The 40,648-nt window shown below is 36.4% G+C and carries 32 protein-coding genes and 2 riboswitches (1 of these 34 running past the window's edge); of the genes, 2 read left to right on the forward strand and 30 right to left on the reverse strand.

All coding sequences use genetic code 11. The features are described from left to right. The 19 genes from C245_RS0114205 to C245_RS24745 all read right to left on the reverse strand — a co-directional run. Nucleotides 1-461 carry the start of a PepSY domain-containing protein gene (locus tag C245_RS0114205; protein WP_017497270.1) on the reverse strand. 697 nt of this gene lie to the left of the window's left edge, so only the first 461 of its 1,158 coding nucleotides appear in the window; the start codon lies at nucleotides 459-461; its stop codon lies beyond the left edge, outside the window. A gap of 91 nt (nucleotides 462-552) precedes the next feature. Continuing rightward, a complete protein-coding gene (locus C245_RS0114210) occupies nucleotides 553-1,797 on the reverse strand; it encodes a DUF4374 domain-containing protein (RefSeq protein ID WP_017497271.1) in 1,245 nt (414 codons plus the stop codon). A gap of 33 nt (nucleotides 1,798-1,830) precedes the next feature. Further along, entirely contained in the window at nucleotides 1,831-4,176 is a 2,346-nt protein-coding gene (locus tag C245_RS0114215; RefSeq protein WP_026110064.1) for a TonB-dependent receptor plug domain-containing protein, read from the reverse strand. 293 nt (nucleotides 4,177-4,469) lie between these two features. Continuing rightward, complete coding sequence (locus C245_RS0114220) at nucleotides 4,470-5,879, reverse strand: pyridoxal-dependent decarboxylase (RefSeq protein WP_017497273.1); 1,410 nt, start codon at nucleotides 5,877-5,879, stop codon at nucleotides 4,470-4,472. Nucleotides 5,880-6,008: 129 nt separating this feature from the next. After that, complete coding sequence (locus C245_RS0114225; RefSeq protein ID WP_017497274.1) at nucleotides 6,009-7,232, reverse strand: dicarboxylate/amino acid:cation symporter; 1,224 nt, start codon at nucleotides 7,230-7,232, stop codon at nucleotides 6,009-6,011. Nucleotides 7,233-7,396: 164 nt separating this feature from the next. Beyond that, nucleotides 7,397-8,056: a class I SAM-dependent methyltransferase gene (locus C245_RS0114230; protein WP_232424366.1), complete on the reverse strand. Its 660-nt coding sequence runs from the start codon at nucleotides 8,054-8,056 to the stop codon at nucleotides 7,397-7,399. Nucleotides 8,057-8,159: 103 nt separating this feature from the next. Beyond that, the gene (gene metF, locus C245_RS0114235; RefSeq protein ID WP_017497276.1) at nucleotides 8,160-9,116 is read right to left on the reverse strand and encodes a methylenetetrahydrofolate reductase [NAD(P)H]; all 957 of its coding nucleotides are present in this window, start codon (nucleotides 9,114-9,116) and stop codon (nucleotides 8,160-8,162) included. Nucleotides 9,117-9,263: 147 nt separating this feature from the next. Beyond that, nucleotides 9,264-11,939, reverse strand: coding sequence for a methionine synthase (metH, locus tag C245_RS0114240; RefSeq protein WP_017497277.1), 2,676 nt, complete (start codon nucleotides 11,937-11,939; stop codon nucleotides 9,264-9,266). Nucleotides 11,940-12,069: 130 nt separating this feature from the next. Continuing rightward, nucleotides 12,070-12,501 (reverse strand): hypothetical protein, encoded by a 432-nt coding sequence (locus C245_RS0114245; protein WP_017497278.1) that lies wholly within the window; start codon nucleotides 12,499-12,501, stop codon nucleotides 12,070-12,072. 5 nt (nucleotides 12,502-12,506) lie between these two features. Next, nucleotides 12,507-13,454: a homocysteine S-methyltransferase family protein gene (locus C245_RS0114250; RefSeq protein WP_017497279.1), complete on the reverse strand. Its 948-nt coding sequence runs from the start codon at nucleotides 13,452-13,454 to the stop codon at nucleotides 12,507-12,509. Between the two features lie 297 nt (nucleotides 13,455-13,751). Next, nucleotides 13,752-13,866: riboswitch (SAM riboswitch) on the reverse strand. Between the two features lie 665 nt (nucleotides 13,867-14,531). Further along, a complete protein-coding gene (locus tag C245_RS0114255) occupies nucleotides 14,532-15,584 on the reverse strand; it encodes an NAD(P)/FAD-dependent oxidoreductase (protein ID WP_017497280.1) in 1,053 nt (350 codons plus the stop codon). A gap of 188 nt (nucleotides 15,585-15,772) precedes the next feature. Next, nucleotides 15,773-16,354 (reverse strand): bifunctional precorrin-2 dehydrogenase/sirohydrochlorin ferrochelatase, encoded by a 582-nt coding sequence (locus tag C245_RS0114260; protein WP_017497281.1) that lies wholly within the window; start codon nucleotides 16,352-16,354, stop codon nucleotides 15,773-15,775. A 129-nt stretch (nucleotides 16,355-16,483) separates the two neighbouring features. Next, nucleotides 16,484-17,257, reverse strand: a complete 774-nt coding sequence (gene cobA / locus C245_RS0114265; protein WP_017497282.1) for a uroporphyrinogen-III C-methyltransferase — start codon at nucleotides 17,255-17,257, stop codon at nucleotides 16,484-16,486. Then, nucleotides 17,250-19,340, reverse strand: a complete 2,091-nt coding sequence (locus tag C245_RS0114270) for a HEPN domain-containing protein (protein ID WP_017497283.1) — start codon at nucleotides 19,338-19,340, stop codon at nucleotides 17,250-17,252. The genes cobA and C245_RS0114270 overlap by 8 nt, the downstream gene beginning before the upstream one ends. A 149-nt stretch (nucleotides 19,341-19,489) precedes the next feature. Further along, nucleotides 19,490-20,734, reverse strand: a complete 1,245-nt coding sequence (locus C245_RS0114275; RefSeq protein WP_017497284.1) for a sulfate adenylyltransferase subunit 1 — start codon at nucleotides 20,732-20,734, stop codon at nucleotides 19,490-19,492. A 121-nt stretch (nucleotides 20,735-20,855) separates the two neighbouring features. Next, nucleotides 20,856-21,773 (reverse strand): sulfate adenylyltransferase subunit CysD, encoded by a 918-nt coding sequence (cysD, locus tag C245_RS0114280; protein ID WP_202700681.1) that lies wholly within the window; start codon nucleotides 21,771-21,773, stop codon nucleotides 20,856-20,858. Nucleotides 21,774-22,053: 280 nt separating this feature from the next. Next, nucleotides 22,054-22,764 carry a phosphoadenylyl-sulfate reductase gene (locus C245_RS0114285; protein WP_017497286.1) on the reverse strand — a complete coding sequence of 237 codons (711 nt, stop codon included), beginning with the start codon at nucleotides 22,762-22,764 and terminating at the stop codon, nucleotides 22,054-22,056. A gap of 27 nt (nucleotides 22,765-22,791) precedes the next feature. Continuing rightward, nucleotides 22,792-23,106, reverse strand: coding sequence for a TSUP family transporter (locus C245_RS24740; RefSeq protein ID WP_255348302.1), 315 nt, complete (start codon nucleotides 23,104-23,106; stop codon nucleotides 22,792-22,794). Nucleotides 23,107-23,132: 26 nt separating this feature from the next. Further along, the gene (locus C245_RS24745; RefSeq protein WP_255348303.1) at nucleotides 23,133-23,693 is read right to left on the reverse strand and encodes a sulfite exporter TauE/SafE family protein; all 561 of its coding nucleotides are present in this window, start codon (nucleotides 23,691-23,693) and stop codon (nucleotides 23,133-23,135) included. 310 nt (nucleotides 23,694-24,003) lie between these two features. On the opposite strand from C245_RS24745, the gene C245_RS0114295 reads away from it, so the two are divergent. Continuing rightward, on the forward strand, nucleotides 24,004-24,786 hold the full coding sequence (locus C245_RS0114295; protein ID WP_017497287.1) for a sulfite exporter TauE/SafE family protein: 783 nt from the start codon (nucleotides 24,004-24,006) through the stop codon (nucleotides 24,784-24,786). 107 nt (nucleotides 24,787-24,893) lie between these two features. Here the strand turns inward: C245_RS0114295 and C245_RS0114300 are convergent, their stop codons facing one another. The 11 genes from C245_RS0114300 to C245_RS0114355 all read right to left on the reverse strand — a co-directional run bounded on the left by C245_RS0114300 (nucleotide 24,894) and on the right by C245_RS0114355 (nucleotide 38,773). Continuing rightward, nucleotides 24,894-25,304: an Rrf2 family transcriptional regulator gene (locus C245_RS0114300; RefSeq protein ID WP_008466594.1), complete on the reverse strand. Its 411-nt coding sequence runs from the start codon at nucleotides 25,302-25,304 to the stop codon at nucleotides 24,894-24,896. A gap of 200 nt (nucleotides 25,305-25,504) precedes the next feature. Continuing rightward, a complete protein-coding gene (locus tag C245_RS0114305) occupies nucleotides 25,505-26,038 on the reverse strand; it encodes a hypothetical protein (protein ID WP_017497288.1) in 534 nt (177 codons plus the stop codon). 68 nt (nucleotides 26,039-26,106) lie between these two features. Continuing rightward, nucleotides 26,107-27,279 (reverse strand): PLP-dependent aspartate aminotransferase family protein, encoded by a 1,173-nt coding sequence (locus tag C245_RS0114310; protein ID WP_026110067.1) that lies wholly within the window; start codon nucleotides 27,277-27,279, stop codon nucleotides 26,107-26,109. A 168-nt stretch (nucleotides 27,280-27,447) separates the two neighbouring features. Next, complete coding sequence (locus C245_RS0114315; protein ID WP_017497290.1) at nucleotides 27,448-27,876, reverse strand: OsmC family protein; 429 nt, start codon at nucleotides 27,874-27,876, stop codon at nucleotides 27,448-27,450. A 224-nt stretch (nucleotides 27,877-28,100) separates the two neighbouring features. Continuing rightward, nucleotides 28,101-30,515 carry a bifunctional aspartate kinase/homoserine dehydrogenase I gene (gene thrA, locus C245_RS0114320; protein WP_017497291.1) on the reverse strand — a complete coding sequence of 805 codons (2,415 nt, stop codon included), beginning with the start codon at nucleotides 30,513-30,515 and terminating at the stop codon, nucleotides 28,101-28,103. Between the two features lies 1 nt (nucleotide 30,516). Continuing rightward, complete coding sequence (locus C245_RS0114325) at nucleotides 30,517-31,500, reverse strand: alpha/beta fold hydrolase (protein ID WP_017497292.1); 984 nt, start codon at nucleotides 31,498-31,500, stop codon at nucleotides 30,517-30,519. Nucleotides 31,501-31,577: 77 nt separating this feature from the next. Continuing rightward, nucleotides 31,578-31,686, reverse strand: a riboswitch (SAM riboswitch). A 188-nt stretch (nucleotides 31,687-31,874) separates the two neighbouring features. Continuing rightward, complete coding sequence (locus tag C245_RS0114330) at nucleotides 31,875-32,075, reverse strand: hypothetical protein (RefSeq protein ID WP_026110069.1); 201 nt, start codon at nucleotides 32,073-32,075, stop codon at nucleotides 31,875-31,877. 602 nt (nucleotides 32,076-32,677) lie between these two features. After that, nucleotides 32,678-33,766, reverse strand: coding sequence for an aspartokinase (locus C245_RS0114340; protein ID WP_017497295.1), 1,089 nt, complete (start codon nucleotides 33,764-33,766; stop codon nucleotides 32,678-32,680). 179 nt (nucleotides 33,767-33,945) lie between these two features. Next, a complete protein-coding gene (locus tag C245_RS0114345; protein ID WP_017497296.1) occupies nucleotides 33,946-35,250 on the reverse strand; it encodes an O-acetylhomoserine aminocarboxypropyltransferase/cysteine synthase family protein in 1,305 nt (434 codons plus the stop codon). A 70-nt stretch (nucleotides 35,251-35,320) separates the two neighbouring features. Then, nucleotides 35,321-35,509 (reverse strand): hypothetical protein, encoded by a 189-nt coding sequence (locus tag C245_RS0114350; protein ID WP_017497297.1) that lies wholly within the window; start codon nucleotides 35,507-35,509, stop codon nucleotides 35,321-35,323. Between the two features lie 417 nt (nucleotides 35,510-35,926). Continuing rightward, on the reverse strand, nucleotides 35,927-38,773 hold the full coding sequence (locus C245_RS0114355; RefSeq protein ID WP_017497298.1) for a TonB-dependent siderophore receptor: 2,847 nt from the start codon (nucleotides 38,771-38,773) through the stop codon (nucleotides 35,927-35,929). 535 nt (nucleotides 38,774-39,308) lie between these two features. On the opposite strand from C245_RS0114355, the gene metK reads away from it, so the two are divergent. Beyond that, complete coding sequence (gene metK / locus C245_RS0114360) at nucleotides 39,309-40,559, forward strand: methionine adenosyltransferase (protein ID WP_017497299.1); 1,251 nt, start codon at nucleotides 39,309-39,311, stop codon at nucleotides 40,557-40,559. The last annotated feature ends 89 nt before the right edge of the window (nucleotides 40,560-40,648 follow it).

Here is a 40,648-nt window from a genome sequence, read left to right on the forward strand (position 1 = left end):
GCGGTTATCTGTGCTCCAATATCCCGCTCTAGCCAAAGATTCCGATGTCCCTCATCGATTATGTGAAAGAAATCTTCATGATCAACCATCCCGGTAATTTTACCGTTATAGGGGTTTACATAAATCAACGAATCCGATTCGATATCGACTTTAACTGATTTGTCTAAACCATTATACCAGAAACCATGAATTTCTTTGTTGGGCAGTACTTTTTGAACTGCTGCATAAATTTGAGAAGGGGGTAATAAGTGCTCAGGACTTTGAGCCTCGACATTGAGCCAGGGAGAGGTAAACTCTTTGATTTCTTGTTCAAAAACCAAAATACAACCTGTAATTGCCATGATAAATACAATTATTCCGGAAGCGAGTCCCAGCCATAAGTGCAGCCAGGCATTGATTTTACTAAAGCGTGATTTTCCTTTATTGGGCGGTTTACCTGTGCGGTTTTTAATAATATTCATTAAAATAGTAATTTGAAACTAAGACAAAATTTATAAATAAAACGGCTTGAGGATTTTTAGTAATCCTCAAGCCGCTTAAAACTGTAGTAATTTAATAGGTAAGTTTACCAATTGAAGGCAAATAAAGACCTTCTTTAATAAGTGCACCCGCTTTTGCAGTACCGGTTGCAATATCAATTTGGTACACACGAGCCTGATCGCCTGTTACAAAACTTTTGTATGCTTTTCCGTTCTCAACAAACATACTTCCCAACCCGAAGAATTCATCTCCGCCATGATCCGGTAATCCTGTAACTGCTAAGATTGTTTTGGCAGATAAATCCAATATAGCCGATTTGAAAATTGTTTTTGTGTTAAGGAAGCTGTACACAGAATTGGCTGCATCAACTTCGGTAGGGATATAGGAGATGAAAACTTTCTCTCCTCCTAAAGGATAAGCGGCAAGAACTTTACCTTTTAACGTACTTGACTGAAGATCGAAAAAGTAACCTGGATCAAACTTAGCATCACCTTTTCTAACACGTAAAACTCCTGATGAAACACCCGTAACCGGATAACCTCCTGCACGTGCATTAGAGGAGAACGTATAAATATCCCCTGATTCTGTCTGAACAATTCCGGTATTGGTATAATAAAGACCAATTGCAGTTGTTCTGGCATCTTTTATGGTGCTTACATATTCTAAAGAAGGATATTTGTACACTCTCATAGTTGCATCAGATGATAGTACTTTATTGGTTCCGTCGCTTACATCTTTGGTATAAACCGGAACAAAAAGTTTATCTCCTGAAACTGCCGCTCCTGTTGGCCAGTATAATATTTTTTTATTGGCCGGATTCACACTAAAATCATTGAACTTACGGGCATCGATAGAAACGGTAGCAGGGTTGTAAATCATCAATTCGTAATCAGATGAACTACCGTCCCAGGTAGCGCCAATATTGATCAGTTTTTTATCATCTGTATAACCTACAGCATAAGATGACTCGAAAGAAATCTTATCTCCCGCTCCCAGTTTTCCGGAATTGTTCAGACGAAACGATACCGACCCTTCGTCTTCTGTACTTAAGGCAAAAAATGTATTGTTCACAGGAAAACAACTTCCTCCCTGCTCAATTCCAACTCCTTTTGCACTAATTTCTCCGGTCATTAACTGATCAGTAGAATTAAAATCTAATATATACTGCGTATAATCGGCCAGCCAATAAGATGCTACATATTTAGTTCCGTTTACAGTTGGTGTTTCATCTTTAGAGGAATCATCACTGCTGCATGAAAAGATAGAGCATGACAGAAAAGCCAATGCAAAGCATTTTGCGAATTTGTTTACAAACATGATTATTATTATTATTTAGGATTATTATTTAAATTACTGTAGAAAGTATCTGAACTTCACTGAAAAAGCGCGCCCCGGTTTTTGAACCTTAAAATAGTCGTACACCTTTATATCGGTAATATTTCTACACTCGAAAGCCAAATTGTATTTGCCGTTTAAAAAAGAATAGGCAACCATAGCATTCTGAGTAAATTGTTCCGGAATAGCTTTTTTGGTTTCCAGACTTCCCAGTACCGGCCAGGTCAGATAAAAAGCATCTATATAATTGGCGCTTACATTTAAAGAAAGTCTATCGTCCTGATGTCTGATGTTTTTAAAGTTAAAAGTCAGATCAGCGTTTCCGTAGAAGATTGGAACGTTAGGCAATTGTGCGTCATACAAGGCATCAGGACTGGTTGTTCCTGCTTTATATTTGTTTTTGTTAAGGCTCTTTTGATACGTTCCGTTTACTTCAAAATTTATTAAGTCTTTGTACCCGTATCTAAAAACACCGTCAATACCTGTTATTTGCACGTTTTGAAGATTTTCAAAAACCGTTTTGTCTCCCTCCTGCTTTTCTCTGATAAAATCTTTTGCTTCTCTGTAAATGATACTCGTCTCAACATTAAAATGATTTTTGCTGTTCTGAGTATTAAAAGCCATACCCAGATTTGCGTTATCACTACTCTCAGGTCTTAATCCAATATTGCTGTTTACAGTAAGTCCGTCACCCAGCATTTCTGTAGCAGAAGGCAAACGATACGCATGCTCATAAGAACCTTTAATTTGAAATTTATCTGTCAAATGGTATGCAGAAGTAGCGCCATAACCATAATTTGTTGATGAAGAAGATTGCGTTATGTTATGGGCGATCATTTGAGTTGCTAAATCAAACATTTTACCAAAACCTGAAATAGCCAGTCGATTATCGAGACCGCTAAAATTATAACTTAGACCCAGAATATTTTTATCAATAGTAGGTTCTCCCAGTTGTACAACTTTTAAATACTCGTTTGTTTCTTTACGTTTGTAGCCCAAATAAGAGTAATTTACCGCTAGTGAATGCTGCTCATTTAACTGGTATTTTAAGTTTGTTGTCACCTGTGCATTAGCCTCGTCGTAAACGTATATGGTTTTGTTTCCCAATTCGCCTTTATCATTGGCTCCTGCAAATTGTCTGTATATATAATTCCCTGTCCAGTCATACACTCGCGAAGAAGTATCTATCGAGCGGTTGTTTACTAAAGCATAAGTGGAGTTAATACTTAAAGACAATCCTTTAGTAAAAAGATCACTTTTTTTGAATTTCAAAGAGGTAATAAAACTTTGACTATCTGTAAAAGCCTGCCCTACTACTTTTTGCATTGTTCTTCCCTGCTGAATTTCTTTTTTATTGCCTGCAACGGCAAAACCAACAAGCAGATAATCGGCAAAACTCTTGTTTTTAAATCCTGCTTCTGCCATTATAGTTCCTGATTTATAGGCATCATGGAAATGCTTGTATTTTTGTTCCGGTAAAAACTTCGAGGTATTTTTATCCACCACACTTACATCTACCTTATAATCATTGTCGGCATAATTTGCAAAAGCGTTAATATTGGCAATAAAACCATCACGACCGGAGAATCTCGTATTTATTGCTGCTCTGTGAGTGTTAAACGATCCGTAACTATAAGAAGCATCGATATAACGGTTTACATTTTTATTGGTTACAATATTAACAGCTCCCCCAAGTGCATCCGCTCCTAACTCAATAGGAACAACACCTTTGTACACATCTATTCTCTCAGCCATGTTTACCGGAATATTATTCAGCGTGAGAGCTGAACCATAACTGTCCATAGGTACACCGTCCAAAAAGAATTTAACCTGATTTCCGGAGAATCCATTCAGTGAAAAATTAAAAGCCGATCCTAATCCTCCATATTCCCGAATGCGGACTCCTGTGGTTTTATTCAACACCTGATTTAAATCGGCAGACGTATTGTAGGTTTTCTTTAAATCTATGGCTGTAATATTATACGCCTGTTCTCGTACTCTTTGAACTTTGGACTTTCCCGTTACTGCAACTTCGTTTAAAGCTGCCATATCTTCTTCCATCGTAATATTCTGAGCAGGCTTTCCTCCCAGCTTTAGAAAAATTGCCGTTTCTGTGGTTTTATAACCCACATGTGTAACCAGCAAAACATAATTTCCCGGCTTGGCACTAATTTTATACTCCCCTTTATTATTCGTCAGTGTACTGTACTCTGTTCCTTTTAAAGCTACCGAAACTCCTTCGGCAGTTTTCCCAAGATGATTAACAATAACTCCTGTTAAATTTACTTTGTCCTTTTGTGAATACCCTTGAAGTGAAATAAAAAAAATGGCGATCAAGAGCATTAATCTACTTATTTGCATCTAATAAATTTTGGTTTGAAAATTAAATTAGCAACAAAATTAGGCTCTCAAAAGGTTTTTTCCAAGTTATTTTTAATTATTCTAAATAAGAATAGTAATTAACTTTTAAACAAAAGAAAACATAACAAACAGGTCAATCCTTAAAGAATAATTAAATTTTACTTAATCTTTCCTTAAGAAATCATGAGGCGAAAATTAAAAAATCCAGACTGACCGCTCTTCAAATTTTCAAAAAAGGGCAAAAAAAAGCCCGATTAGCATCTAATCGGGCTTTAAAAATTTAGACTATCGAATTAAAAATCCAATTCAGAAAGGGTCTCTTTTATCTCTTCGATAATTATTTTGATATCATTTTCAGTAGTGCGCCAATTGACAAAAGACGCTCTGATTCCTTTTCGGTTTTGATAAACCGTTGGCGTCATAAACACCTTTCCTGTGTCATTTAAATGCGTCAAAAACGTACTTACATTCTCCTGATTATAGTCTCCTTTTAATGTGAAACAAACGTTATTTAGTCGGATTGGAGCCAACAGTTCGAAGTTCTCGTCTTCGATAAGGGCGTTTGCAAAATGCAGTGCCAATGCCGTACTTTTCTCTATGATGTCTTTAAATCCTTCTTTTCCGTAGGCCAGTAAAGAGAACCAAACCGGTAAAGCTCTTAATCGGCGTGAATTTTCAGGCAATACGTTCAGGTAGTTAAAATTCTCCAGAGGATTCCCTAAATAAGGTGCATTAGAATTTTGGAACGTCTCGATTTGCAATCCAACATGTTCTTTTTTAATTAAATAAAAAGCACTTTCATAAGGTACGTTTAACCATTTGTGACAATCAATTGTAATACTGTCCGCACCTTCCCAGCCTTCTGTAAGGTGTTTGAATTTTTCAGAAACTGCTGCAAAACCACCAAAAGCGGCATCAATATGCCACCAGAAATTGTATTTTTCTCTAAGTTTTGCAATAGCCGCAAAATCATCAAAATCGGCTGTATTAACAGTTCCTGCACTCGAAATCAGGATAAACGGCTCTCCGTTTAAATTTTCTATATTCTTCTGAAGATCGTCGATATCAATAGCTTCTCTATTACCTTCTGCGGTTTTAAGTACCGTATAATTATTACTTCCAATCCCCAGCATCGATAATGTTTTTATGGATGACGAATGAGGTGTTGCAGTTAAGATAGGTATGGACCCGGAAACTCCGTTTTTAGCAAAATCTTTTCCTGACTGGGCACCAATCCATTGTCTTGCCACCCCTAAACAGGTGAAATTTGACATGGTCGCTCCAGTCACAAATCCCCCTAAAAAAGATTCGGGAAGCCCTAATAACTGTCGCAATAAATGAATGGTCTCAAACTCGATTAGGGCCGAAGTCCCTCCCTGCGCTTTTACCGCCTGGGTATTCTGATCGTAAATTGTAGACAACCAGTCTCCTACAATTGAAGCTGGCGTTGATCCTCCGGTTACAAAACCTAAATACCTTGGCCCCGGAGAAGCTACCATCAATGGTGCCAGTCTCTCCTTAAATTCTTCCAAAGCTCCTAATGATCCTAACCCTGTCTCGTTTAGTACTCGAGTTGGATCAATTGTGTTTTTACTGGAAGTTGGAACGTTTTCAAGATTGTCCAAAAACGATAATCCGTGCTGTTTTGCTTTTTCTAGAATGTTTTCAAGATCATTCAGATCATTTTGAAGTATTGAATTCATTGTAAACTACTTTTTTTTTGCCTGGCTGTAAGACTTCCTTACTGCTAAAAAATTAGCACACGGATTTTACAGGTTAAGCAGATTAACGCTGATTTTAGTATTAGATTTATTTGCTTTGGAAGACTAAAGCTACCACTTCGTTTTTTCGGAAAACCTCGAGACCACCATCGAACAAATGAGATCGCCATTGACATTTAGCAAAGTCGCTATCGGGTCGACGAGAGTTCCTAAAATCATAGCAACCGGTAGGGCTTGTTCCATTGGCAGTCCGTAAACTGTGATGGCCAGAACTTCTCCGATATAACCTCCATTTGGAATTCCTCCTTCTACAATTGAAACGATTACAGTAATTCCGAGCGCTAAAAGTATGGTCGAAGGTGCCGTGAAATCTTTTCCAAACATGGCAAAAAGAACGGTTATTTTAAGGATAGAAGACATACTCGAACCGTCTTTATGCAAGGGCGCTCCAAGCGGAATGACCAAATTGCGAACGTGCTTAGGAATATTCATCTTCTCAGCGGCTTCCAGATTCGCAGGGATGGTGGCAATACTGCTGCAGGTTCCAACCGCCGTTAAAGCCGGCGTAATGTTATTGCTCCAAAATACCACAAAAGCTCTTTTCCCTCCGGCCACTAAGGCGTACAAACTGAAAAACACAAAGAAATAAAATATACAGGCCGCATAATAAACCCCTAAAGGCTTGGCATAAACACCAAACAATTGCGGACCAAAAACTCCAACCTGATAGGCAAAATAAGCCCCCAAACCAATTGGAGCCAATTTCATAATGAGGTTCAAAAGCTGCTTCATGACTTCGTTACCTGAATCCAGAAAACTTCTGAAAGCGATTCCTTTTTCTCCGGATTGCAGACTCGCAAAACCAATTAAAAAAGAAAAGATAATAAGCGCCAGCATGCTTTTTCGGGACAGTAATTCAAAGAAATCATTTACGGTAACCAACTGTGCTATTTGCTCACCAATACTTCCTGATTGGATGTTTTCTATCGGGACTTTAGATAATATAATATTCTGATGGATTGGAAAAAGATATACTGCCAAAATCATTACAATTGCCGAAATTAAAATGGTGCTTAAAAAAACCAGAACCATGATTACAAACAGTTTTCCCAATTTCTCTGTTCTTTCCAGACTGGCGATTGAAGACGCAATGGTAAAGAAAATTAAAGGGATAATAGCCGTAAAGAGCAGGTTGAGGAAAATATCTCCCAATGGTTTTATGACCTCAACTTTTTCTTTGAAAACTAATCCTAAAATACTTCCAAGCAGGATTCCTCCCAAAAGCAATAGAATACTGCTGTAACTTTTTAGAAAATCGATCTTTTTAATCTCCATAATTTTAACGGATTACATTCAGAAATAGCAACATAAAATAAAGTCAATTAAATTACTCAAAAAAGGAGTACTAAAATTAACTGCAAAAAATTTTAATTCCAGAGAGTCAAATTACTCCGGAATCTATGAAAATATGAAAAAAATACGGTGAAGAGATCAGGAGATCAACGTTTCCCTAATACCAAAGTAGTAAAAGCTCTGTCTACCAACTCCCCCATTTTACTTTTTACTTTTTCAGTCAGCGTTTCTTTATGCACGACTTGGAAAGCTGTTTTTTCAATCAAACTTTCCGCTTTTTCGGTACTGTAAAGATTGAATTCGAACTGAGTAAAAGGAAGCTGTTTCATAAAACTTTCTTCGGAAAAGGTGATGCAAAAAGTACCCTCCGGTTTTAAAACTCTGTAAATTTCTGAGAGTAACTTCTCCGGTTCCTGCCAAAAATAAATGGTGTTTACCGTGAATATTTTATCAAAAGAGGCTTCTTCAAATGGAATATCGGTTCCGTTATAAAGAGAAAAGTGGGCCTGTTTTTTAGCTACAAAAGCGACATTAATTTGTTTTGCTTCCTGACACATTAACTCCGACATTTCAAGTCCGTAGTAAGTCAGATCCTCCGCTTGCTCTAGTACATACTCTAAATGTCCGGCATTTCCGTGACCTAATTCTAAAATTGTATTTCCCGATTTTACGTGGAGATTTTGAACGGAATGGCGCGTCATATTGATATTGGTTTCATGCATCATATTCGCCATTTCAATTCCTTTTTCTCCTGTAGGATGCTTTAGCTGAGAGGCTATTGCCTGTAATTCTTCTTTTTTCATCATCTTTAAAATAAATTCAAAATTAGTCCTAAAAAGTAATTATCGGTAAAATTTTGTCATTTCGACTCTCCCTTCAGTCGAAATGACAAACTATATGCTTAAACTCTTAAAAAATCTGACTTGCAATCTGGCGGATATTCTCTGATTTCCCCATTGAATAATAATGTAAAACAGGAACTCCGGCAGCTTTTAATTCTAATGATTGCTGAATGGCCCACTCGATTCCGACTTGCTTGATTTCGGCATTGTTTTTACATTTATCTACAGCATCAATTAAATCCTCCGGCAAATCGATTCTGAAAATCTGTGGTAAAATCTGTAAATGTCGTTGAACCGCAATTGGCTTGATTCCCGGAATAATCGGAATTGTGATACCAATTTCTCTTGCTTTTTCTACAAAGGCAAAATATTTAGCATTATCAAAAAACATTTGGGTCACCACATAATCGGCTCCCGCATCTACTTTCTCTTTCAGTCTTTTTAAATCAGATTGTAAAGAAGGAGATTCCAAATGTTTTTCCGGATAACCCGCAACACCTATACAAAAATCGGCTTTATTATCAGCATCCATTAATTCATGAAGGTATTTTCCGCTGTTTAAGTCGTTGATCTGACGTACCAAATCAATAGCGTAACTATTCCCACCGGCTTTTGGCACAAAAGATTGTTCGTCTTTCATAGCGTCACCCCGAAGTGCCATTACATTATTGATTCCTAAATACTGACAATCTACCAGCATGTATTCGGTTTCTTCCTGCGTAAATCCTCCGCAAAGCAAATGTGGCACCGTATCAACATTGTATTTATGTTTTATAGAAGCACAAATCCCAAGCGTTCCCGGACGCATACGCGTTAGCTTTTTATCTAACAGTCCGTTTCCTTTATCAATATAGATATATTCTTCACGCGAAGTGGTGACATCAATAAATGGCGGTTTAAATTCCATCAACGGATCAATATTATCATACAATTCCTGAATGCTCTTCCCTTTTTGAGGCGGAATAAGTTCAAACGAGAATAATGTATTTCCTTTCGCGTTTTCTATATGTTCTGTTACTTTCATTTTTTAATTATGAGTTATGAATTATGAGTTTTGAAAAAATGGTGTAAAAAATCTGAATCAAAAAACATAAATCAAATATTGGTTGTTTCAAGTTTCAGGTTTCAGGTTGCCGTAGAAAACCTGAAACTTGAAACCTGAAACTTTTAGTTAATCTGCTATATTAGGGTTCAACCATTTCATGGCATAGTCGGTTGAAACATTGCGTCGTTTGGCATAGTCGACTACCTGATCCTCTTTTATTTTCCCAAGTCCGAAATATTTACTTTCCGGATTTCCAAAATAATATCCTGAAACGGATGAAGCCGGCCACATCGCCATGCTTTCAGTTAATGTTACGCCTATTTCTTTTTCTACATTTAAAAGTTTCCAGATTGTTGGTTTCTCCAAATGGTCAGGACATGCCGGGTAACCCGGAGCAGGACGGATTCCTTTATACTCTTCAGAAATCATTTCTTCGTTAGTCAAACTCTCATCTGATGAATATCCCCAGATTTCTTTACGTATTTTTTCATGAAGGTATTCAGCGAAAGCCTCGGCAAAACGATCCGCTAATGCTTTCACCATAATCGAATTGTAATCGTCCAGATCTTTTTCAAATTCAGCTGCCCATTCATCAACACCAAAGCCGGTTGTTACACAAAATGCTCCCATATAATCCACTTTCCCGCTTTCTTTCGGAGCGATAAAATCGGCTAATGCAATATTGGGTGCGCCTTTTGTTTTTTGCGATTGCTGGCGTAAAGTCAAAAATGTCTGTAACGGTTTTCCGTTTTCATCTGTCAATTCGATATCATCATCGTTGATCTGATTGGCCGGAAATATTCCGTAAATCCCTTTTGCAGATAGTTTTTTCTCTGCTAAAATTACTTTCAGCATCGCCTGCGCATCTGCAAAAACAGAAGTCGCCTCTTTCCCTACAACCTCATCTGTTAAAATTGCCGGATATTTACCAAACAATTCCCAGGTTCTGAAAAACGGTGTCCAGTCAATATACGGAACCAAAACGTCTAATTCTACTTCAACAATTTGTTCACCAATGATATTTGGCTTCACCGGATTGAAATTTTCCCAATCCAATTGTAATTTGTTTTTACGCGCGTCTTCAATACTTAAGAAATTCTTATCTCTCGAACGATTCAAAAATGTTTCTCTAAAAGAATCGTACTCTGCACGAATATCGCTTGCATATATTTTACGGTTATGATCTAACAGATTTCCGGCAACAGTAACAGCTCTCGAAGCATCGTTTACGTGAATAACCGTTTCTCTGTATTGCGGTGCAATTTTCACGGCTGTATGCGCCCTTGAAGTGGTTGCTCCACCAATCATAATCGGAATTTTAATTCCTTGTTTGTCTAATTCTTTAGCCAAATACACCATTTCGTCAAGCGAAGGCGTAATCAATCCGCTTAGGCCAATGATATCTACATTGTGTTCTATCGCAGCAGCAATAATCTTCTCCGGAGGCACCATAACACCAAGATCTACAATCTCGTAATTGTTACAGGCCAAAACCACCGAAACAATGTTTTTACCAATATCGTGAACGTCTCCTTTTACAGTAGCCATCAGGATTTTTCCGTTTCCTTGCTTGTCTCCGGCCTGTTTACTGGCTTCGATATAAGGCAATAAATAGGCTACGGCTTTTTTCATTACACGTGCCGATTTTACTACCTGTGGAAGGAACATTTTTCCGCTTCCGAACAAATCTCCTACGACATTCATTCCGGTCATCAAATTGATTTCGATAACTTCAATGGGTTTTGTAGCAGCCAAACGTGCTTCTTCTACATCTTCCTCAATAAAAGCATCCACTCCTTTAACCAGTGAGTGCGTAATACGTTCCTGAACGGTTCCCAAACGCCATTCCTGAACCGCTTTTTCATCGGATTTTACTTCTCCTTTTACGTTCTCGGCAAAATCTAAAAGTCGTTCCGTTGCATCGTCACGTCTGTCCAGAATCACATCTTCAACATGTTCCAGTAAATCTTTTGGGATGTCATCGTAAATCGAAAGCATTTCCGGATTTACGATTCCCATAGTCATTCCATTCTTGATCGCATGGTACAAAAATACCGAGTGCATCGCTTCACGAACGGTATCATTTCCTCTAAAAGAAAACGAAACGTTACTTACCCCACCACTAATATGTGCATGTGGCAAATTATCACGAACCCATTTTGTTCCTCTGAAGAAATCCAGAGCATTCAAACGATGTTCTTCCATTCCGGTCGCAACCGGGAAAATATTCAAATCAAAAATGATATCCTGAGGCGGAAAATCAACTTTGTTGACTAATATATCATAGGAACGCTGACAAATTTCCACTCTTCGGTCGTAGTTATCAGCCTGACCTACTTCATCAAAAGCCATAATAATGGCTGCTGCTCCATAACGTTTAATTAATTTGGCGTGATGGATAAAGGCTTCTTCTCCTTCTTTTAATGAAATCGAGTTTACAACACTTTTTCCCTGTACTACTTTAAGACCCGCTTCAATGATTTCCCATTTCGAGCTGTCGATCATAATAGGCACTCTCGAGATGTCCGGTTCTGATGCAATTAAATTCAAAAATTTAGTCATTGCCTGAACGCCATCAAGCATTCCCTCATCCATATTAATATCGATGATTTGCGCCCCTCCTTCTACCTGTTGCCTTGCAATATCAAGTGCCTCGTCATATTTCTCTTCCTTGATTAAACGCAGGAATTTTCTTGAACCGGTAACGTTTGTACGTTCTCCAACGTTAACAAAAACACTGGTAGGTGTAATAATTAACGGTTCTAATCCTGATAATACAAGGTCTCTTCTATTTTCTGTCATTTTCTTTAAGTTACTGAGAGTCTAAGATGCTTAGAGTCTAAGTTTTTTATTCTATTTTCTTTTCTGCAAGGTTTTTAAAAACTTGTAGGTATATTCGTTTGTTACCGATATGTTGTTCCTAACGGAACATTTACTTCCATTTTGATTTTTCTATGTATTTGCAGGTTACACCTGCATTATATATATAATATTTAGCTTTTACAAAGCCAGCTTTAATAAGCGAAAGTGAATCCGGTTTTAATTCTTCTTCCAAGACTATATAGTTTTCTTCTGGATTATTTAAGTCATATTTTACCTTGTAAAACTTATTAACAAGATCATAATCTCTACTTAAAACCGCGGACAAAATTTTTCGATCTGAATAGAAATAATACTTTAAATAATCTCTTTTCCCTTCATGTTCAATTCTAGTTGTAAATCCAATAGTTTCTCCTTTAAAAGTCTTTCCATACTTTTCAGATTCATCAGCATTTTTACGACTAAAAAGAATCATTAGCATTATTGCTATTATAAAACCAGCTGCTGCCCAATAATTTACTTTCGCATCATTTCTTTCACCCATAATGATTAAGTCAAGACAGGCGCCACTCTGGGCTTATAATCCTTCGCCACCTCAGCGATTAATCGAATATGATCCGGAGTTGTTCCGCAACAGCCTCCAATAATATTGATTAAGTTATCGTCTAAATATTCTTTAATTAAGGCTTGAGTCTGTTCCGGAGTTTCATCGTATTGTCCGAAAGCATTTGGCAATCCTGCATTTGGATGTGCCGAAACATTAAACTGTGTATGCTGCGATAATGTTTTCAGGTATGGTTTTAGCAAATCAGCTCCTAAAGCACAATTGAATCCTACACTTAATAACGGAATATGTGATACTGAAATCAAGAATGCTTCAACCGTCTGTCCTGAAAGTGTTCTTCCTGAAGCATCTGTAATCGTTCCTGAAACCATGATTGGAATATCCAGATTGCGTTCTTCTTTGACCTCTTCGATAGCAAAAAGTGCTGCTTTTGCATTTAAGGTGTCGAAAATCGTTTCTACTAATAATAAATCACATCCACCATCCATTAAGGCTTCAGCTTGTTGTTTGTAGGCAATTCGCAAATCATCAAACGTTACAGCTCTGTACCCCGGGTCGTTTACGTCCGGTGACATACTTGCCGTACGGTTTGTAGGTCCGATAGAACCCGCTACGAAACGTGGTTTATCCGGATTTTTAGCGGTGAATTCATCCGCTACTTCACGGGCAATTTTCGCCGATTCATAGTTCAGTTCATAAACCAAATCTTCCAGGAAATAGTCGGCCATACCGATCGTAGTTCCTGAAAAAGTATTGGTTTCTACGATGTCTGCACCAGCTTCAAAATAAGCAGCGTGAACATCGCGGATTGCTTGTGGTTGTGTTATGGATAGTAAATCGTTGTTTCCTTTTAACGGATGCGGAAAATCTTTGAAACGCTCTCCTCTAAAGTCTTCTTCCGAGAAATTATAGCGCTGCAACATCGTTCCCATTGCTCCGTCAAGGATTAGGATATTTTTTTTATTGCTTCCTGAATTGTTATTGACATATCTTTATTCTTTTAGCCACTAAGACACTGAGGTTCTGAGCTGCTAAGTTTTTTATTAATTCTATTTTCACTTTAAATCCAACAGTTTAAAAAAAGCTGTCAGATCTAAAAAGTTTGTAACAAAAAGCGGGAAAGATTAAGCACAAAAAAATGCGTTAATGATTCGCTCATGATACTGAATTCAGTAAAATAATATTGTAAGGTTGTCAGGAAAAGTTTGAGAAATACGTGTAATGTATTTGTGTTATCTATCTTGAATACAAAGATGTTGTATTAAGTAGAATGTAGCACCTTCTTTATGATAAAGGGTTGCTAAGGTTTCATTGGGTCTTTCCCTCCGCCTTTCGTGATAACTTTCAATAATTTTAAGAACAGTGCAAAGTAAAGACATAGTCTCAACAATTGCAAGTGTTTTTTAAAGTTTCTGAGATGCTAAGGTTCTGAGGTTCTAAGTTTCTTTTTTTAAGAGGCTAAGAAGCTGAGATGCTAAGTTTGAAATTACTTTGTGCTTTTCTACTATTTTACCAAATGTCTTTAAGCTCCAACGGAGCAACATTGCCATTCTGGTTTTTAATTATATGCCGCCCCGTTGGGGCTTTTTTACAAACACCATCAATTCAATAAATATGTCATCCCTACGGGATTTAACAAAAAGTTTAAAATAGTTTAGCTCCAGAGGAGCATAATATTTATAACAAAACTATCTCCATACACATGAAAGCTCCAGCGGAGCGGCATTGTATTTCCCTTGCCGACATTATATACCGCCCCGCTGGGGCTTTTTATTCAAACACCGTTAATTCTATAAATATGGAATCCCGCTGGGATTAAAAAAAACTCAAGCTAAAAGTTTGGACTTTCTATATAAAAATCTTAGCGGCTTAGTACCTTAGAACCTCAGCACCTCAAAATATATGGCATCTCTACGGGATTTAACAAAAAAAGCCCAAACTAAAAGTTTGAGCTTTCTCTATATAAAAATCTTAGAACCGTAGTACCTCAGTACCTCAGCCCCTTAGAATTAAACTATCGCCTTAACAACTGCTTTTGGAGCTTCTTTACGAGTTCCGTCGAAACCATCTACACCTGAAACAGTAGTATATTTCAAAACGTATTTTTTACCCGGATTGATGATTTGATAAGCTGCCTGACACATTAAAGTAGCTTCGTGGAATCCACAAAGAATCAGTTTTAATTTTCCAGGATACGTGTTTACGTCTCCAATAGCGAAGATTCCCGGAATATTAGTTTGGTAATCTAATGCATTATTTACTTTAATGGCATTTTTCTCGATTTCTAATCCCCAGTCTCCGATTGGTCCTAATTTAGGTGTTAATCCGAAAAGCGGAATAAAATAGTCTGTTTCGATTTTACGGTGTGCTCCGTTTTCTTCGATATCTAATGATTCAACGTGCTCAGCACCATTGATTCCGATCACTTCTGCCGGTGTGATTAATTTAATTTTTCCGGCTGTCTTCAATTCCTGTACTTTTTCTACAGAATCTAAAGCTCCTCTAAATTCATTTCTACGGTGAATTAAAGTAACTTCTGAAGCTACATTCGCTAAAAAGATACTCCAGTCTAGGGCTGAATCTCCTCCTCCGGCGATTACAACTTTTTTGTTTCTGAATTTCTCCGGATTTTTAATGAAGTATTTAACTCCTTTATCCTCATAAAACTCGATATCTTCAATAAGTGGTTTACGTGGCTCAAAACTTCCCAAACCTCCTGCAATAGCGATAACCGGTGCGTGAAATTTAGTTCCCTTATTTGAAGTTACAATAAAACTTCCGTCTTCTTGTTTCTCAATCGTTTCTGCACGCTCTCCTAACGTAAAACCAGGCTCAAATTGTTTGATTTGCTCCATCAGTCCGTCGATTAAATCTCCTGCCAATACTTCAGGGAATCCAGGAATATCATAAATAGGTTTTTTGGGATACAATTCCGAAAGTTGCCCTCCCGCTTGTGGTAAAGCATCTAAAATATGACATTTTAATTTTAATAATCCTGCCTCGAAAACGGCAAATAATCCTGTTGGGCCTGCTCCAATTATAAGTATATCTGTTTTAATCATTATGTTGTTGTTTATAATCATTCTTAATAATGCAAAGGAACGAATAATTTATTCTAATTTCAATGATTTTTGTCATTGATTTCCTTGCGGAATTTTTTACTCTTTATTTTTTATTGAAGCGGTTATTTCGTTCGTCCATCGGGTTAAAACCCGACGCTACAATATGAACCGTTCTTTAGGAACTATTACTATTCCTTATTTTTCAATGAAGCTGTGATCTCGTTCATTCTTTTCACTTTCTCTTCAAAATTACCTTTTAATGTCTTTCGATATTCATTGAGGTTTTCGACCATTTTATTTATATCCTCCGGAATTACCTCTTCAAAAAACTCGCGAAGTCTTTTGGCTGTTGTTGGCGATTTTCCGTTGGTCGAAATGGCAATTTTCACATTGCCTTTGGTTACAATTCCACCTAAATAATAATCACATAAATCCGGTGTGTCTGCAATATTGCAAATCAAGTAACGCTTTCGGGATAATTCGTATACCTTTTTATTGACTTTTAAATCATCGGTACAGGCAATTACCATGTGGCGTTTTTTGAGCATTTTCTTTTTGAACTTCGATTTTGTCAATTTAATCGAAGGATGTTTCTCGGCCAAAACCTTTATTTCTAAATGAAAATTTGGCGCTACCACCTCAACATTTGCATTAGGGCTCGACTTTAATAAAAAAGAGAGCTTTTCTAATCCTACATTTCCTCCGCCAACAATAAGAACATTTAGATTGTGAAGCTTCAGGAATACTGGATATAATTCGTTTTGTTCCATTTTAATTCAATTTCATCCAATCAAAATTAGATGATTTTTTGCTTTCATCAGGTTAAAAACCCAATTTTATACCAAGGCATTTTACGGACTGAAAATCAAGATTATGTAAAGAATCATTTTTACTGCACTTTATCTCACCATTTCTTTGGAAAGAAATTCTTCGTAAAATCCTTTTAGTTTATTGCTTTCGCGAACAACTTCTCCAAGAACAATAATTGCCGGCGAACTCAGTTTCTTTTCTTTTACAATTTCCAGAATTGAATTTACGGTTCCTACACCTACTTTTTCATCGGGCATTGTTCCATTTTGAATGATCGCAACGGGCAAATTTCCTTTGTTTTCTTTTTGAAACAAATCAATAATCTGAGGCAATTTGTGCATCCCCATCAAAATTACAACTGTTGCGGATGACTGTGCAGCCAAAGCAACGTCTGAAGATAATTTCCTATCAGAAGTTGTACCTGTAATGGCCCAAAAACTTTCGGAGACACCTCTTTTGGTGATTGATATGCCTTGGCTTGCCGGAACTGCCACTACCGAAGATATTCCGGGAACCACGAACGTCTCGATTCCAAAACTTTCGATGAATTCAATTTCTTCACTTCCACGTCCAAAAATAAACGGATCACCACCTTTTAAGCGGACTACATTTCCGTAGGTCAAAGCATTATCCACAATCAATTGATTGATCTGATCCTGCGTGTAAGCATGATTGCCTATTTTTTTTCCAACAAAAATCCGAATCGCATTTTTAGGAGCGTGTGCTAATATCTCTTCATTGGCCAATGCATCGTACAAAACCACATTCGCTCCAGCAAGTGCTTTTACAGCTTTCAGCGTAAGCAAATCCGGATCGCCGGGACCCGCACCAACTAAAGTTACTTTTGGTTTGATATTAAGCATTTTCTAATTGTTGAGCTCTATATTTTTCTATCGTATCAAAAAATGCAATTCCTTCCTGAATGTATTGTTTCGCAAATGCTTCTGAAGGTTGTATTGCATTGATTTGATACACTAATTCTCTAAATGATGTTGCCAGTTCAATTTTACCGGTTGCAATAAAAACAGTGTCAAACAAATCAACGATTCCTGCATGATTGTTTGTTTTTTCGTTCTCAGAAAGCAATAAAGCTTTTGCACCATTTACAAATCCGGCGTAAGCATGGTAAATAGCATCCGACCATTTATTTTCGTCGAAAGATTCCTGTGCGTATGTTAATTTGTCTTTGGCTTCTAACAATAACGTCGCCACCAAATCAATTACCACTCCGGCACATTCTCCTACTCCAACTGCTTTTACATAATTATCTGCATTACCCCAATCTACGAAATCAGCTTCTGTTAAATTGGTTACATCAGCGTAAGGTTTTAAGATTTCATAGAAATACTTCTCTCCTTTTGAATCATAATAATCCAAAAACTTTTGTCCGCTTCCATTGGCATCAAAATCATTTAAGATCGTACGCAACGCATCCGGACCTCTACGACTAGGTACTTTAATTACTTTATCGGCAAAACGACCTGCTCCGTTTCCTAATCTTCCTCCGCCTAACAAAACCTGTAAAGCCGGAGCTACCAATTTTCCGGAATTGATTGACATTCCCTGAAATCCAATTGCCGACATATTATGTTGTCCACAAGCATTCATACAACCACTAATTTTGATTTCAATTTCACGATTGTTCAAATATTGAGGATATTCAGCATTTAATACTTTTTCTAATTCTTCTGCAATTCCGGTACTACTTGCAATCCCCAAATTGCAAGTATCTGTACCCGGACAAGCTGTAATATCTGCCGTTGAATTATATCCTAAATGAACAAAGTTCAGTTTAGCCAATTCCTGATAGAAGAAAGGTAAATTCGCTTCTTTCACATGACGTATTACAATATTCTGACGCAATGAAAAACGAAGTTCATTTGCGGCGTAATTTTTAATTAAATCGGCTAATAATCGGGCTTTATCAGTGTAAAAATCTCCCAATAAAACTTTGATTCCAATAGCGTAATAACCTTCCTGCTTTTGAGCAATTACATTTGATTTTTTCCAGGCTTCGTATGCTGCCTGATCTTCAATGGTAACTTGTGGCACTTCTAATAACGGTTCCGGAATTGGTCCGTCAAAAGCTGTGGTGTCAATTTCGTAGGTTTCAAAAGCGATTGCTTTTTTCTCTTTTTCAACCAAATCAAGGAAAACATCTCTTCCCATTTCTTTGATCAGGAATTTCATACGAGCTTTCATTCTCTTAGCACGTTCACCGTATCGATCAAAAATACGAACGATTCCTTCTGCTGTTGGAATAATCTGATTTGCCGGAACGAATTCTGAAAGTAATTCGGCATGAGCAGGCTGAGAACCTAAGCCTCCACCAAACATAATTTTGAAACCACGCTCACCATTTACAATTTTAGGAATAAATCCTAAGTCATGTAAATAACTCAAAGCGGTATCTTCATCAGAGGACGAGAACGAAATTTTGAATTTACGTCCCATTTCCTGACAGATAGGATTTCTTAAAAGATATTGAAATAGGGCATGTGCATAAGGCGAAACGTCAAACGGTTCGTTTACATCCACACCTGCCAATTCGCTTCCTGTAATGTTTCGAACAGTGTTACCACAAGCTTCACGCAAGGTAACATCGTCTTTAGCCAGATTTGCCCAAAGCTCCGGAGTTCTGTCCAGACTTACATAGTGAATCTGAATGTCCTGACGTGTTGTAATGTGCAAACGCCCTGTAGAATATTCATCAGAAACTTTTGTAATACGGATCAATTGTTCGCTGGTCACTTTACCATAAGGCAGTTTAATACGAATCATCTGAACACCTTCCTGGCGTTGTCCATAGATTCCACGTGCTAAACGAAGACTACGAAAACGCTCATCATCAATTTTTCCTCCACGGAACAAATGAATCTTTTTTTCTAACTCGATAATCTCTTTCTGAACTACCGGATTTTCTATTTCTGTTCTAAAACTTTCCATTTTTATTTCGCTTTAGGCTTTAAGCTTTAGGCTATAAGCTTTTTGACTTTCTTGCTTTAGGCTTTAGGCAATAAGCTTTAAGCTTCCCTAAATACCTGATATATGTTTTTTTTTAGCCTAAAGCCTATAGCTTAAAGCTTATAGCAGGTTTACCTGATGAATCCTACTCCTGCTGTTGTATTCGTTGCAGTATCAATTAAGATGAATGCACCGTTTGATTTATTGTCATTATAAGCGTCAAAATATAACGGCTTACTTAATTTAATGCTTACTTCTCCTATCTCGTTAATTGCTAACTGTGATGCCGGTGTTGTTCCTGAGTAATCTGTTGCAATTGTGTTTTTAATACTTTCTACTTTTGCCAAAACCGAATTGGTGTTGTGCTGAACGATATATTTTGTACCCGGAACCAGTTTTTTACTGTCCATCCAGCATACTGTTGTGTGTATTTCTTTTTCAATTTTTGGAAGTTCTGACGATTTTACAATCATATCACCTCTTGTCACATTGATATCATTTTCTAATTCGATGGTGATCGAAGAACCTGCAACGGCTTCATCAAATTGTTTGTCGAAAAAGTGAATTTTTGAAACTTTTGATTCTGTCAATGAAGGAAGTACTGTTACAGCATCTCCTACTTTTATTGAGTTTCCGTATAATTTTCCGGCATAACCTCTAAAGTCATGGTACTCTTCTGTTTTTGGACGAATAACCGTTTGAACCGGAAAACGTGCTTTTCCTGCTTCAAAAACATCTGAAGAATGCAATCCTTCTAAGTGCTCCAACACCGTTTGTCCATCGTACCACTTCATGTTCTCTGATTTATCCACAACATTTCCTCCGTTGATGGCACTTAACGGAATGTAACTTACGTTTTGTTCTTTGAAAGTACTTTTGGCATTTAAAGCTTGGAAATCGGCTTTGATTTTATTGAAAACTTCTTCTGAATAATCAACTAAATCCATTTTATTGATCGCCACAATCACCTCTTTTACTCTCAATAAATTATTGATAAAAAAGTGACGGTACGTTTGTTCGATTACGCCTTTTCTCGCATCAATTAAGATGATCGATACCTGAGAAGTCGAAGCTCCCGTTACCATGTTTCTGGTATATTCTACGTGACCCGGAGTATCGGCGATAATGTAACTTTTCTTTGCAGTCGAGAAATAAATATGAGCCACATCAATTGTGATTCCTTGTTCTCTCTCCGCTACTAATCCGTCAGTTGCCAGTGAAAAATCAAGATAATCGTATCCTTTTTGCTTGCTGCTTTTCTCGATTGCTTCAATTTTATCTGTCGTCAATGATTTTGTATCGTACAGTAATCTTCCGATCAAAGTACTTTTTCCGTCATCTACACTTCCTGCTGTTGCTATTTTTAAAACGTCCATTCTATGTTATTTTGTTTCAGGTTTAAAAATTTAGTTTCAGGTTTCAAGTTGATTTCCTTTGAACTAAAATTTCAAGCTGTATGTTTTTTTTGTTTTCTTGATTCTACTTTTTAATTATCAATTAAAAATACCCTTGTTGTTTTCTCTTTTCCATTGCGGCTTCAGAACGTTTATCGTCAATTCTGGCTCCTCTTTCAGAAATCGTAGAGCTTCTGATTTCTCCCACTACTTCTTCGATGGTTGCGGCATAAGATTCAACAGCTGCTGTACAGCTCATATCTCCAACGGTTCTAAAACGAACAATTCTTTCTTCGATTTGTTCGTCTTCTTCCTGGTACACAAAAGGAGAATGTGACCAGATCAAACCGTCTCTCAAAAAAACTTTTCTTTTATGTGAGAAGTAAATAGATGGAATTTCGATATGTTCTTTCTCGATATAACTCCATACATCTAATTCTGTCCAGTTTGAAATTGGGAAAACACGAACGTTTTGACCATTCTCTATTTTTCCGTTCAAAATGTCAAATAATTCCGGACGTTGGTTTTTTTCATCCCATTGACCAAAATCGTCACGAACTGAAAAAATACGCTCTTTCGCTCTTGCCTTCTCTTCATCACGACGTGCTCCTCCGATACAGGCATCAAACTTAAATTCTTCAATTGCATCTAAAAGTGTGGTCGTTTGTAAACTGTTTCTACTGGAATATTTACCGGTTTCTTCTACCACTTTTCCTTCGTCGATAGCATCCTGAACATTACGTACAATTAATTCTAACCCTAACTCTTCTACCAATTTGTCTCTGAAAGCAATAGTTTCCGGAAAATTATGTCCGGTATCAACATGCAAAAGAGGAAACGGGATTTTGGCAGGGAAGAATGCTTTTTGTGCCAAACGCACTAATGTTATCGAATCTTTTCCTCCAGAAAAAAGTAAAACCGGTTTATCAAACTGTGAAATTACTTCTCTGAAAATATATATTGCTTCGCTCTCTAAAGCGTTTGTTTTTAATACTGAACTCATTTTGTTTTTTTGTTTCAAGTTTAAAGTTTCAGGTTGTTGTTTATTGTGAGTTTCCTAAAACTTTCTACTATTATTCTTTACTTTCTTTACTCTCCATCGGGTTAAACTCCGACGATATATTCTAAATCTTCTTCTTCCATTCCCATCGGATTAAAACCCGACGCTACAATATGGATCGTTCCTTCGTCTTCATCGGGTTGAAACCCGACGCTACAATATGGGGCGTTCCTTCGGAACTCAAAAATCTATATTCTTTATTCTTTAATCTATTCTCTTGCCTCTAGCTTCTTTCTTCTACCTACTCTTTCTTAGCGCTATGCAATCCGCATTCTTTATGACTGGATTCCCACCACCATCTTCCGGCTCTGATGTCTTCGCCCGGAAAAATTGCTCTCGTGCAGGGTGCGCATCCGATGCTTACAAAACCTTGTTTGTGCAAAGCATTTTGAGGAACATTGTTTTCAGACAAATAAGTTTCAACCTCTTCTAATGTCCATTTCAACAAGGGATTGAACTTTATAATTTCAAAACCTCCGTCATATTCAAACAATTGTAAGTCGTTTCTATTCTCGGATTGTTCTGCTCTTAAACCTGTAATCCAGACCGAATTTCCTGCCAATGCTTTTCGTAACGGAACTACTTTTCGAATAAAACAGCATTCTTTTCTGTTCTCAACCGAATCATAAAAACTATTCGGGCCTTTTGACTGAAGTAAACTCTCTACGGCTGCTGCTTCCGGGAAATAAACCTCAATTGGCTTTTTGTATTTTTTTAATGTTTTATGAAAAACATCGTACGTTTCCTGAAATAACCTTCCGGTATCTAGTGTAAAAATGGCTATATCCTGATTGCTTTTTGCTATGAAATCAGTGATAACCTGATCTTCCTGTCCGAAAGATGTCGAAAAAATTACTTTCCCCGGATATTCATTTGCTAAGAAAGCCAATGTTTCGTCAAGTGAAAAATCTTTCGTTTTATCTAATAATGATTGTATAATAGTCGCACTCATATTCTCTCTCTTTCCTTCTAAAAAATATTACAATAATTTAGATAATGTTTTTAAACTTAATAATATAATTAAAATACCAACCGCAATCATCATTGGTTTTCTTTTGATTTTATTTAAAAGATAAGCTCCCAATGGTGCTGCAATTACACCTCCTAAAATCAAACCGATGATAACCTGCCAGCCGTGGATTCCACCAAAAAGCATGAAGGTTAAACCGCTTGCAAATGAAATTGCAAACTCAGCTGCATTTACAGAACCTATAGTGTATCTCGGGTTTCTTCCTCTTCCTAATAAGGTTGAAGTCACAATCGGCCCCCAGCCTCCACCTCCAACTGAGTCCATAAAACCTCCAAAGATGGCCAGAAATCCTAATTTTTTAGTTTCTTTTTGATGATCTTTTTAACTAAAGCTTTTCTAATAATTATAATAGCCAGAACAATCATATAAACTGCAATAAAAGGCTTTATAATATCTCCATTAATCACGTCCGATAGTAAATAAGCTCCCATTATTGAACCTAAAACCCCTGGAATTAATAAATGTTTGACCAATTTTTTATTGATATTTCCAAATCGGTGGTGAGAAAGCGCCGATGCTCCCGTGGTAAACATTTCAGAAACGTGAACCGCTGTACTGCTAATAACCGGCGGAACTCCGTATGCTAATAAAAATGATGTAGAAGTTGCTCCATATCCCATTCCTAAAGTTCCGTCTACCAATTGTGCAAAAACACCAATTGCAAAAAATACTAAAAATTCCTGATTAAAACCGTCAACAAATGCATTCCATGAAAATTCCGCATGATGATTGTAGATCAAAGTCGTCAACAAACCTATCAGTAAAACTGCCGGTACCAAAACCCACAATCTTTCTTTAATTGTGACGTCAGCCTTAATTGCTGCGGTATTTATTTTAAGTTCCTTTTCCATTCCTGTGATTTGTTTTAGCCTTAAAATCCATTACCCTATCGGGTTAGTAGATTGAATGGCAAAATTACTACTTATTTCTAAATATCAAAACAATATTTGATTTTTTTACATCCTCTTTATTTTAATAGTAACGAAAAGGAATCCATAACAATTTCCATCAGTCGTTAAACGGCGCAAAAAAACATATCAAACTGTGCTACAGAACTATAACAGTAAAAATTTCATCCTTTTTTAAATAGCGCTTTTAAAGTCTACCACATCTATAGGATAATTATAAAAATGTTGTTATTTTTACGGCAAATATTTATCCATGGATTTCCAAATAGGTCTTATAATTGCAGGTTTAGCAGTAGGTTTTATAGTGGGGTTAACAGGTGTTGGAGGCGGTTCTTTGATGACTCCAATTTTGTTGTGGTTTGGTATACCACCAACAACAGCGGTAGGAACAGATTTACTTTATGCTGCTTTTACTAAAGCCGGAGGGGTGTTCGTTCACAACAAAAAAGGCAATATCAATTGGAAAATCACGGGCTGGCTGACTCTCGGAAGTGTTCCTGCCGCTTTGATTACTTTATGGATTCTGAGCAGTATCAAAACCGACATTGAAACTATAAATCATGTTATCAAATACAGTTTAGGCTGGGCATTGTTATTTACTTCGGTTGCTATTATCTTTAAAAAGAAACTTTTAGAATTCTCTCAAAAACATGCCGGAGATAAATTTCACAGCGAAAGTACCACTCAAAACACACTAACTATTGCTATAGGTGTTCTATTAGGCGCTACTGTAACTCTAACTTCAATTGGTGCAGGTGCTTTAGGAACTGTCACTTTATTTTTTCTTTATCCGTTATTGCCAACCCCTCGTTTAGTCGGGACTGAAATTGCACATGCCGTTCCCTTGACATTAGTTGCCGGAATCGGACACGCTTCAATGGGAAATTTAGATCTTGTCTTATTAGGACAATTATTGATGGGCTCACTTCCAGGAATTTATATGGGAAGTATGCTGAGTGGAAAAGTTCCGGATCAATTCCTTAGAAATGCGATTGCTGTAATGCTTTTTATGGCAGGATATAAATTGATTTTCTAAACGCATTCCTATTCTTTAAAATATAATCTGAATCTAAAAAGAAAAGACCATTTCATTAAAATATTGAAATGGTCTTTTTTATAGGAAATCCTGGAATGGAGATCTGATTAAAATGCAATATCTGCTAATGAGTTACTCTCCAGTATTTTAAGCGTATTATCTCTCACTTCGGTCATTAATCGGCGTGCAGCACAGGTAGATTCATCATCACAATCATCACATCTTTCGTAAAAATTATGACTGGCACAAGGAAGTAGTGCGATTGGCCCTTCCAAAATTCGATAGACTTTAGCCATACTGATATCTTTAGGATCTTTTATCAGATAATAACCTCCGCCCTTTCCTTTTTTAGCTCCCAGAAATCCTGAGTTCCTAAGCAGCAGCAAAATACTTTCTAAAAATTTAATCGAAATATGTTCACTTTTCGCAATTTCAGCAATTTGTACCGGCTCATTGTTTTCACGTCTGGCCAGATAAGTTAAAGCTTTGATTCCGTATTTAGTTTTCTTTGAAAGCACGTTGTATATATTTTAATTGCTGATTGCTCATTTTAGACTTTTAACCCAAAACAACAATCGCCTTGTTTTTCTGCCACAAAAATAAACTTTTTAAACGAGAATAGTAATAGAACAAAATTTTAAATTCTACCAAATTGATATAGTTTAAATAAAACCTAATAAAAAACGGCCTTTAACTGTTTTTTTCCAGTTAAAAGCCGTCATCTTAATAAAATTTTCAAAATATCATTGCAAACCAAAGACGCATTATTTTCCGTTCTGTATAGCTGATGATTCTCTTTTTGAATCATTTTATGGACCACATTCAATTCAAAAAACCATTGTGAGTCCGGTTTGTTTGGATCTTCTTCTCCAAAGTATAATTTTATACCACAATTTGGAACTTCAGCTTCGTATCTTAATCTTGTTGACGAAACAGCAAACAGGTGAGCAGTATTTAATCCTCGCAAAGAAGCCTTCCAAGCGATTGTTCCTCCAATGCTAAATCCTAAAACAACTATTTTTTCCGTTTCTAATTGAAGTAATTTTTGGACTGCACAATCAATACCGCCGTTTAAAAATTGATTATGAATATCGCTTTCAATAAGGTCATCAGAATTAATATCAGCCAATTCCAGAACATCATAATACTGAATTTCGAATTCAGACCTTAATAATTCTGAATAAATTTTTATCCACTCCGGATCTTTACCTCCAAATAAATCTGATAAAATAAGTAATCTTGGCTTTATCATAGTGTAAAGATAAGATTTTAGATATCAGCATAAAATCTAATATCTAAAATCAGAAATCTAAAATTATCTTAAGAAAGCGCTTGTTTCAAATCAGCAATTACATCTTCTACAGTTTCTAAACCTACAGAAACACGTACAAGACCTTGTGTAATTCCGACTGCCAATTGATCTTCTTCAGACAGCTTACTGTGTGTTGTTGAAGCAGGATGCGTCACAATCGATCTCGTATCGCCAATATTTGCAGATAGCGAGCAAAGTTTTATTTTATCTAAAAATTTTCTTCCTGCTTCAATTCCGCCTTTAATTTCAAAAGCGATAATATTTCCACCCAATTTCATTTGCTTTTTGGCAATTTCATATTGTGGATGTGATTTCAAAAACGGATATTTTATGCTATTCACATTTGGATGTGCCTCTAAAAACTCTGCTACTTTTAAAGCATTTTCGCAGTGTTTTTCAACACGAACGGCCAATGTCTCTAAACTTTTTGACAAAACCCATGCATTAAACGGAGACAAAGCCGGTCCTGTATTTCTGGAGAACAAATAAATCTGTCTGATTAAATCTTCGCTTCCAACCGTAACTCCGCCTAAAACTCTTCCCTGACCGTCAATCAATTTAGTTGCTGAATGTACCACCAGATGCGCTCCAAACTTTATAGGTTGTTGAAGGTAAGGCGTGGCAAAACAGTTATCGATAATTAAAATCAGGTTGTGTTTTTTAGCAAGATCCCCTAACAATTGTAAATCGATCACATCAACACCCGGATTTGTAGGCGACTCTGCGTATAAAATTTTTGTATTCGGTTTAATGAATCCTTCAATGGTTTCCGGCTTGCTAATATCAAAATAAGAAGTTTCGATATTCCATTTCGGAAAATACGTCATAAATAAAGCATGCGTCGAGCCAAAAACGCTGCTCGCAGACACTATATGGTCTCCTGAATTTAATAATGCTGCAAAAGTAGAATATACCGCTGCCATTCCGGTTGCAAAAGCATAACCCGCCTCTGCGCCTTCCATTTTACAAATTTTGTCCACAAACTCTGTGGTATTCGGATTGCTGAAACGGCTGTAAATGTTTCTTTCTTTTTCTTCTGTAAAAGAAGCTCTCATGTCTTCGGCATCTTCAAATACAAAACTTGATGATAAGTATAATGGCACCGAATGCTCTAGATACTGACTTCTTTCTAATTGTGTTCTAATAGCTTGTGTTTCAAAACCAAATTCTTCTGTGTTCATTTTTTTGTTTTTGTTTAACACGAATTGCACTAATTAGCACAAATTCGTTTTTTTATAAAATTTCACAAAGATTCACAAAGCAAAACGCAGTGCATCACCCAGAGTTTAATGTGAATTTTCATTGTGTGATTAAAAATCAAAGAATTATCAAACTGACTAATTATCCAATTACTTTAATTCTTCGTTGTTTAGAACCACTTTATATTTTATGGTAGCTGTAGGCTCAATTGTTTTAGAAACCGAGCAATATTTCTCAAAAGAAAGCTGGGCCGCGCGTTGTGCTTTTTCAGGGTTAATGTCTCCTTCTAAATAAAAAACCACATTGATTTCCTTAAAAGGTTTTGCTTCACCTACCTGCACACGCTCTCCTTCTACCTCAGCGTTAAAGGAAGTGATTTCCTGACGTTGTTTTTTTAAGATCGAAATCATATCAATGGCACTGCATCCCGCAACCCCCATCAATACTAATTCCATTGGACTTGGACCTAAATCACTTCCGCCAAATTCGGCTCTGCTGTCAACATCCACTACATGACCACGTTCGTTTTTAAGTTTAAAATGAAACGCGTCATTTACTCTGTTCAAAGTTACTTTCATTGTGTTGTTATTTTTTTTTACTTTTTATTCTTTGTAATCTTGTTATTTCGACTTAAGGAGACTCGAGCGATAGCGAACAGACGAAGTAAATCACATTAGATTGTTGACAAAGATTAGAATTTTTCGTTGCGGAGTTCCTGGTGTGATTTCTCCCTTCGGTCGAAATGACAAACTGGACCTATAAATCTGCAATCTCAAATCTGCAATCTCAAATCTCAAATTCCTTACCCTTTATCTGACAATCTCAAAATATCACCAAATACTCCTCTCGCTGTTACAGCAGAGCCTGCACCTGCTCCCTGGATTACGATTGGACGGTCTCCGTAAGACTCTGTATAAATCTCAAAGAAAGAATCAGATCCTTTTAATCCGCCTAAGGCAGTATCAGAAGGCACTGAAACTAATTTTACTTCCAAAATTCCTTTGTCGTTTTGCAAATCTCCCGACAATTCACCAATGTATCTCAATACATGATTTGGCTTTTGATCGGCTTTTATTTTTTCATAAATCGGATCGAACTCTTTCAATTTCGTTAGGAAATCTCCAACGTTTCCTTCACGCAAATGTTCCGGAATTAAATTCTGAATCGAGATTTCTTCAAATTCATTCTGCAAGTCTAATTCTCTTGCCAGAATCAATAATTTTCTTCCCACATCATTTCCGCATAAATCCTCACGAGGATCCGGTTCTGTGTATCCGTTATCAATCGCTTCCTGCAAAATCTCACTAAACGGAACGTCTTTTGCCGAAAAATTATTGAATAAATAACTTAGTGTTCCGGAGAATACTCCTTTTATTTTTGTAATGTTTTCTCCCGAAAGGTGCAATAATTTAATTGTATCAATTAATGGCAATCCGGCACCAACATTGGTTTCGTACAAATAATTCTTCTGGTTTTCGGCTAAAGATTTTCTCAATTCTTTGTAAAAACCATAACTCAGTGTATTGGCTACTTTGTTAGAAGAGATCAAATCAAAACTGCTCTCCACCAGCGGAATATAATTCTCCACAAATTTTGCACTGGCTGTATTATCAATCGCAATCAGGTTTTCTAAATGATGTTGATTCGCATAAGCAATAATATCCTGAATCGTATAGGCAAGTCCTTCCTTTTCAATATCTGTTTTCCAGTTCGAACTTACTCCGTTTTTATCTAAAAGTACTTTTTTGGAATTGGCAATTGCAAAAACATTCAGTCTCACATCTTTTCTTTTCTCAATAGCGTCTGTCGATTCTAAAATCTGATTGATTAAAGTTCCTCCCACTAATCCATGACCAATAATAGCAATATTAATTTTTTTGGAAACTCCAAAAATCTCTCCGTGAATTACGTTTAAGGCTTTATGTAGTTCTGATTTTTTAACAACCAAACTCACGTTTTTACCCGTAACGGTGTTATTGAACAAAATCGGAACAATTTTATTTTTAATTAATGCCGTGTAGGGTTTATGAAAAGTACTCAAATCCTGACCGATAATCGAAATTACCGAAACATTATCGGTTACCGTAATTTGATTTACATCTTTAGAATAGAAGTCGTTTTCGAATTCTTTTTCTAATTCAACCATTGCCAATGTAGCTTTGTCGGTCGCCACCACAAGACCAATCCCACGCTCTGAAGAACCTTGCGAAATAATACTCACACTGATATTGTGATCGCCCATTACTTTAAAAATTCGGGCATCTACACCTGCTTTCCCAAGTAATCCGCGGCCTTCCAGATTCACCAGAGACACATTCTCTAAAACAGAAAGCGTTTTAATTCCTTCTTTAGCTGAATCAGAGGTAATTAAAGTCCCGCGATTTTCATGATTGAAGGTATTTAAAATACGAAGCGGGATATTTTTTTCCAGTAACGGAATGATTGTTTTGGCATGTAAAATTGTAGCGCCAAAATTGGCTAATTCATTGGCTTCATTGAACGACAGGAATTCGATTTTTTTCGCATCGGCAACCAAATCAGGATTTGCTGTATAAATTCCGTCAACATGCGTAAAGTTTTGCAATTCTTCAGCATTTAAGTAATTCGCAATTAGCGATGCTGTATAGTTACTGCCATTTCTGCCTAAAGTAGTGGTATCGTTATTATTGTTAGACCCAATAAAACCGGTCACGATGTTAACCGTTGAACCGTTGTGTTCTTTAAAATAATTGATCACATTTTTCTTAGAAAGCTGTTCCAAAGGCTGTGCATCACCAAATTTAGAATCGGTTTTCAACAATTCTCTTGAATCGACAAAATTTGCCGGAACTCCTTTTCCGATTAGAATAGCTGTCAGCAATTTAGCCGAAAGTAATTCTCCTTTTGATAAAATCTGATCTTTAATTTTATTGCTGTAATCACCAATCAGACTTACTCCTTCAAAAAGTTTCTCGAGCACATTAAATTCTTCAGATAAATCGACCTGAGGATAATCTGAAATCTGATACGCTTTAAAATTCTCAAATAACGGTTTATAATTACCGTTTTTAGCAGCAATTTTTAAAATGTATTCTAACTCGTCTGTTGCATTTCCGCGGGCCGAAACCACAACAGCTATTTTTTCATTCTGCTGTACTTTATCCGTAATAATTGAAACTACTTTATTAAGTCCTTCTCCGTTTGATAACGATTTACCGCCAAATTTTAATATTTTCATTTTATTTTTCTATTGTTTCTGCCTTAAAAATATCGGCAAGTAAATGATCTAATTGTTTGTACTCGATTAAAAAAGCGTCATGTCCGTGAACCGAATCTATTTCACTGTAAGAAACATTGTCTTTGAACTTTTTTAATTCCTGAAAAGTCTCCCGATTTTCTTTGGGTATAAAAAACAAATCTGAATTGATTCCGATAATATGAATCGCAGCGTCTGTTTTAGATAACAAAGTCTCGAAATCTTCTCTGTTTCTGGTGATGTCTATGGTTTTAAGCAATTGGTTCATCAATTTATATGAAGCCAATTGATATCTTTTTTGCAGTTTTTCACCATGATGTGCCAGCCAGCTTTCGATATTAAAAACAGGACGGTTGGTATTGATGGTACGTTGAAATTTCTCTTTGAATGATTCCGGAGACCTGTAACACAACATAGCATGAATTCTGGCATCTTCTATAGGTTTTGAAGAATTATTCAAAATTTGCTCTTGTAAATAGCAATTGGCGATCATCCAGTCGGTCGACTTCCAATCTGTTGCAATGGGAATCAGGTTTTGAGTAATATGAGGTTCTAATGCAAGAATTTCCCAGGCGATGCCACCACCAACAGAACCTCCGATAATGGTATGTAGTTGGTGAATATTTAAAAGCTCCAGGCCTTTAATAAAAATGCGGGCAATATCTCTGGTAGTGAAATCCTGATAGTTTTCGATGATAAAGGAATCATTTCCGTTTCCGGGCACATTAAAAGCCAGTACGGTAAATTTATGGGTATCGATTGTTTTTTCTTCCCCAATAAGGTCATTCCACCAGCCGTTTATTCCGGTGACCTCTGCATTCCCTGTCAAAGCATGATTAACGAGAACAATAGGCGCACTATACAATGGTAAACCGGAAAGTGTAAAACTTAAGGGCAATGATGAGTAGGACACACCACTTTCGGTGATGAATTCCTGAATTATAATGGGACTTGGTATATTTTCCAATTTCAAATCTTTTTAATTTTGATTTGTATGTGGAAATATTAGAAAGAAAGTCTAGAGTGAAACCAGAAAATTTCTTGTTGTTATCTTTCCACGTTTAGGCGTGGTAGAATGCAGCACCTTCTTCGATTTAACGAAGGGTTGCTAAGGATTCATCGGGTCTAATCCCTCGTCCTTTCTTTATAACATTTCAATACGTTTTTGAACTTAAAGGTGCAAATTAACTACTAATTTCTCAAACAAACAAATTTTATCGAAACTGATTCCTCAATTTCTTAAACATAATTCAAACAAAAACTAGTGTACGCAAAAAATTACCGAACAATTTGCCCAGTAAAATTAAGCAGGTTTCCCTCTATTTTATGATGCTTTTAGATTTAAATAAAAAGCGTTTCATTTTCTTTTGAATACATCAAAAACAATAATGAATCCGGATTTTTTTTCTCCGCTTTTTTATTTGTTTCAGTCACCCCGAATCTTGAATCGGTCAATTCATTTGTTGGCGGTGCATTGTTTCTTTTAGCTCTAATGTTTTTCAATGTTGAAAAAGTCTTTGTTAGGTAGTTTATTGTGCTCATGACATTTAAGTTTATGTTAGTTTGCGTGTTATTATCTTTATTTTATGTTTATTTCTTTGTTATCGTAACCAAATGGAATAAAAAAACCCTTTTGGATTTTTAATACCAAAAGGGTTCAAGTTTTTTACAACTTATATATACTTTTAGTATCAACAGACGCATACACAAATACGTGCGACGTTAAACATCTTGTTCATCTGTAGGGACTTATTCATCTGGGACTTAATTGCTATTTTAAAAAATTCTTGCATTTTTTTCTATTTTAATAAACTTCTTTAAACTTTAGAAATATTTCTATTTTACTCTTCTTTTAATCAACAGAGTACAAAACTTTTGCCTCAATCGATGTAACTTTCATTCAGAATACTAAATTATTTCTTCTTTAGCTTTGAAGTCTTACAAATTTGCGAATATTTTATCAATTATGCAAGTGAGTCCCAATAAATTAATCCTAAAAAACGTTAAAAAGCGACCTTTTTGGGTTAAAAAACATCTTACAAAATTAACATATCAATATTTAAAAGATAAATCCTACGAAAAATAACTTAAAACTTTCCTGTTTCATTATATCAAAGAACAACTTACTAGTATCTCGAAACCACTTACAACCAGACTGCTTCTTTATTTTTGATCTTTTCGGCTACTTTTAAAATATCTGTAATTACACCCCTTGAAATGGCTTGCTTACAGGCCGAAGCACTTTGAATCACAATTGGAACAGCTGCATACGATTGTGTATAAATTTCGAAAATGGTATCTGATCCTTTCAACTGACCTATTGCTGAAGTAATAGGTTCTGAAACCAGTTTGACTTCTAATGTATTTTTTACAACATCAAATTCTCCCACATATCGCAGTACATGATCATCTGCCTGACTAATTTTAGCAATCTTAAACGATCGATCAATTGCTTCTTTATTCAGAATGCCGTTTTGCTCCAGATGCTCTTCATTAATAAGAGAATTAATTTTTATATCTGACAGCTCAAAATCTTTTCCAATTTCTCTCGTGAGAATCAGTAATTTTCTGGCCGTATCATTTCCGGATAAATCCTCTTTAAAGGTAGAACGCATTAAACCGAGTAAACTTGCATCTTTTAATAAAGAAGAGAAGGTTGTTTCTTCGGCAGCAAAGCGATTAAAAACATAACTCAGATTATCTGAAAAAACACCACGAATTTTTGTGATTTTTTCGCCTGAATAATACAAGTCTCTCAAAGTTTGTAAAACCGGAAATCCGGTATCTACTGAGGTTTCATACAAAAACTCTTTGTCGTACTTTTTAAGGTTTGACCTGATCTCTTTGTATAAATCAATCGGCAATGTATTGGCTTTTTTATTTACCGCTACAATATTAAACCCGTTTTCGATCAATGTGTTGTAGTGATGTATTAATTCATCGCTCGCAGTGGCATCTACAGCGATTAAATTTTCAAATTCATTTTCTTTGGCAAATTCAATAATATCCTGAACCTTAAAAGGAACGGCCAATTCCAGAAAATTGGTTTCCCAAGCATATCCTACGCCTTCTTTCTCGAAAAAAGCTACAGTTGAATTGGTGATAATTGGAAAGTGAAAATCGATATTCTTACTTTTGAGAAAAAACTCCTGACTTTCAATAATTTGATTGATCAAAGTACTCCCTATATTTCCAATTCCAAAAAGGATGATATTTATTTTAAGCTTTGACATAATTTTACTTTTTAATTTTTTAAACCTTATAACTATTTTAAGTACACTGTAGCACTCTACATTAAACCTCAACACCTATAAGGTTTAAAACTTTTATACTGATTTGCTTTTTATAAAAAATCACCTCTAGCAGAACTCACGCTGCTAAAGGCAATTTTTCAAACAAAAAACAAAAAAACCTAGTTTTTATTAATGCTGTATTGTGACTCGGTCACGCTTGCAAAAACAGTTTGCAAGTCAGCAATTAAATCTTCTATATCTTCTAGTCCAACGGAAAGTCGAACCAGATCTTTTGAAACTCCCGTTTCTAATTGTTCGGCATCAGACAATTGCTGATGCGTTGTACTTGCAGGATGAATGATTAATGACTTGGTATCACCAATGTTGGCCAGAAGCGAAAAAAGTTTGGTTTCATCTACCACTTTTTTGGCTGCTTCAAAACCTCCTTTTAATCCAAAGGTAACGACACCACTTTGCCCTTTTGGCAAGTACTGCTGTGACAGGTCATAATATTTATTGGTTTTTAAGCCTGGATAATTCACCCAAGCTACTTCTTCCTGTTTTTCTAGCCAGGAAGCCAAAGCCAAAGCATTTTCGCTGTGTTTTTGAATTCGAATTGGTAAAGTCTCTAATCCCTGAATGATCTGGAAAGCATTAAACGGACTCAAAGCTGCTCCAAAATCACGTAATCCTTCGATTCTTGCTTTAGCAATGAAAGCAGCATTTCCTAAAGCTTCGTGATACACTAAGCCATGATATCCCGGTGAAGGTTCTGTGAACTCAGGAAATTTACCATTCGCCCAGTCAAAAGTTCCGGCGTCGATAATGGCTCCTCCTAATGAGGTTCCGTTTCCTGAAATATATTTGGTAAGGGAGTGAATGACAATGTCTGCTCCGTAAGCAATCGGATTTAATAAATATGGAGTAGCTACTGTATTGTCTACAATAAAAGGAACCTTAAATTTTTTAGCTTCTGCTGAAATCGCTTTCAGATCGAGCACATCTAATTTTGGGTTTCCTAAAGATTCGACAAAAAATGCCCGTGTGTTTTCTTTGGCAGCTTTAGTGAAATTTTCGGGTTTTGAAGGATCTACAAAGGTAGTTGTAATCCCTAAACGCGGTAAAGTTACACTCAATAAATTATACGTTCCTCCGTACAAACTATTTGAAGCCACAATATGATCTCCTGCTTTTAGCAAAGTCAATAAAGATGTGGAAATTGCAGAGGCTCCTGAGGCTGTAACTACTGCCCCAATTCCACCTTCAAGCGCTGCAAGACGTTGTTCCAAAACATCATTTGTAGGGTTATTTAATCGGGTGTAAATGAATCCGGCTTCAGCAAGACCAAATAAATTGGCTGCATGATCTGAATTGTTAAAAACATACGATGATGTCTGGTAAATTGGAACTGCTCTGGTTCCTGCATTTTTAGTAACATCGTGTCCTGCGTGTAGTGCGTTTGTGGCAAATTTTTGTGTGCTCATGATTTCTTAGTTTTAGGTATTGTTTATAGCTTTTGGTTTATTCTTTAATTATTACAGTCGTTTTTATATCTCAAATAAAAAGATCTTCTTCTTCATGCAGGTACATTTGGAAAAGCAGAGAATTTGATTCACTCGAATAAAGCTCTCCTTTTATTTTAACTGCATTCACTTTTCTATTTTTAACTGCAGCTGCAAATCGTTTATAATCGGTTTTCAATCTGTATAAAATCTCTCTTACTATAATATGTAGTGTTTTCATGATACTTGTTTTAGTTTCGGAATTAAAAAAGCCCTTTCGGATGGCGACCAAAAGGGCTTATAGTTCTAACTATAACAAAGATTTACTCTTTCACTTTTGGTAACAGCAATTTGGGATGCACATTTGCATCATCTCACAACACATCATCATACTATTTGCTATTGTTTTCATTTTTATTTTATTTAAAATTAATTGTCTTTTTTAATTCTACTAATTCTATAGAGTAAATGTAATAAGTATTTTCCTAACTACCAAATTAAATATCAATATTTAATGTAAAATTTTTATTACTCCCTGTAAATGCAGGTATTATAGTCATGAAAAAATAAAAAACAGCCACAGATTAAGGGATTAATATGATTATCAGATCAACGTAAATCCGTTTAATCCTTATAATCTGTGGCCAATATTATGGTCTTAGAACTTAAAACTCAATCTGGCGAAACCAAATCTTCCGTTTAATCCAAATTGTGATACCGCTCTGGAATAAGCAAACTGATTGGCGTTGCTTAAATCTGTACTTGGCGCAGGCGACAAGGTTGGCGTTGTATTGGTAAAGGCAGGTGTTGCAGGATTATTTCGGTCCGGATAAACATCACCTATATTATTGAAACCAACTGTGAATCTGAATTTCTCGTTAATCTGATATCCAAAAGACAAATCGGTAACCAATTTAGCGCTGTATTCAGGATGTTCGTAAACAGAAGATGATCCGTCTAAATTTACATCTGTTGCTCCCGGGTCTGTCACTGCTCCGAAATAACTGTTTCTTAAATAAATGTCCAGTTTTTTGATACTAAATGTAGTCATCAAATTGGCTTTCAATTTTGGAATGGCTTCTTCTAAATAAATTCGGCTTGACTCCGGAAAGAATGAATATTTAAAAGGCTCTCCACCTGCATTGATGATCGATTGAGGAACATTTAATTCTCCTACTCTTTTGGTGGTATTGTAGCTCAACGCAAAATCATTTCTGATCGTGAAATCCGGAATAACATTGTATTTATGTGAAATTACAACATCAATACCTTTCGTTTCAGAGTTGATTCCGTTGGTCCAGAACGAAGCTCTTTCCACACCTTTTAAATCAAAGGCCTGTTGAAATAAAGTTAAGGCATCTTTTTGTTCCGACGAGGTTGCTCCATTTATCTGTGCATCTGTTGGTCTTGCATACTGCCCGGTTAATACTACTCTGTCGTCGATTCTGGTAAAATAAGCATCTGTTGCAATGGTAATGTTTGCTTCAGGAATCTTGAATGTAAATCCGGTACTGATACTTTTTGATTTCTCCGCTTTTAAGTTTTCAACCCCAATACTTTTGGCTGCTTGTGAATCATTTGTAAAGTAACCCACCTGATAAGGAGAACCGTTTATGAACTGAGTGGAACTGCTTTCAAAATATTTTTGCTGTAGTGAAGGAGCTCTAAAACCTGTTTGTCCTGAAATCCTCCAGTTGATATTGTCTGTTAATTTCAAAAGAGACGCCAATTTAAAGGTAACAGTACTTCCAAAATCAGAATAGTTCTCGTAACGCGCTGCTCCGTTTAGAAGCCAGTTTTCTGTAGCATTTAATTCTAAATCCACATAAGCTGCACCACTTTTTCTATCCTTAACTTTAGCATCTGAAGGCTGAAACCCTGAGAATCCTTGTGCTCCGGCTCCACGCTTATTCCCGAAAAAGTCGGTTACGATTAAAGGCGAATTACTTGGTAAAATTCCAGGAACCAAATTTCCGTTGGTATCGTACAATCCGTAAGAAGCTTCTTCTCCTTGTTGAATCTGGTAGTTTTCATATCTGAATTCTCCACCAAAGGCAACATTCAGGCCGTTTAAAACATCATACTTTTTACTTAAATCCAAGTTGGTTGTACTTTGCAAAAACGAAACTTTACCAGCATAAAAACTCGAAGCCGAATTGGTTCCCAAAGTAGCATTAATAGTATTGTTCACATCATATTTAAAAGAGTTTGTTCCGAGGTTTGTACTGATATCGGTGTCAAAACCGAATAATTCTGTTGTAGCTCCAACTGCTGCAGAAGCATCTAAGATCGAAGATTCTATTTCCGGTAAAAATCCATTTTGATATACCTGTGTAAAAGTTCCTGAACCGTTTGGAAGTCTGTTAAAAGCATACGATCTACCATTTCTATAAGACAAACCTCCAAATGAATATAAAGATGTTGTTTCGGTTAACGGATACTTTGTATTGTAATATAATTGTCCAGATGCTAATTCAGACTGGCCTACACTCATATTATAGTCGCTTCTTTCCTGACCTCTGTACGCCAACTCATTGTTGGTTACATCAAAATTCAAAGCAGTCTGCATTTGCGCAATAGTACCTGCCGAAGCAATAGCATTTTGCTGTGCCGGTGTAAAATAACCCACCTGTGGCGCATATTGTTTCAGCGAATTCAGAATTTGCGCTGAATTTGGGGTATTATTAATATTACTGAAAAATGAATTAATGTTCACACCGTTCTGAGCTGCTCTGTTCTCGACAGCATTGTAGGCATTAAAAATTGCGTTGCTTCTAATTCCCGCACGGCTTGTTGCCTGTCTGGTCACAGCGCTACCGGTAACATTCAGGAAGCTCCCTGCTTTACCCAAAGAAGTTCCGTAATTTAAATCAACTTGTAGATTCTGACCATCAGCTCCTCCTTTAAAATTATTCGATCCCGAAGATAAGTTGGTACCATACTGTATGCCTCCTGAAAGATAGTTGGCATTTTTTTTCAATACGATATTAATAACTCCCGCAATCGCATCCGAACCGTACTGAGCCGCTGCACCGTCACGTAAAACCTCGATTCTTTCAATAGCAAATGAAGGTATAGCATTTAAATCTGTTCCTACAGATCCTCTTCCTGGCGATCCATTAATATTGACTAATGAACTTGTATGTCTTCGTTTTCCGTTTACCAAAATCAAAACCTGATCCGGCCCTAAACCTCTTAACTGTGCCGGATCAACGTGGTCTGTCGCATCTGCTGTAGAAGTTGCGTTACTCGTAAAAGAAGGTGCCACATAATTTAAAATTTGGGTTACGCTGGTTTGCGGCGCTCCTTTTGTTATTTCTGAAATATTAAAAACATCAACCGGAACCGGTACATCTGTTTTTACTCTGTTTTTGCTGCGCGACCCTACAATGGTCACTTCGGTCAATTCATTATTTTTTAAACTGTCCTGTTCTTTTTTATTCTCCTGCGCATAAATGCCCGAAAAGGTCAAAAGACTTAAAGCTACTACTACATTCTTTTTCATTACTTTTTTCTGGTTTTATATTGTTTTCTGACTTAAAAAGTGATTTACAATCCGGTTTCTTTTTGGAACAAAAAAAACCCCTGCGAGCGGCAGAGGTTCTATATGTATATTTCTTAAAAAAAACTACAACAGTGTCTCTGCGGAAGGCTCCGGCATCATACATGACATATTGCAAATCGTTAATTTCATTTTTTGTTTTATTTTGATGGGGCAAATTTGCAAACTATTTTTTAATCAGCCAAACAAAAACCAAAATAATTTCTATTACCCTATCAAAATAGTATGATATGTTAAATTTCTGCTTCTAAAATCAAAAAAATGAAAAGTTTAATTTGCAAATCAAAATGGTTTTATACCTTTGCACGCGAATACAAGAGGAAAAATTTGAACTGATTGCAACCTCTTCATAATGAAACGGTTCGTTATGGGTACTGAAACATAGATTTCGGTAGTAAAAAATGCTAAAGCAGAATTTCTCCTTTAGCCCTTTTTAGCAATTATTTTTTCTCGCTTAATTTTAATTTAATACATTATTATGGCTTATTTATTTACGTCAGAATCTGTTAGTGAAGGGCATCCAGACAAAGTTGCAGATCAAATTTCGGATGCATTAATTGATAACTTTTTGGCATTTGATGCTGACTCAAAAGTAGCTTGTGAAACTCTGGTTACTACTGGTCAGGTAATTTTAGCTGGTGAAGTAAAATCGAATACTTATCTTGATGTGCAGCAAATTGCTCGCGAAGTAATCCGTAAAATTGGATATACTAAAAGCGAATATATGTTTGAGGCAAATTCTTGCGGGATTCTTTCAGCAATTCATGAGCAATCAGCAGATATTAATCAAGGAGTTGACAGAGCTAAGCCGGAAGAGCAAGGTGCTGGAGACCAAGGAATGATGTTTGGTTATGCAACTAACGAAACTGAAAACTTCATGCCATTGGCACTTGATTTGTCTCATAAATTATTACAGGAGTTAGCTATTTTAAGACGTGAAAATAAGGAGATCACTTATTTACGTCCTGATGCAAAATCACAGGTAACTTTAGAGTACAGTGACGATAATAAACCAACTCGTATTGATGCAATTGTAATCTCAACTCAACACGACGATTTTGATGAAGAAGCGGCAATGCTTGCTAAAATCAAAAAAGATATTATCGAAATTTTGATTCCAAGAATCATTGCTAAAAATCCAGCTCACGCGCATTTATTCAATGATAAAATCAACTACCACATTAATCCAACTGGGAAATTCGTTATTGGAGGACCTCACGGAGATACTGGTTTAACAGGAAGAAAAATTATTGTGGATACTTACGGTGGAAAAGGTGCTCACGGTGGTGGTGCATTCTCAGGAAAAGATCCAAGTAAAGTAGACAGAAGTGCGGCTTATGCAACACGTCATATCGCTAAAAACTTAGTAGCAGCAGGTATTGCTGATGAGATTTTAGTACAGGTTTCTTACGCAATTGGAGTTGCTGAACCAATGGGTATTTTTATTGATACTTACGGAACTTCTAAAGTAAACTTAACAAACGGTGAAATCGCTAAAAAAGTAGAAGCTATCTTCGATATGCGTCCTTACTTTATCGAGCAGCGTTTGAAATTGAGAAACCCTATTTACAGTGAAACTGCTGCTTACGGACACATGGGACGTAAACCGGAAACTGTAACTAAAACTTTCTCTGCTCCTGGTGGAAACGAAAAAACAGTTACTGTTGAATTGTTTACTTGGGAAAAACTTGATTTCGTTGACAAAGTAAAAGCGGAGTTTGGATTGTAGATTTTAGATCATCAGACTAAATAGATCATTAGACTAACTTGAATTTTTAGATTGTCAGACAATAACTATTTATTCTTAAATATAAAAAA

The organism is Flavobacterium sp. WG21 (assembly GCF_000335775.1).
GTDB classification, from domain to species: domain Bacteria; phylum Bacteroidota; class Bacteroidia; order Flavobacteriales; family Flavobacteriaceae; genus Flavobacterium; species Flavobacterium tructae.

Bases quoted from the DNA above. Each gene is read 5' to 3' on its own strand.
- C245_RS0114260 (WP_017497281.1), bottom strand. From the start codon at position 16,354: ATGGAACAAAACGAATTATATCCAGTATTCCTGAAGCTTCACAATCTA.
- C245_RS0114215 (WP_026110064.1), bottom strand. From the start codon at position 4,176: ATGCAAATAAGTAGATTAATGCTCTTGATCGCCATTTTTTTTATTTCA.
- C245_RS0114230 (WP_232424366.1), bottom strand. From the start codon at position 8,056: ATGATGAAAAAAGAAGAATTACAGGCAATAGCCTCTCAGCTAAAGCAT.
- C245_RS0114330 (WP_026110069.1), bottom strand. From the start codon at position 32,075: ATGAGCACAATAAACTACCTAACAAAGACTTTTTCAACATTGAAAAAC.
- C245_RS0114250 (WP_017497279.1), bottom strand. From the start codon at position 13,454: ATGGGAACGATGTTGCAGCGCTATAATTTCTCGGAAGAAGACTTTAGA.
- C245_RS0114275 (WP_017497284.1), bottom strand. From the start codon at position 20,734: ATGGACGTTTTAAAAATAGCAACAGCAGGAAGTGTAGATGACGGAAAA.
- C245_RS0114220 (WP_017497273.1), bottom strand. From the start codon at position 5,879: ATGAATTCAATACTTCAAAATGATCTGAATGATCTTGAAAACATTCTA.
- C245_RS0114345 (WP_017497296.1), bottom strand. From the start codon at position 35,250: ATGAGCACACAAAAATTTGCCACAAACGCACTACACGCAGGACACGAT.
- metH (WP_017497277.1), bottom strand. From the start codon at position 11,939: ATGACAGAAAATAGAAGAGACCTTGTATTATCAGGATTAGAACCGTTA.
- C245_RS0114350 (WP_017497297.1), bottom strand. From the start codon at position 35,509: ATGAAAACACTACATATTATAGTAAGAGAGATTTTATACAGATTGAAA.
- C245_RS0114225 (WP_017497274.1), bottom strand. From the start codon at position 7,232: ATGGAGATTAAAAAGATCGATTTTCTAAAAAGTTACAGCAGTATTCTA.
- C245_RS0114285 (WP_017497286.1), bottom strand. From the start codon at position 22,764: ATGAGTGCGACTATTATACAATCATTATTAGATAAAACGAAAGATTTT.
- C245_RS0114340 (WP_017497295.1), bottom strand. From the start codon at position 33,766: ATGTCAAAGCTTAAAATAAATATCATCCTTTTTGGAATTGGAAATATA.
- C245_RS24745 (WP_255348303.1), bottom strand. From the start codon at position 23,693: ATGGAAAAGGAACTTAAAATAAATACCGCAGCAATTAAGGCTGACGTC.
- C245_RS0114270 (WP_017497283.1), bottom strand. From the start codon at position 19,340: ATGGAAAGTTTTAGAACAGAAATAGAAAATCCGGTAGTTCAGAAAGAG.
- C245_RS0114315 (WP_017497290.1), bottom strand. From the start codon at position 27,876: ATGAAAGTAACTTTGAACAGAGTAAATGACGCGTTTCATTTTAAACTT.
- C245_RS0114255 (WP_017497280.1), bottom strand. From the start codon at position 15,584: ATGATTAAAACAGATATACTTATAATTGGAGCAGGCCCAACAGGATTA.
- C245_RS0114210 (WP_017497271.1), bottom strand. From the start codon at position 1,797: ATGTTTGTAAACAAATTCGCAAAATGCTTTGCATTGGCTTTTCTGTCA.
- metK (WP_017497299.1), top strand. From the start codon at position 39,309: ATGGCTTATTTATTTACGTCAGAATCTGTTAGTGAAGGGCATCCAGAC.
- metF (WP_017497276.1), bottom strand. From the start codon at position 9,116: ATGAAAGTAACAGAACATATAGAAAACGCGAAAGGAAATACATTATTC.
- thrA (WP_017497291.1), bottom strand. From the start codon at position 30,515: ATGAAAATATTAAAATTTGGCGGTAAATCGTTATCAAACGGAGAAGGA.
- C245_RS0114310 (WP_026110067.1), bottom strand. From the start codon at position 27,279: ATGAACACAGAAGAATTTGGTTTTGAAACACAAGCTATTAGAACACAA.
- cobA (WP_017497282.1), bottom strand. From the start codon at position 17,257: ATGCTTAATATCAAACCAAAAGTAACTTTAGTTGGTGCGGGTCCCGGC.
- C245_RS0114245 (WP_017497278.1), bottom strand. From the start codon at position 12,501: ATGGGTGAAAGAAATGATGCGAAAGTAAATTATTGGGCAGCAGCTGGT.
- C245_RS24740 (WP_255348302.1), bottom strand. From the start codon at position 23,106: ATGGACTCAGTTGGAGGTGGAGGCTGGGGGCCGATTGTGACTTCAACC.
- C245_RS0114295 (WP_017497287.1), top strand. From the start codon at position 24,004: ATGGATTTCCAAATAGGTCTTATAATTGCAGGTTTAGCAGTAGGTTTT.
- C245_RS0114305 (WP_017497288.1), bottom strand. From the start codon at position 26,038: ATGATAAAGCCAAGATTACTTATTTTATCAGATTTATTTGGAGGTAAA.
- C245_RS0114355 (WP_017497298.1), bottom strand. From the start codon at position 38,773: ATGAAAAAGAATGTAGTAGTAGCTTTAAGTCTTTTGACCTTTTCGGGC.